At 37.5% G+C, this 57,671-nt stretch carries 55 protein-coding genes, 6 pseudogenes and 1 other annotated feature (1 of these 62 running past the window's edge); of the genes and pseudogenes, 44 read left to right on the top strand and 17 right to left on the bottom strand.

Annotation, left to right across the window (positions count from 1 at the left end; translation table 11 throughout):
* The 3 genes in view from HMPREF2963_RS00955 to HMPREF2963_RS00945 are tightly spaced (at most 21 nt apart) and all read right to left on the bottom strand, a layout consistent with a single transcriptional unit that may run on beyond the window.
* Positions 1–442: the 5' portion of an ABC transporter ATP-binding protein gene (locus HMPREF2963_RS00955; protein WP_070668058.1), read on the bottom strand. Its footprint begins 353 nt before the window's first position; only the first 442 of its 795 coding nucleotides appear in the window; the start codon lies at positions 440–442; its stop codon lies off the left edge, out of view.
* A 21-nt stretch (positions 443–463) separates the two neighbouring features.
* A complete protein-coding gene (locus tag HMPREF2963_RS00950) occupies positions 464–1,159 on the bottom strand; it encodes an ABC transporter ATP-binding protein (protein WP_003069677.1) in 696 nt (231 codons plus the stop codon).
* A gap of 3 nt (positions 1,160–1,162) precedes the next feature.
* Entirely contained in the window at positions 1,163–1,528 is a 366-nt protein-coding gene (locus HMPREF2963_RS00945) for a GntR family transcriptional regulator (RefSeq protein WP_003069676.1), read from the bottom strand.
* A 150-nt stretch (positions 1,529–1,678) separates the two neighbouring features.
* Between HMPREF2963_RS00945 and HMPREF2963_RS00940 the strand changes: the two genes are divergently transcribed.
* From HMPREF2963_RS00940 to lepB, 4 genes are all read left to right on the top strand, one after another.
* Positions 1,679–4,780 carry a DNA polymerase III subunit alpha gene (locus tag HMPREF2963_RS00940; protein ID WP_070668056.1) on the top strand — a complete coding sequence of 1,034 codons (3,102 nt, stop codon included), beginning with the start codon at positions 1,679–1,681 and terminating at the stop codon, positions 4,778–4,780.
* Positions 4,781–4,862: 82 nt separating this feature from the next.
* A complete protein-coding gene (gene pfkA, locus HMPREF2963_RS00935; RefSeq protein ID WP_003069674.1) occupies positions 4,863–5,873 on the top strand; it encodes a 6-phosphofructokinase in 1,011 nt (336 codons plus the stop codon).
* Between the two features lie 59 nt (positions 5,874–5,932).
* Entirely contained in the window at positions 5,933–7,435 is a 1,503-nt protein-coding gene (gene pyk, locus HMPREF2963_RS00930; RefSeq protein WP_003069673.1) for a pyruvate kinase, read from the top strand.
* A gap of 160 nt (positions 7,436–7,595) precedes the next feature.
* Positions 7,596–8,153 (top strand): signal peptidase I, encoded by a 558-nt coding sequence (gene lepB, locus HMPREF2963_RS00925; protein ID WP_070668054.1) that lies wholly within the window; start codon positions 7,596–7,598, stop codon positions 8,151–8,153.
* A gap of 30 nt (positions 8,154–8,183) precedes the next feature.
* Here the strand turns inward: lepB and HMPREF2963_RS00920 are convergent, their stop codons facing one another.
* On the bottom strand, positions 8,184–9,380 hold the full coding sequence (locus HMPREF2963_RS00920; RefSeq protein ID WP_039676966.1) for a cation diffusion facilitator family transporter: 1,197 nt from the start codon (positions 9,378–9,380) through the stop codon (positions 8,184–8,186).
* Between the two features lie 150 nt (positions 9,381–9,530).
* Between HMPREF2963_RS00920 and pcrA the strand changes: the two genes are divergently transcribed.
* The 18 genes and pseudogenes from pcrA (at position 9,531) to radC (ending at position 25,462) form a co-directional block, all read left to right on the top strand.
* Positions 9,531–11,816: a DNA helicase PcrA gene (pcrA, locus tag HMPREF2963_RS00915; protein ID WP_070668052.1), complete on the top strand. Its 2,286-nt coding sequence runs from the start codon at positions 9,531–9,533 to the stop codon at positions 11,814–11,816.
* A gap of 94 nt (positions 11,817–11,910) precedes the next feature.
* Positions 11,911–12,128: pseudogene (locus tag HMPREF2963_RS09465) on the top strand (IS3 family transposase); the annotation flags it as partial.
* Between the two features lie 165 nt (positions 12,129–12,293).
* Complete coding sequence (locus HMPREF2963_RS00910; protein WP_070668050.1) at positions 12,294–13,568, top strand: DUF2130 domain-containing protein; 1,275 nt, start codon at positions 12,294–12,296, stop codon at positions 13,566–13,568.
* A gap of 9 nt (positions 13,569–13,577) precedes the next feature.
* Entirely contained in the window at positions 13,578–14,021 is a 444-nt protein-coding gene (locus tag HMPREF2963_RS00905) for a GNAT family N-acetyltransferase (protein WP_049476685.1), read from the top strand.
* 32 nt (positions 14,022–14,053) lie between these two features.
* A pseudogene (locus HMPREF2963_RS00900) lies at positions 14,054–14,848 on the top strand (alpha/beta fold hydrolase).
* A 9-nt stretch (positions 14,849–14,857) separates the two neighbouring features.
* Positions 14,858–15,736: a tRNA pseudouridine(55) synthase TruB gene (gene truB / locus HMPREF2963_RS00895; RefSeq protein ID WP_070668048.1), complete on the top strand. Its 879-nt coding sequence runs from the start codon at positions 14,858–14,860 to the stop codon at positions 15,734–15,736.
* Between the two features lie 25 nt (positions 15,737–15,761).
* Complete coding sequence (locus HMPREF2963_RS00890) at positions 15,762–16,694, top strand: bifunctional riboflavin kinase/FAD synthetase (RefSeq protein ID WP_037597202.1); 933 nt, start codon at positions 15,762–15,764, stop codon at positions 16,692–16,694.
* Between the two features lie 121 nt (positions 16,695–16,815).
* Positions 16,816–17,217: a Spx/MgsR family RNA polymerase-binding regulatory protein gene (locus HMPREF2963_RS00885; protein ID WP_037591083.1), complete on the top strand. Its 402-nt coding sequence runs from the start codon at positions 16,816–16,818 to the stop codon at positions 17,215–17,217.
* Between the two features lies 1 nt (position 17,218).
* Positions 17,219–17,503, top strand: a complete 285-nt coding sequence (locus HMPREF2963_RS00880) for a UPF0223 family protein (protein WP_003069518.1) — start codon at positions 17,219–17,221, stop codon at positions 17,501–17,503.
* A complete protein-coding gene (locus HMPREF2963_RS00875) occupies positions 17,487–18,260 on the top strand; it encodes an inositol monophosphatase family protein (protein WP_039676971.1) in 774 nt (257 codons plus the stop codon). Before HMPREF2963_RS00880 ends, HMPREF2963_RS00875 begins: the two co-directional genes overlap by 17 nt.
* Entirely contained in the window at positions 18,261–19,565 is a 1,305-nt protein-coding gene (locus HMPREF2963_RS00870; protein ID WP_070668046.1) for an RsmF rRNA methyltransferase first C-terminal domain-containing protein, read from the top strand.
* Positions 19,566–19,671: 106 nt separating this feature from the next.
* The gene (locus HMPREF2963_RS00865; RefSeq protein WP_070668044.1) at positions 19,672–20,538 is read left to right on the top strand and encodes a phosphate ABC transporter substrate-binding protein PstS family protein; all 867 of its coding nucleotides are present in this window, start codon (positions 19,672–19,674) and stop codon (positions 20,536–20,538) included.
* Between the two features lie 21 nt (positions 20,539–20,559).
* Positions 20,560–21,471 carry a phosphate ABC transporter permease subunit PstC gene (gene pstC / locus HMPREF2963_RS00860; RefSeq protein WP_003069509.1) on the top strand — a complete coding sequence of 304 codons (912 nt, stop codon included), beginning with the start codon at positions 20,560–20,562 and terminating at the stop codon, positions 21,469–21,471.
* Positions 21,461–22,345, top strand: a complete 885-nt coding sequence (pstA, locus tag HMPREF2963_RS00855) for a phosphate ABC transporter permease PstA (RefSeq protein WP_070668042.1) — start codon at positions 21,461–21,463, stop codon at positions 22,343–22,345. The genes pstC and pstA overlap by 11 nt, the downstream gene beginning before the upstream one ends.
* Positions 22,346–22,356: 11 nt before the next feature.
* Positions 22,357–23,160, top strand: coding sequence for a phosphate ABC transporter ATP-binding protein PstB (gene pstB / locus HMPREF2963_RS00850; RefSeq protein WP_003024159.1), 804 nt, complete (start codon positions 22,357–22,359; stop codon positions 23,158–23,160).
* Positions 23,161–23,202: 42 nt separating this feature from the next.
* Positions 23,203–23,961 carry a phosphate ABC transporter ATP-binding protein PstB gene (gene pstB / locus HMPREF2963_RS00845; protein WP_006267322.1) on the top strand — a complete coding sequence of 253 codons (759 nt, stop codon included), beginning with the start codon at positions 23,203–23,205 and terminating at the stop codon, positions 23,959–23,961.
* A gap of 80 nt (positions 23,962–24,041) precedes the next feature.
* Entirely contained in the window at positions 24,042–24,695 is a 654-nt protein-coding gene (phoU, locus tag HMPREF2963_RS00840) for a phosphate signaling complex protein PhoU (RefSeq protein ID WP_003069505.1), read from the top strand.
* An 86-nt stretch (positions 24,696–24,781) separates the two neighbouring features.
* Positions 24,782–25,462, top strand: coding sequence for a RadC family protein (gene radC, locus HMPREF2963_RS00835; protein ID WP_048800804.1), 681 nt, complete (start codon positions 24,782–24,784; stop codon positions 25,460–25,462).
* On the opposite strand, the gene HMPREF2963_RS00830 is transcribed toward radC, so the two are convergent.
* From HMPREF2963_RS00830 to HMPREF2963_RS00805, 6 genes are all read right to left on the bottom strand, one after another.
* Positions 25,459–26,151 carry a gamma-glutamyl-gamma-aminobutyrate hydrolase family protein gene (locus HMPREF2963_RS00830; protein ID WP_070668040.1) on the bottom strand — a complete coding sequence of 231 codons (693 nt, stop codon included), beginning with the start codon at positions 26,149–26,151 and terminating at the stop codon, positions 25,459–25,461. The two genes, radC and HMPREF2963_RS00830, sit on opposite strands and share 4 nt — an antisense overlap.
* A 27-nt stretch (positions 26,152–26,178) precedes the next feature.
* A complete protein-coding gene (locus HMPREF2963_RS00825; protein WP_070668039.1) occupies positions 26,179–26,823 on the bottom strand; it encodes a redox-sensing transcriptional repressor Rex in 645 nt (214 codons plus the stop codon).
* 171 nt (positions 26,824–26,994) lie between these two features.
* Complete coding sequence (locus tag HMPREF2963_RS00820; protein ID WP_003069499.1) at positions 26,995–27,342, bottom strand: DUF1831 domain-containing protein; 348 nt, start codon at positions 27,340–27,342, stop codon at positions 26,995–26,997.
* A gap of 4 nt (positions 27,343–27,346) precedes the next feature.
* On the bottom strand, positions 27,347–28,462 hold the full coding sequence (locus HMPREF2963_RS00815; RefSeq protein WP_070668037.1) for a cysteine desulfurase family protein: 1,116 nt from the start codon (positions 28,460–28,462) through the stop codon (positions 27,347–27,349).
* Positions 28,463–28,471: 9 nt separating this feature from the next.
* On the bottom strand, positions 28,472–29,431 hold the full coding sequence (locus tag HMPREF2963_RS00810; RefSeq protein WP_148132049.1) for a ribose-phosphate diphosphokinase: 960 nt from the start codon (positions 29,429–29,431) through the stop codon (positions 28,472–28,474).
* An 84-nt stretch (positions 29,432–29,515) separates the two neighbouring features.
* Entirely contained in the window at positions 29,516–30,076 is a 561-nt protein-coding gene (locus HMPREF2963_RS00805; RefSeq protein WP_070668035.1) for a CYTH domain-containing protein, read from the bottom strand.
* A 95-nt stretch (positions 30,077–30,171) separates the two neighbouring features.
* On the opposite strand from HMPREF2963_RS00805, the gene HMPREF2963_RS00800 reads away from it, so the two are divergent.
* From HMPREF2963_RS00800 to mutY, 5 genes are all read left to right on the top strand, one after another.
* Positions 30,172–30,843, top strand: a complete 672-nt coding sequence (locus HMPREF2963_RS00800; RefSeq protein WP_039676990.1) for a GTP diphosphokinase — start codon at positions 30,172–30,174, stop codon at positions 30,841–30,843.
* Positions 30,827–31,645 (top strand): NAD kinase, encoded by an 819-nt coding sequence (locus HMPREF2963_RS00795; protein WP_070668033.1) that lies wholly within the window; start codon positions 30,827–30,829, stop codon positions 31,643–31,645. The genes HMPREF2963_RS00800 and HMPREF2963_RS00795 overlap by 17 nt, the downstream gene beginning before the upstream one ends.
* Positions 31,642–32,538, top strand: a complete 897-nt coding sequence (locus tag HMPREF2963_RS00790; protein ID WP_003069487.1) for an RluA family pseudouridine synthase — start codon at positions 31,642–31,644, stop codon at positions 32,536–32,538. Before HMPREF2963_RS00795 ends, HMPREF2963_RS00790 begins: the two co-directional genes overlap by 4 nt.
* A 3-nt stretch (positions 32,539–32,541) precedes the next feature.
* Entirely contained in the window at positions 32,542–33,519 is a 978-nt protein-coding gene (gene pta / locus HMPREF2963_RS00785; RefSeq protein WP_003069485.1) for a phosphate acetyltransferase, read from the top strand.
* 66 nt (positions 33,520–33,585) lie between these two features.
* Complete coding sequence (mutY, locus tag HMPREF2963_RS00780; RefSeq protein ID WP_070668031.1) at positions 33,586–34,755, top strand: A/G-specific adenine glycosylase; 1,170 nt, start codon at positions 33,586–33,588, stop codon at positions 34,753–34,755.
* Positions 34,756–34,870: 115 nt separating this feature from the next.
* On the opposite strand, the gene HMPREF2963_RS00775 is transcribed toward mutY, so the two are convergent.
* The 5 genes from HMPREF2963_RS00775 to HMPREF2963_RS00755 all read right to left on the bottom strand — a co-directional run bounded on the left by HMPREF2963_RS00775 (position 34,871) and on the right by HMPREF2963_RS00755 (position 39,353).
* Entirely contained in the window at positions 34,871–35,218 is a 348-nt protein-coding gene (locus HMPREF2963_RS00775; protein WP_003069481.1) for a DUF6568 family protein, read from the bottom strand.
* A gap of 450 nt (positions 35,219–35,668) precedes the next feature.
* On the bottom strand, positions 35,669–37,387 hold the full coding sequence (locus tag HMPREF2963_RS00770; protein ID WP_070668029.1) for a phospho-sugar mutase: 1,719 nt from the start codon (positions 37,385–37,387) through the stop codon (positions 35,669–35,671).
* Positions 37,388–37,565: 178 nt separating this feature from the next.
* On the bottom strand, positions 37,566–38,129 hold the full coding sequence (locus tag HMPREF2963_RS00765) for an ECF transporter S component (protein WP_003069475.1): 564 nt from the start codon (positions 38,127–38,129) through the stop codon (positions 37,566–37,568).
* Entirely contained in the window at positions 38,113–38,664 is a 552-nt protein-coding gene (gene coaC, locus HMPREF2963_RS00760; protein WP_070668027.1) for a phosphopantothenoylcysteine decarboxylase, read from the bottom strand. The genes HMPREF2963_RS00765 and coaC overlap by 17 nt, the downstream gene beginning before the upstream one ends.
* The gene (locus tag HMPREF2963_RS00755) at positions 38,661–39,353 is read right to left on the bottom strand and encodes a phosphopantothenate--cysteine ligase (protein WP_070668025.1); all 693 of its coding nucleotides are present in this window, start codon (positions 39,351–39,353) and stop codon (positions 38,661–38,663) included. Before HMPREF2963_RS00755 ends, coaC begins: the two co-directional genes overlap by 4 nt.
* Before the next feature lie 137 nt (positions 39,354–39,490).
* On the opposite strand from HMPREF2963_RS00755, the gene HMPREF2963_RS00750 reads away from it, so the two are divergent.
* The 3 genes and pseudogenes from HMPREF2963_RS00750 (at position 39,491) to HMPREF2963_RS00740 (ending at position 42,462) form a co-directional block, all read left to right on the top strand.
* Positions 39,491–41,161 (top strand): formate--tetrahydrofolate ligase, encoded by a 1,671-nt coding sequence (locus HMPREF2963_RS00750; protein WP_070668023.1) that lies wholly within the window; start codon positions 39,491–39,493, stop codon positions 41,159–41,161.
* A 98-nt stretch (positions 41,162–41,259) separates the two neighbouring features.
* Positions 41,260–41,804: pseudogene (locus HMPREF2963_RS00745) on the top strand (N-acetyltransferase family protein).
* Between the two features lie 4 nt (positions 41,805–41,808).
* Positions 41,809–42,462, top strand: a complete 654-nt coding sequence (locus HMPREF2963_RS00740; RefSeq protein ID WP_037591172.1) for a DNA alkylation repair protein — start codon at positions 41,809–41,811, stop codon at positions 42,460–42,462.
* An 83-nt stretch (positions 42,463–42,545) separates the two neighbouring features.
* On the opposite strand, the gene HMPREF2963_RS00735 is transcribed toward HMPREF2963_RS00740, so the two are convergent.
* A complete protein-coding gene (locus tag HMPREF2963_RS00735) occupies positions 42,546–43,238 on the bottom strand; it encodes a YoaK family protein (RefSeq protein WP_003069464.1) in 693 nt (230 codons plus the stop codon).
* Between the two features lie 339 nt (positions 43,239–43,577).
* On the opposite strand from HMPREF2963_RS00735, the gene HMPREF2963_RS00730 reads away from it, so the two are divergent.
* The 11 genes and pseudogenes from HMPREF2963_RS00730 to HMPREF2963_RS09335 all read left to right on the top strand — a co-directional run bounded on the left by HMPREF2963_RS00730 (position 43,578) and on the right by HMPREF2963_RS09335 (position 53,640).
* Entirely contained in the window at positions 43,578–44,654 is a 1,077-nt protein-coding gene (locus tag HMPREF2963_RS00730; RefSeq protein WP_003069462.1) for an aspartate-semialdehyde dehydrogenase, read from the top strand.
* Positions 44,655–44,712: 58 nt separating this feature from the next.
* Positions 44,713–44,898, top strand: a pseudogene (locus tag HMPREF2963_RS08925) (dihydrodipicolinate synthase family protein); the annotation flags it as partial.
* 1,060 nt (positions 44,899–45,958) lie between these two features.
* A pseudogene (locus HMPREF2963_RS00720) lies at positions 45,959–46,885 on the top strand (DNA repair protein RadC).
* An 87-nt stretch (positions 46,886–46,972) separates the two neighbouring features.
* The gene (locus HMPREF2963_RS00715) at positions 46,973–47,815 is read left to right on the top strand and encodes an AraC family transcriptional regulator (protein ID WP_003029379.1); all 843 of its coding nucleotides are present in this window, start codon (positions 46,973–46,975) and stop codon (positions 47,813–47,815) included.
* A 156-nt stretch (positions 47,816–47,971) separates the two neighbouring features.
* Positions 47,972–48,106: a sequence feature (ribosomal protein L10 leader region), on the top strand.
* A 36-nt stretch (positions 48,107–48,142) separates the two neighbouring features.
* Positions 48,143–48,643, top strand: coding sequence for a 50S ribosomal protein L10 (gene rplJ, locus HMPREF2963_RS00710; protein WP_003029380.1), 501 nt, complete (start codon positions 48,143–48,145; stop codon positions 48,641–48,643).
* Positions 48,644–48,714: 71 nt separating this feature from the next.
* Complete coding sequence (gene rplL, locus HMPREF2963_RS00705; protein ID WP_003024225.1) at positions 48,715–49,083, top strand: 50S ribosomal protein L7/L12; 369 nt, start codon at positions 48,715–48,717, stop codon at positions 49,081–49,083.
* A gap of 379 nt (positions 49,084–49,462) precedes the next feature.
* Positions 49,463–50,281, top strand: coding sequence for a replication initiator protein A (locus HMPREF2963_RS00700; protein WP_070668019.1), 819 nt, complete (start codon positions 49,463–49,465; stop codon positions 50,279–50,281).
* 86 nt (positions 50,282–50,367) lie between these two features.
* Positions 50,368–51,720 (top strand): annotated as a pseudogene (gene dcm / locus HMPREF2963_RS00695) (DNA (cytosine-5-)-methyltransferase).
* 389 nt (positions 51,721–52,109) lie between these two features.
* Positions 52,110–52,325 (top strand): hypothetical protein, encoded by a 216-nt coding sequence (locus tag HMPREF2963_RS00690; protein ID WP_070668017.1) that lies wholly within the window; start codon positions 52,110–52,112, stop codon positions 52,323–52,325.
* Between the two features lie 45 nt (positions 52,326–52,370).
* Positions 52,371–53,333, top strand: coding sequence for an AP2/ERF family transcription factor (locus HMPREF2963_RS08920; protein WP_083312513.1), 963 nt, complete (start codon positions 52,371–52,373; stop codon positions 53,331–53,333).
* 163 nt (positions 53,334–53,496) lie between these two features.
* Positions 53,497–53,640: a hypothetical protein gene (locus HMPREF2963_RS09335; RefSeq protein WP_186821949.1), complete on the top strand. Its 144-nt coding sequence runs from the start codon at positions 53,497–53,499 to the stop codon at positions 53,638–53,640.
* Positions 53,641–54,162: 522 nt separating this feature from the next.
* On the opposite strand, the gene HMPREF2963_RS00680 is transcribed toward HMPREF2963_RS09335, so the two are convergent.
* Positions 54,163–54,426 (bottom strand): metal-sensing transcriptional repressor, encoded by a 264-nt coding sequence (locus tag HMPREF2963_RS00680; protein ID WP_003036716.1) that lies wholly within the window; start codon positions 54,424–54,426, stop codon positions 54,163–54,165.
* Positions 54,427–54,647: 221 nt separating this feature from the next.
* Here HMPREF2963_RS00680 and HMPREF2963_RS00675 point away from each other — a divergent pair, with 221 nt between their 5' ends.
* The 3 genes from HMPREF2963_RS00675 to HMPREF2963_RS00665 all read left to right on the top strand — a co-directional run.
* Positions 54,648–55,205 (top strand): DivIVA domain-containing protein, encoded by a 558-nt coding sequence (locus tag HMPREF2963_RS00675; protein ID WP_070668015.1) that lies wholly within the window; start codon positions 54,648–54,650, stop codon positions 55,203–55,205.
* A gap of 17 nt (positions 55,206–55,222) precedes the next feature.
* Positions 55,223–55,657 carry a hypothetical protein gene (locus HMPREF2963_RS00670; protein WP_070668013.1) on the top strand — a complete coding sequence of 145 codons (435 nt, stop codon included), beginning with the start codon at positions 55,223–55,225 and terminating at the stop codon, positions 55,655–55,657.
* 22 nt (positions 55,658–55,679) lie between these two features.
* The coding region (locus HMPREF2963_RS00665; RefSeq protein ID WP_148132043.1) for a GbpC/Spa domain-containing protein at positions 55,680–57,671 on the top strand (1,992 nt) is incomplete at its 3' end.

The following is a 57,671-nucleotide window of genomic DNA, read 5'->3' as shown; positions in this document are numbered from 1 at the left end:
GTGTATGAAAAGCAGTTCCCACAATAAGGGCAATGATGAAAAAACTAAGAAATAATGCAATGGTACTAAGAATCGTCCATATAATAGCGCCAAGTAATTTTGAAAGGATAATTTGGTGTTCATTAACTGGTAAGGTGAGCGTTAGGTATCCTTCTCTTTCATAAACACTATTTTTAAAACGACGAATAATCAGAAAGAGTGTTGAAATTGCAAGTGCCACAAGGAGACCTGAGAAAATCAGCATTGTAAAACCGAAGAAAGTACTTGTCATACTCCCTGCTTCATTAGTAGAAGACTGCAAACGGTCGAAAAAGTTCCTTCCATTTGCAAAATGTCTTAGCCAAAGTCCAATACTAATAGATAGAAAGAGTACGATTCCATATAATCCTAAATACCACTTATTTACATTTTTAAATTCATATTTTAATAAATTCCAAAACATAGTTAATCTCCTTCATTTATCTTAAGCTTTAAATTCTTGTCGGAAGAGTTGGTCAATGGATCCACCAGACTCATAACGAATATCATCTACATTGCCTTGCCGAACGACCTTGCCATTATCAATAAAGATAATTTCATCTAAGATTGGTTCAATATCTGAAATCAAATGTGTTGAAATGAGAACAGAAGCACTAGGTGAATAATTGTTGATAATCGTTTGTAAAATGTAGTCTCGTGCTGCTGGATCAACTCCTCCAATTGGTTCATCAAGAACATAAAGTTTGGCTTGGCGGCTCATGACCAAAATCAACTGAACTTTTTCTTTGTTTCCTTTGGATAATTTTTTGAATGCTAGATTTTCGTCAATGTGAAGATCTTGTAACAATGCTTGAGCACGCTCCATCTCAAAATCTGCATAGAAAGATTGGAAGTACTGCAAAGCATCTTTGACTTTCATTTTTTCATTCAGGTAGGTCGTATCTGGTAAATAAGATACGATTTTTTTGGTTTCTGGTGACGGTTGAAGCCCATTGATGAGAACTTTCCCATCATTTGGCTGGAGCAAACCATTGATAAGTTTAATTATAGTTGTCTTTCCAGAGCCATTTGGACCGAGCAAGCCGATAATTTTTCCAGCTTCGATTTCAAAATTGATGTGTTCTAAAGCAGGTGTGCTGCCGTAGGATTTTGAGACATTTTCAAATGCAAGTAAAACCATTTCCTAAACTCCTTTTATATAATCTTCAACAATTGTTGGTAATTCTTCTTTCTGATAACCAAAATGAATCATACCATTTACAAATTTCTCCACTTCCTCCTTAGAAAGTTTTTGTCTAGTTTTTAAAATCAAGTCATGATTATCAGTGACAAAACGTCCTGCTGTGCGTTGAGAATAGACAAAACCATCTTTTTCCAAGTCAGATAAAGCTCGTTGGATAGTATTTGGATTTACACCGGCTTCTGCAGCTAATTCTCTAACGGCAGGTAATTTCTCACCAGCTTGTAGCTGGTTGGAGATGATTTGCAATTTAATCTTATCCATAATCTGTAAATAAATGGGAAGATTGTTATCAAAAGTCCAACTCATGATTTCTCCTTTTTGTATTTTTGTACTAATTAAATAATACAATATTTTTGAAAAAATAGCAAGTTTTTAGAAAAAATTCTGTATTTTTTCTTCAGCAAGCAAAATAGAAATTTAGTATAATAGAAAAGAGAAGAAACAAAGGAGAATGCCGTGGTTGCTCAATTAGATACGAAAACTGTTTATACATTTATGGATAGTTTGATTTCTATAAAGAAATATGTGAAAACAGCTAAAGCATTAGGATATCAAACTCTAGGGATGATGGATATTGACAATCTCTATGGAGCTTATCATTTCATGGAAATTGCGACTGCGCAAAAAATTCAGCCGATTTTAGGTATAGAAATGACCTTGGATTATGCAGGGGGTCCTCTTAATCTCCGTTTTCTAGCTCTTGATAGTCAAGGGTATCGCAATTTAATGAAACTTTCTACATTAAAAATGATAGGAAAGAGCAAGTGGGAAGAGTTGCAGCATTTATTGGAAGGGATAGCGATTATTGTTCCTGTATTTGATGGAATTCGAGACTTGGATTTGGGAAAAGATTTTTATATAGGCGTATTTCCAGATACTCCTCAACAAGATTTCATGCATAAAACTGTACCCTTGCATACGGTTCGTTACTTTGATACTGGAGATTTAGAAACATTGCAGATGCTACGGGCCATTCGGGAAAACAGTAGTTTGCGAGAAGTTGGACATTTGCCAAGCAATGAGTATTTATTATCGTCTAAGCAGTTTACACAGGCTTTTCAGAAAAATTTTCCAGAGAGTCTGGATAACCTGGAGCAGTTAGTCGCAGGTGTACATTATGAAATTAATACAGAGTTAAAATTACCGCGTTTTAATCCAGAACGACCGGCAGTAGAAGAGCTACGAGAACGAGCTGAGGCTGGATTAAAAGCAAAAAAATTATGGACAGAAGCGTATCAAGAACGCTTGAATCAAGAATTGGCTATCATTCATCAAATGGGTTTCGATGATTATTTTTTGATTGTCTGGGATTTGCTGCGCTTTGGTCGCAGTCAGGGTTATTATATGGGCATGGGTCGTGGATCTGCAGTTGGAAGCCTAGTTGCCTATGCTCTTGAAATTACAGGGATTGATCCTGTTGAGAAAAATCTAATTTTTGAGCGATTTTTAAATCTGGAACGTTATACTATGCCTGATATTGATATTGATATTCCCGATGTCTATCGTCCAGAATTTATCCGCTATGTCCGCGATCGTTACGGGACGATGCATACAGCGCAAATCGTGACCTATTCTACTTTTGGGGCTAAGCAAGCAATTCGTGACGTTTTTAAACGCTACGGGGTGCCAGAATATGAATTGACCAACATTACTCGTAAAATCAGTTTTCGTGACACATTGACTTCAGCTTATGAAAAAAATATGTCTTTTCGTCAGATTATTAACAGTAAACTGGAGTATCAAAAAGCTTTTGAAATTGCGAAAAAAATTGAAGGAAATCCACGTCAGACCTCGATTCATGCGGCAGGTGTGGTGATGAGTGATAATGATCTGACAGAACACATTCCACTTAAATATGGGGAAGATATGTACATCACGCAATATGATGCACATGGGGTTGAAAGCAATGGCCTGCTCAAAATGGACTTTCTTGGCTTGCGCAACCTGACCTTTGTTCAACGAATGAAAGAAGCAGTTTTGGAGAAGTACGGTGTTGCTATTAACATTGCAAAGATTGATCTGGAGGATACTATAACCTTGCAGCTTTTTGCAGCGGGCAGAACTAAAGGTATTTTTCAATTTGAGCAAGCGGGAGCTATTAACCTTTTGAAGCGTGTTCAGCCTGTGCAATTCGAAGAAATCGTCGCCACTACATCACTCAACCGTCCGGGAGCTAGTGATTATATTGATAATTTTGTAAAAAGAAAGCACGGACAAGAAAAGATAGAGATGCTGGACTCAAGTTTGGAAGATATTTTGGCTCCAACTTACGGTATTATGCTGTATCAAGAGCAGGTAATGCAGGTTGCTCAGCGTTTTGCTGGTTTTAGCTTAGGCAAAGCCGATATTTTGCGGAGAGCTATGGGAAAAAAAGATGCTATTGAAATGCATCGAATGGAAGCAGAATTTGTTACAGGAGCACTTGATCTTGGACATTCTGAAATCAAAGCAAAAGAAGTGTTTGCGGTTATGGAAAAGTTTGTAGGTTACGGATTTAATCGCAGCCACGCTTATGCATACTCCGCCCTTGCTTTTCAGTTGGCATATTTCAAAGCGCACTATCCTGATATTTTCTTTGATATTATGCTGAATTATTCAAGCAGTGATTACATCACAGATGCGTTAGAGTTCGACTTTCAAATCGCTTCTTTAAATATCAATAACATTCCTTATCGAGATAAATTCCAAGACAAGCAGATATATTTAGGCTTGAAAAACATTAAAGGATTGCCACGCGATGTTGCTTATTGGATTATTGAAAATCGTCCGTTTTCAAATGTAGAAGACTTCGTTTTGAAATTACCAACACAATATCATAAGGTTCAGTTACTAACTCCCTTAGTACAAATCGGCTTATTTGATGTATTTGAAAAAAATCGTCAAAAAATCCTGCAAAATCTTCCCAATTTGTTTGTCTTTGCAGATGAATTAGGTAGTCTTTTTGCAGATACAAATTATAGTTGGACAGAAGCGGAGAATTATACAGAAGCAGAGAAATTTGAGCTAGAAAAGGAAATTATCGGTGTTGGTTTGAGCGAGCATCCTTTGGTAAAGCTTGCAAAAGCTGCTACTCAATCCTTTACTCCTATTCAAGAGTTAGTTGAAAACACTCATGCGACGATTTTAGTAGAAATTTTGTCTATTCGTGTCATTCGTACCAAAACGGGTGAAAATATGGCGTTCTTACAAGTAAGTGATACTAAAAGAAAAATGGAAGTGACAGTGTTTCCAGATACCTTTAAACAGTTCGGCAAAGGTTTGCATGAAAAAGGTTTCTATTATCTGACTGGTCGGATTCAAAAACGAGAGAATCGTTTGCAGATGATTTTAAATCATTTGCAGGAAGCTAACACAGAACGTTTTTGGATACAAGTAGAAAATCATGAAAGTGATGCAGAAATATCCGCTATTTTACAGCAATTTCGAGGAGACATTCCAGTCGTTATCCGTTATGAAAATGAAAGAAAGACAGTGGCAATTCCTCAATATCGTGTTCAAAAATCAGATAAATTACAAGAAGAATTGAAAAAAATAACCATGAAAACGATTTATCAATAAAAAATTAGGAAAAAAGAAGAATTTTGATTTTGATTGTGGTATAATCAAGGGTGAATGTAAAAAGAAAAAGGAGCACAAACGAATGAAACGTATTGCTGTTTTAACTAGTGGTGGAGACGCCCCTGGTATGAATGCTGCTATCCGTGCAGTTGTTCGTAAAGCAATTTCAGAAGGAATGGAAGTTTACGGTATCTATGACGGTTATGCCGGCATGGTTGCTGGTGAAATTTATCCGCTTGATGCCGCATCAGTTGGAGATATTATTTCACGTGGTGGTACTTTCCTTCACTCAGCTCGTTATCCAGAATTTGCCCAATTAGAAGGACAATTAAAAGGAATTGAGCAACTTAAAAAACATGGTATTGAAGGAGTTGTGGTTATCGGTGGAGACGGTTCTTATCATGGCGCTATGCGATTGACAGAACATGGCTTCCCAGCTGTCGGACTTCCTGGCACGATTGACAATGATATCGTTGGTACAGATTTTACAATCGGTTTTGACACAGCTGTTACAACTGCGATGGATGCCATTGATAAGATTCGCGATACCTCATCTAGTCACCGTCGTACTTTTGTTGTTGAAGTAATGGGACGTAACGCTGGAGACATCGCTCTCTGGGCTGGTATTGCGACAGGTGCTGATGAAATTATCGTTCCTGAAGAAGACTTCAAAATCGAAGATATCGTTGCAAGTATTAAACGTGGCTATGAAGAAGGTAAGAAACATAATATTATTGTTCTTGCAGAGGGTGTTATGTCGGCCGATGAATTTGGTAAGAAGTTGAAAGAAGCTGGTGATGTGAGCGATCTTCGTGTGACGGAACTTGGACATATTCAACGTGGTGGTTCCCCAACTGCTCGTGACCGTGTTCTTGCTTCTCGTATGGGTGCTCATGCCGTTACCCTTCTTAAGAAGGGTATTGGTGGTGTTGCGGTTGGTATTCGTAATGAACAAATGGTTGAAAATCCAATCCTTGGTACAGCAGAAGAGGGTGCTTTATTTAGTTTAACAGAAGACGGTAAGATTATTGTTAATAATCCACATAAAGCTGATCTTGATCTTGCTAAATTAAACCGTAGCATTTCAATGTAATTTTAATTTGTTATTCTGGTCATAAAGACCATTTAAATAAAAAGGAGTGTTCATATATCATGAATAAACGTGTAAAAATCGTTGCAACTTTAGGTCCTGCGGTAGAAATCCGTGGTGGTAAAAGATTTGGTGAAGATGGCTATTGGAGCGAAAAATTAGATGTTGAAGCATCGGCTCAAAATATTGCAAAATTAATCCAAGCTGGTGCAAATACATTCCGTTTCAACTTCTCGCATGGTGATCATGCAGAACAAGGTGATCGTATGGCTACTGTGCACCGTGCAGAAGAAATTGCTGGTCAAAAAGTTGGTTATCTTCTTGATACAAAAGGACCTGAAATTCGTACAGAATTATTTGAAGGTGACGCTAAAGAATACTCTTACAAAACGGGTGAACAAATCCGTGTTGCAACGAAACAAGGTATCAAATCAACTCGCGAAGTTATTGCTTTGAACGTAGCAGGTGCACTTGACATCTTTGATGACGTTGAAGTTGGGAAACAAGTTCTTGTTGATGATGGTAAACTTGGTCTGCGCGTTATTGCAAAAGATCCTGCTACACGTGAATTTGAAGTAGAGGTTGAAAATGATGGAATTATCGCAAAACAAAAAGGTGTGAATATTCCAAATACAAAAATTCCTTTCCCAGCGCTTGCTGAACGCGACAATGATGATATTCGTTTCGGTTTGGAACAAGGAATCAACTTTATCGCTATTTCATTCGTACGTACTGCAAAAGATGTTAATGAAGTTCGCGCAATCTGTGAAGAAACTGGTAATGGACATGTGAAACTGTTCGCTAAAATCGAAAACCAACAAGGTATCGAAAACTTGGATGAAATCCTTGAAGTAGCGGACGGTATCATGATTGCTCGTGGTGACATGGGTATCGAAGTACCATTTGAAATGGTTCCAGTTTACCAAAAAATGATTATCACAAAAGTCAATGCTGCAGGTAAAATTGCGATCACAGCAACAAACATGCTTGAAACAATGACTGAAAAGCCACGTGCGACTCGTTCAGAAGTATCAGACGTATTTAACGCTGTTATTGACGGAACAGATGCAACAATGCTTTCAGGCGAATCTGCAAATGGTAAATACCCACTTGAATCTGTAACAACAATGGCTACAATTGATAAAAACGCTCAAACTCTATTGAACGAGTATGGACGCTTGTCATCAGTTGATTACGCACGTAGTTCTAAAACAGAAGTTGTGGCATCAGCTGTTAAAGATGCTACAAACTCAATGGACATCAAATTGGTCGTAACAATGACTGAATCAGGAAATACAGCTCGTTTGATTTCTAAATATCGTCCAGATGCTGACATCTTGGCAATTACATTTGATGAATTGACACAACGTTCATTGATGTTGAACTGGGGTGTTATTCCAGTAGTAACTGAAAAACCTGCATCTACTGATGATATGTTTGAAGTTGCTGAAAAAGTTGCTCTTGAAAGTGGTCTTGTGGAATCTGGCGACAATATTGTGATTGTAGCTGGTGTTCCGGTCGGAACTGGTGGAACAAACACTATGCGTATCCGCACAGTTCGTTAATTTGTATTACTAAAAGAAAAGAAGCTTATCAATCAACGTTTTTCTAGCTTGATTGGTAGGTTTTTTAGTTGCAGATAAAAATAGGAATAGCAATTTACTTTTTCCGCCTTTGTTTATTTTCTGAAAACATGATATAATAAATAAAAGAAGAGGAGAGAGAATGGTAAAGAGAGATTTAATTAGGAACATTATTATTTTATCCGTCATTGTAATAATTATCGCTTGTTTGCGAATTTTTATTTTTACACCATATGGCATTACCGCAAAAGATGCGAATCATTTTTTGAAAGACAGAGATATTGTTATTGCCAATAAGAACAAAAAAATCAAAAGAGATGATTTTGTATTGTATGAGGTGGATGGAAAAGAATATGTCGGACGTGTCGTTGGTTTAGGAAATGACTCTGTCGTTTATATGGATGATGTACTGTACTTAAATAATAAAATTAAGTCAGAAGATTATTTAATGAAAGATAAGGAAAAATATTTAGCGAAGGCTACTAATACAGGCTATTTCACTCATGACTTTACTATTCAGACATTAACCAAATCAAATACAAATATAATTCCAGCAAAATCTTATTTGATCTTAAATGATAATCGACAAAATATGGAAGATAGTCGGAAATTTGGTTTGATTGCAGAGAAACAAATTAAGGGAGTTATCTCTTTTAGAGTGCTTCCCTTGGATCAATTTGGTTTTATTAAAATGAAGTAGCATTAAGTGTTAAAAAGCGAAACTGAAAATTTATGTTTCAGTTTCGCTTTTTCGTGTTTCCTGATGAAAAACATTTTGCCATGTTTCGTGACGACGCCAAAGGCTGGTATGGATAATTCCATCTTCTTCATAACAAATTAATTTTGTTTTTTGACTGATAGAAGTTAAATGGAAATTTTTAATAGGAGATTGCTTTCCTTTTTCGATTTGAAATTCTTTTTTGTTCATTTGGTAGCCATCTTGGGAAATGTAAACAAATTCAGGAGCTAGTAAGTCCTCTAATTGGCTTCCCTGCTCGACTAATTGTTCTCTCATAAATAATTTTCGATAAACATTGTCCAAAATTTCATCCTCTGGGATAGGTGCGGGCTCAATGTGGATGTCAATATCAAAAACTCCAAATCGATCTTTGAGCATAAATTCAACTTGATCGGCAATTTCATGACTTTCATAGACAGATAAGTCGGGATTCATTTCTAAAATGAGGTCAAGATAGATGTTACTACCATAAGTACGACCTCTTTGAGATTTAACACGGGAAATTTTAGGGATTTCTAAAATGGCTTCTTTGTATTCTTTTAAAAGATTTTCATCAAAACCGTCTGATAGACTAAAAGAGGATTCCATAAAAATTTCGTAAGCCGTTTTAAGAATGAAAAAGGTGATAATGATGGCAACAAGTTTATCCACGATCGGGAAATTTAAGGCACTTGCGATGATTGCAATCGTTGTACCAAGAGAAGTGATAGCATCAGATAAATTATCTTTGGCAGCAGCATCAAGAGCTTTAGAATGTGCTTTTTTTGCTAAGGATTTATTATAAAAGTAAACACCAGTCATAATCAAAGCGGAGACCATTCCAACTAACGCACCCAAAGGATCAATGATTGTTTCTTGGCGAGAGATAATTTTTTGAACGGTATCAATCAGAACATCAAAGCCAACAAAAAACATGATAAGGGAGGTGACAAGACTAGCCAAGTCTTCAATTTTCCAGTGGCCAAATTTATGATCCGTGTCAGCCGGTTTGCGTGCCATACGAAGCCCTATTAAAACGGCAATATTAGCCACAATATCTGAAACATTGTTAAAACCATCGGCTGTCAAACTGGAGGATTGTAAGGTAGAGCCAGCAATAATTTTAGCAATTGATAAGATGATGTAGGTTACAATAGCTAAAATAGCACCGCGCTCTGCGAGTTTAAGATTTTTTGCTGGATTATTCATGAGTTTTCCTTTCAGAAAGTTTATTATAACGCTTTTTACGTGATTTTTCAAACTTTTATAGGACGAAATGTGTGAAGACTTCTCTTTCTAGTTTAGCTTATGAGTTATTTTTGTTATAATAGAACCATTGACTTTGAAAGAGGAAAAAAGATGAATCCCTTATTAACAGGTATGAATAACCGTCAAATGGAGGCAGTTCAAACAACGGAAGGTCCTTTGCTGATTATGGCAGGAGCTGGGTCTGGAAAAACACGTGTTTTAACCCACCGTATTGCCTATTTGATTGATGAAAAGTTAGTCAATCCTTGGAATATCTTGGCGATCACCTTTACGAATAAGGCTGCTCGAGAAATGAAGGAGCGGGCATTTTCCTTAAATCCCGCAACAGAAGATTGTTTAATTGCGACTTTTCACTCGATGTGCGTGCGGATTTTGCGTAGGGAAGCTGACCATATCGGCTATAACCGCAATTTTACGATTGTCGATCCTAGTGAGCAGCGAACACTGATGAAGCGGATTCTCAAAAATCTCAATCTCGATCCTAAGAAGTGGAATGAGCGCGCCATTCTGGGCATCATTTCCAATGCCAAGAACGACCTGATTGATGAGGTGGCCTATGAGAATATGGCTGGTGATATGTATACAGAAATTGTGGCTAAGTGCTATACAGCTTATCAAAAGGAACTGCGCCAGTCAGAGGCTATGGACTTTGATGATTTGATCATGCTGACCCTGCGGCTTTTTGACCAAAATCCTGACGTCCTGACCTATTACCAGCAACGTTACCAGTACATCCATGTAGACGAGTATCAAGATACCAACCATGCCCAGTACCAGCTGGTCAAGCTCTTGGCTTCTCGTTTTAAGAATATCTGTGTGGTTGGAGATGCCGACCAGTCTATCTATGGCTGGCGGGGAGCCGATATGCAGAATATCCTGGATTTTGAGAAGGATTATCCGGAGGCCAAGGTGGTCCTGCTGGAAGAAAATTACCGCTCGACCAAAACCATTCTGCAGGCTGCCAATGATGTTATCAAAAATAATCGTAACCGCCGTCCCAAAAATCTTTGGACTCAGAATGAAGATGGCGAAGAAATTGTCTACTATCGAGCTAATGACGAGCAGGATGAAGCTCTCTTTGTTGCTCGGACCATTGTTCAGCTGACCCGAGAAGGCTACAGTCATAAGGATTTTGCAGTTCTTTACCGGACCAATGCTCAATCACGGACAGTGGAAGAAGCCCTCCTTAAGGCCAATATTCCTTATACCATGGTGGGGGGCACCAAATTCTATAGCCGTAAGGAAATACGGGATGTCATTAGCTATCTAAATCTCATTGCCAACCCTAGTGATAACATCAGCTATGAGCGGGTGGTGAATGAGCCCAAGCGTGGTGTTGGTCCGGGAACAGTAGAGAAGATTCGGAATTTTGCAGCCAGTCAAAATGTGTCTCTTTTAGAAGCCTCCTCACAGATTATGCTTTCACTTGTCAAAGGGAAAGCTGCTCAGTCAGTTTTTGACTTTGCCAATCTCATTTTGAATCTTCGTGAGCGACTAGATGAGTTGACGGTGACAGAATTGGTGGAAATAGTTCTTGAAAAGACGGGTTATACTGAACAATTAGTAGCTCAAGGGACGCTGGAAAGTCAGGCTCGAATTGAAAATATTGAAGAATTCTTATCGGTTACCAAAAATTTTGATGAACGTTCTGAAAATGATACAGAAGAAACGGGGCTTGATAAGTTAAGCCATTTCCTTAATGATCTGGCTTTGGTTGCGGACACAGATGACGTTGGCACTCAGGAAAGCTCAGAAGTGACACTTATGACGCTACATGCTGCCAAGGGGTTAGAATTTCCAGTGGTTTTCATTATCGGTATGGAAGAAAATGTCTTCCCACTTAGTCGGGCAACTGAAGAGGAAGACGAATTAGAGGAAGAGCGCCGATTAGCCTATGTTGGAATTACTCGTGCTGAAAAAGTCTTGTTTCTGATCAATGCTAACTCGCGTTTGCTGTATGGGAAAACTAATTATAATCGACCAACTCGTTTTCTCAATGAAATTAGTTCGGATTTATTGAACTACCAAGGGTTAGCTCGACCGGTCAATACGTCTTTTAAAGCCTCCTATGTAAATGGAAAAACTATCCAGTTTGGTCAAGGAATGAGTCTCGCGCAAGCATTACAAGAACGAAAACGACAAGCAGCACCAAGTAGTATTGCCTCAAGTCAGTTGCCGTTCGGTAAGAATGTGGAAGCGACTCAGCCAGATCTTGATTGGGCTATCGGTGACATTGCGCATCATAAAAAATGGGGAGACGGAACTGTATTGGAAGTATCAGGTAGCGGTAGTAGCCAAGAATTGAAAATCAATTTTCCGGAGATTGGATTAAAGAAACTTCTGGCCAGTATTGCCCCTATTGAGAAGAAGTCATGAGTAACATTTTGATTGAACTTAGATAGACAAATTTAGCTTTCATGGGTTTAGGAAAAACCAAAAAAGGCGATAGAACTGGTTCAGAAAGATATATCGTTCTAGTTATTACTACAAGGTAGTTGAACCAGTTTTAGAAACAGATCTAGAGATGAAAGTGAAAAATATTTTTTGGAAAACAAGGCTCGATTTGGAGCTAGAAAAATCAAACAGGTGCTTAAAGCCGAAAGATTTCAGCTATCACGTCGTCGAATCCGCCGAATCATGAAACGATTAAACCTCGTTTGTGTGTCTCAAAAAATGACCTTTAAGCCTTAAGCCCCATTTAAATATGAGGCTTTTTTCTGCAATGAAAAAAGCCCTCTGATCTCTACAGTTGATTTACTTACTACAGAAATGATAGAGGCGAAGTTTACTGTTTTTCATTTGTATCTAAGAATGATATAATGAAATGTAGAAATTTCTTGAATGAGGTGTCTTATGAACGAAATCAAATGTCCCAACTGTGGGGAAGTCTTTACAGTCAATGAAAGTCAGTACAGCGAGCTTCTGGCTCAGGTGCGAACGGCGGAGTTTGACAAAGAGATCCATGTTCGAATTGAGCAGGCGTTAGCTCTGGAAAAACAAAAGGCACAGAATGAGCAACAGCAAACATTAAGCCAGAAAGAATCTGAAATCCAAGAACTCAAGGCGACTATTTCCAATTTTGAATCACAAAAAGAACTGATAAAAAAGGATACAGAGCGGGCGCTGTCTGAAAAACTCATTAATAAAGACAAGGAGTTGCTGGACTTGCAGTCGCAACTGGATCGTATGAAGTTGGAACACCAAAATGAATTACAGGCTTCGCTGACAACCATTGAAAAAGAACGTGACCAGATTCAAAACCAGCTTTTGTTGCAAGAGAAAGAAAATGAATTATCTCTTGCATCTATTAAACAAAATTACGAAGCTCAGCTAAAGGCAGCCAATGAACAGGTGGAATTTTACAAGAACTTTAAAGCACAACAATCTACTAAAGCCATTGGAGAGAGTTTAGAACACTACGCTGAAAGCGAATTTAACAAAGTTCGCAGTTTTGCTTTTCCTAATGCTTACTTTGAGAAGGATAATAAAATTTCTGAACGAGGATCCAAAGGGGATTTCATTTTCCGTGAGTGTGATGAAAACGGAGTAGAAATCATTTCTATTATGTTTGAAATGAAAAATGAAGCGGACGGTACGGAGAAGAAGCATAAAAACGCTGATTTTTACAAAGAATTGGATAAGGACCGCAGGGAAAAGAAATGTGAGTATGCTGTTTTGGTAAGCATGCTAGAATCAGACAACGACTATTTCAATACCGGTATTGTCGATGTTAGCCATGAATATGAGAAGATGTACGTGGTGCGGCCACAATTTTTCATTCAGTTGATTGGACTTTTGCGCAATGCTGCGCTCAATTCTCTCAAATACAAGCAGGAGCTGGCTCTGGTTCGCGAGCAGAATATTGACATTACCCACTTTGAAGACGATTTAGAAACCTTTAAAGTAGCCTTTGCTAAAAATTATAATTCAGCTTCTAAGAATTTTAACAAGGCGATTGAAGAAATTGACAAGGCTATTAAGCGAATGGAAGCAGTCAAACAAGCACTTCAGACGTCAGACAATCAGCTGCGCTTAGCTAACAACAAACTGGACGATGTCTCAGTCAAAAAACTGACCCGCAAAAATCCAACCATGAAAGCCAAGTTTGAAGCCTTGAAGGAAGACTAGAAGGATCCTATGCAGATACGTAAAGCAACCATAAAAGATGCTGAAGCCTTACTGTCTCTATACGAAGACTTGGGCTATCCAACGACCGCATCTAATCTGGCTCGGTGTTTAGAAATAATTCTCTCTCAGCCGCATTATAGCTATCTTTTAGCTGAAAGAAACGGAGAAATTTTAGGTTTCTTAGGTTATGCAAAGCTCTTCTTTTTTGAAGTAGCTGGTTCTTACTATCGTATTTTGGCTTTGTCTGTTGCAAAAGAGGTAAGGCGACAGGGAATTGCTAATAAGCTCATCAATAAGTTGAAAAAACAAGCGGTAAAAGAAGGAATTAAGGTACTGGCTCTAAACAGTGGATTAACTGCTGAACGAAATGCTGCACATCGGTTTTATCAGGCAGTTGGATTTGAAAAAGTGACTGCCGGCTTTGCTTTGTATTTAAAAAGTCAACACAAATAAATCATGAGAAAAATAGTAGAGGAAACAAAGTAATGTCTACAGCAAAAGGGCGGATCTTATATTTTAGCGAAAAAAGTATGGATTATATAACTTTTGGAAAGGGCAAGGAGACTCTCATTATGATACCCGGTTTGGGAGATGGACTAAACACAGTCAAGGGAATGGCACAGAGTTTATCTTTTGTTTATAGACATCTAAGAAAAAGTGTCAAGTATATGTATTCAGTCGTATCAATGAGTTACCCAAAAAATATTCTACAAAAGATATGGCTGCAGATATAGCGGAAGCTATGAATGCTTTAAGCATTGAATCGGCTTTTGTATTGGGGGGTCACAAGGTGGAATGATTGCTCAGCATTTAACCTTAGACTTTCCAGAAAAGGTGAAAAAATTGGTGTTAGCAGTGATGGCAGACCAATCCACTAGTTTACTTGAAAAACGAGTTAAATTGCTTATTGCTAGCGAGAGAAGGAATTATACAGAATCGATGTTGGATATAGCTCGCGTTTCTTATACAAGCAAGAGCTATTCCTACCTTCGCTATCTTTATTAGTTTTGAGCCAGTTTGGGAAAATAAAAGATCAACATCGTTTGTCAGTACAAGCGCAGTCTTGTTTAGAACATCGCTCGAATTTGTTAGAGAGTACAATATGTCCAACACTTATTATTGATGCAGCTGATGATCAAGTTATCGGACTGGATACCTCGTGTGAGCTGGAGCAAACCATTCCAAAGAGTCGCTTGGAAATTTTAGAAGACTGTGGACATGCTCTTTATGAGAAAAATAAGGAATTTAATCAATTGTTGCTAGGATTTTTAGCAGAATAAAGGAATCAAATGGACGGAATTATCAATTTAAAAAAGGAAGCGGGGATGACCTCGCACGATGCGGTTTTTAAGCTGCGCAAGATTTTACAAACTAAGAAAATCGGTCACGGAGGAACATTGGATCCAGATGTGGTGGGGGTTTTGCCTATTGCAGTCGGGAAAGCCACGCGATTGATAGAATTTATGCAGGACGAAGGTAAAATCTATGAAGGAGAAGTCACTTTAGGTTTTTCAACAACAACTGAAGATGCGAGCGGTGAGGTGCTTGCAAAGACTCCTGTATTGGCTCCCTTGGATGCAAAATTGGTAGATGAGGCTATCGCTAGTTTGACAGGTCTCATTACTCAGATTCCTCCCATGTACTCGGCTGTCAAGGTGAATGGACGAAAACTCTACGAGTATGCTCGAACTGGAGAAGCAGTAGAGAAACCGAAGCGACAAGTGACAATTTACAGCTTTGAGCGGACTACCCCCATTTCTTATGAAAATCAGACAGCCCGATTTAACTTTCGAGTTAGATGTAGCAAAGGCACTTATATCCGCACGTTGGCAGTTGATTTGGGAGTAAAATTGGGATATGCTTCTCACATGTCTCAATTGACTCGGACTTCTGCAGCTGGTATGCTTTTGGAGGAAGCCTTGACCTTGGATGAAATAGCAGAGCAGGTAACAGTAGGGGATTTCTCCTTTCTCCAACCACTCGAATTGGGTATAGGGGATTTGGTTAAGATAGACCTTACAAAAGAACAGGCAGAGGATGTGCGATTTGGTCGATTTATTGATGTAAATTCAAATGAAACTCAAGTAGCTGGATTTTTTCAAGGGAAATTGCTTGCTATTCTAGAAAAGCGTAACAAAGAATATAAACCTAGAAAAGTATTTCTTTAACATTTTGTGATAAAATAGATAAGTGATGAAAACGATTAGAATTAAAAATGAGCAAAACATTCAACAAATTGAACATACAGTATTAGTGCTAGGATATTTTGACGGATTACATAAAGGTCATCAAGCACTGTTTGCTGAGGCGAGAAAGATTGCAGCAGCAAAGGATTTGAAAATTGCAGTGCTGACTTTCCCAGAATCTCCCAAATTAGCCTTTGTACGGTATCAGCCTTCGCTAATGCTTCATTTGACAAGCCCAGAAGAGCGCTTACAACAATTAGAAAATCTTGGCGTAGATTATCTTTATTTGGTTGATTTCACTAGTCAGTTTGCTCGCAATACGGCTGAACAATTTTTTACAAAATACATCTCGCGTTTGAAAGCAAAAACAGTCATTGCAGGTTTTGATTATCATTTTGGTTCTGATCGACGCAGTGCGGAAGATTTGGAGAAACTGTTTGAAGGACAAGTTATCATAGTTCCTTCTGTAAATTTCAATGGAGTAAAAATTAGCTCAACTCGCATTCGAGAGACGGTACTGGCAGGAAATGTCGCAGAGAGCAATCAATTGCTGGGCTATTCGCTATCCACTAGTGGAATTGTTGTTCATGGCAATGCAAGAGGGCGAACGATTGGCTATCCAACAGCAAATCTTGCTCCGCTGGATCGAGTTATTTTACCAGCAGATGGTGTCTATGTGGTCGATGTAGAGCATGACGGACAGATGTATCGCGGAATGGCTAGCGTCGGGAAAAATGTCACTTTTGAAGGTGATGAACTTCGTTTTGAAGCCAATATTTTTGATTTTTCACAAGATATTTATGGTGATACTATTCGTATTTTTTGGTTGGATAAAATTCGAGATATGGTTAAATTCGATAATGTGGACGAACTAGTCAAGCAATTGCAAGCCGATAAGGAAATCGCAAGATATTGGTCTCCTAAAAATGAAAACCACTAAATCATGTATTAAGCTTCTTGTTTTTCCTAAAAAAATAGGAGAAAATTTGTAAAAATGCCTAGTAATCTTACATAAAATTTAGTATAATGATAACAGTTACAAATAATAAGAAGAGAAATGCATGGTTACACTATTTTTATCACCGAGTTGTACAAGTTGTCGCAAGGCGCGTGCATGGCTATCCAATCATGAAGTTCCTTTTGAGGAGCACAATATCATGACGAGTCCTTTATCTGCTCCAGAATTACAACATATCCTTTCTCTGACAGAGAATGGAACAGATGACATCATTTCAACTCGTTCAAAAATTTTTCAAAAATTAAATTTAGATGTTGAGAATTTATCAATTTCTGAATTACTTCGTTTAATCGAAGAAAATCCAAGTCTTTTGCGTCGCCCGATTATTTTAGAAGGTAAACGAATGCAAATTGGATTTAACGAAGATGAAATCCGTGCGTTTTTACCTCGCGGATATAGAAAACAGGAATTGCGCGATGCAACTCTAAGAGCTGAGATTGAATAATATGAATAAAAACTATCGTTACCCACTAGACATGTCGTGGAGCACTGAAGAGCTTGCTTCAGTGCTTTCTTTTTTGAATGATGTAGAGCGGGCTTATGAAGAAAAAATAACAGCAGAAGAAATACTATCATCTTACAAACTCTTCAAAAAAATTGTTCCAAGCAAAGCTGAAGAAAAGCGGATTGGACGTGAATTTGAAATAGCAAGTGGCTATTCCTTATATCGAGCTGTTCAAGCTGCAAAACAAAAGGAGAAAGGAATGTTTTCTCTTGGAAAAGAAATTTAATTTTGCTAAACAAATTGTTCTGAATGTAGCTTCTTACATCAAAGAGCATTTGGATGATCAATTAGAAATCGAAACCAAATCCAGTCCGTCTGATTTGGTAACTCAAATGGACAAGGAAGTTCAGGATAATTTAGTAACCTGGATTTTAGAAGCTTATCCTACGGATCACATTTTAGCTGAGGAAAATGGACTGCGTCATTCTATTTCGGATGGCAATGTTTGGGTCATTGATCCTATTGATGGTACAAATAATTTTGTCGCACAAAAAGCTGATTTTGCTGTTGTATTGGCTTATTTTGAAAATGGGATTGGTCAATTTGGCGTCATTTATGATGTGATAGGAGACAAGTTGTACCATGGTGGTGGTCAATTTGATGTCTATTGCAATGAGCAGAAATTGCCTTCTTACCAAGATCGTCCCTTGAATCAATTTTTAATGGCATCAAATGCTGGTATTTTTGAGCGCAATGATTGGGGAATTGCTGATTTGGCGAAAGAAACCTTAGGAGTTCGAGTGTATGGAAGTGCTGCAATCAGCTTTAGTAAGGTTTTGTCAGGTCAACTTTTGACTTATATTTCCTATATTTGCCCTTGGGATTATGCTGCAGCTTCCATTATGGGAGATAAATTAGGATATACGACAGTGACATTTGATGGTAAGCAGCCTGATTTTGAAAGTCATCAGGGGATTATGATGATTCCAATGATGAAATTAGACGAAATTAAAAAATACATATATCGAAAGCGAGAGGATTAGATGCATTTTCCAAAAGGATTTAAAGAAAAATACTACAATCTTTTGGGAGAGGAGGCTCCCTCTTTTTTTCTAACTTTTGATGAGGAGCCGGTTTCCGCTTTTCGAGTAAATCCACTAAAAGAACATCAAAAACATTTTCTAAATCCTATCTCCAACACGAACTGGGGTTATTATGGCAAGATTTCTGGAAAATCAATAGAGCATGTCACAGGCTTGGTGTATTCTCAAGAACCTGCTGCGCAAATGGTTGCTCAAATTGCAGCACCGCGTCAGGATATGAAAGTGCTTGATTTGGCTGCAGCGCCGGGTGGGAAATCCACTCATTTGTTGTCATACTTGAATAATACAGGTGTGCTTGTTTCCAATGAAATCAATTCAAAGCGTTCAAAGGTTTTAGTAGAAAATATTGAGCGTTTTGGAGCGAGAAATGTAGTGGTGACTAATGAATCTGCTGATAGGTTAAGGCAAGTTTTTCAAGGTTATTTTGATTTGATTGTCTTAGATGCACCTTGCTCTGGTGAAGGAATGTTTAGAAAGCAGCCGGAAGCAATGGAATATTGGAGTGAATCTTATCCGACTCAGTGTGCGCAGGTTCAGCGTGAGATATTGGAAAATACGGTAAAAATGTTGGCGACGAATGGCGAACTCATTTATTCCACTTGTACTTGGTCACCAGAGGAAAACGAACAAATAGTGGATTGGTTGTTAGAAAATTATCCGCTTGAATTAGTCGAAATTCCTAAAATCAATGGGATGATTGCAGGTATTAACTTTCCAGAAACTGCACGTATGTATCCTCACCGTTTCAAAGGTGAAGGTCAATTTGTTGCAAAATTTCGCCTTTGTAGTAAGCAGTCAGCAAAAAAATTAAAAGTAAAAAAGAGCCATCTGACATCTGAGCAGAAGATGTTGTGGCAAGAGTTTCAAAGAGAACATCTAGCTATAGATCTGACTGGAGAATTACAGACTTTCGGTGATCATTTGTATCTGTTACCACTAGGGCTGCCAGATATGTCGAAATTAAAAATTGCTAGAAATGGCTTATATCTGGGAGTCTTTAAGAAAAAACGTTTTGAACCAAGTTTTGCTTTGGGCCTTGCTTTAAAATCAAACGAGGTGAAGCGAGTAATTGAAATTGATGAGGAGCAATTTAAAAAATATGTTGCTGGTGAAATAGTAAATCTCGATCAAAAATATGGAAATGGTTGGTACCAGATAATCGTTCAAGGCAATGGTCTAGGATTTGCAAAAGTAACTGGAAATATTCTGAAAAATTATTTTCCAAAAGGCCTCAGATTTCAATAAAAAATCTTTCCAAAATCATCTATATATGTTATAGTGAGATGAGATGCAAAGAAGTTAGAAAAACCATAGATCAACAAGCGTTTTCATATCTTAAAAGGAGATTATTTTGGTAAAGCATAAAAAAATACTTTTGTTTATTACTCTTATGTTTTGTAGTATCAGTTTGTCAGCTTGTGCTTCCTGGATTAACCGTGGTGAATCAATAACAGCTGTAGGCTCAACTGCTTTGCAGCCTTTGATTGAAGCAGTTGTAGACAAATATACTGAAGAAAACCCGAAAAAAATTGTCAATGTGCAAGGTGGTGGATCAGGTACAGGATTATCACAAGTTCAATCAGGTGCAGTAGATATTGGAAATAGTGATTTGTTTGCAGAAGAAAAAGACGGAATCAAGGCTAAAACTTTGGTGGATCACCAAGTTGCTGTAGCGGGTACTGCGATTATTGCAAATAAAGGAATTAAGGTAAATAATTTATCAACAGATCAACTACGCAAAATTTTTACTGGTGAATATACGAACTGGAAACAAGTTGGCGGGCAGGATTTGGAAATTACAATTATCAATCGTGCGGTCGGTTCTGGTAGCCGTGCTGTTTTTGATAGTATTATTATGAAGGGCAAGGAAGCCAAGCAGGCGCAGGAGCAAGATTCTAACGGAATGGTCAAAACGATTGTGTCGCAGACTCCAGGTGCTATTTCTTACTTAGCTTTTTCTTATGTTGATACGAGTGTAAAAAGTTTAAATTTGAATGGCTATAAGCCCACAAAGAAAAATGTAACACTTAATAATTGGCCACTTTGGTCTTACGAACATATGTACACTAAGGGAGAACCCAATAAACTTGCTAAGAAATTTCTGGATTATATAATGACAGCAGAAGTACAAAATAATATTGTGGGAAAAATGGGCTATATTCCTATCAATGATATGAAAGTGACTCGTAGTCTTGATGGAACAATTAGCTCAAAGTAACAGAAAAGAGTATAGAATAACATGAACGAAGTAGCAAAAAAAATGCTGACAAAGTCAAAGAATTCTCGTTTGGAATCTTTTGGAAAAACCATTACCTTTCTTTGTATGAGTTTAATTGTCTTTGTCGTTGCAATGATTTTATTGTTTGTAGCAGAGAAAGGTCTTTCGACCTTCTTTGTTAATAAAGTAAATATCTTCAGTTTTCTTTTCGGAGCAACATGGAATCCATCTGGTAAGGAGTTTGGCGCTCTACCGATGATTCTTGGCTCTTTCCTCGTAACTCTTCTATCAGCGTTATTGGCGACACCATTTGCAATTGGAGCGGCTGTTTTTATGACGGAGGTTTCTCCTAAAGGTTCAAAAATTCTCCAACCGGCTATTGAACTTTTAGTCGGAATTCCATCGGTTGTATACGGTTTTATTGGCTTACAGGTTGTCGTTCCCTTTGTTCGTAGTATGTTTGGCGGGACAGGTTTTGGAATTTTATCGGGGATTTTTGTTCTCTTTGTCATGATTTTACCGACGGTGACTTTTATGACAACAGATAGTTTACGGGCTGTACCGCGCCATTATCGAGAAGCCAGTATGGCGATGGGAGCTACTCGCTGGCAAACTATTTGGCGCGTGACGTTAAAAGCAGCTCGATCCGGTATTTTTACAGCTATTGTCTTTGGAATGGCTCGTGCTTTTGGTGAGGCGCTGGCGATTCAAATGGTTGTAGGAAATTCAGCCGTTATTCCAACCTCTTTGACGACACCTGCTGCAACTTTGACTTCTATCTTAACAATGGGAATTGGCAATACTGTTATGGGAACTGTTAATAACAATGTCCTTTGGTCACTCGCTCTGGTTTTACTTTTGATGAGCTTAGCTTTCAATACTGTGATTAAGTTGATTACAAAGGAAAGAGGTAAGAAGAACTATGCACGCTAAAAAAATAGATAAATTGGCTACAGGTGTCCTCTATACCATTGCAGGAATCATTGTGAGCATTCTTGCCTCTTTAATTCTTTACATTCTAGTAAGAGGATTACCTCATGTCTCTTGGAAATTCTTGACTGGACAATCGTCTTCCTATCAAGCGGGTGGAGGAATTGGAATTCAGCTTTATAATTCGTTATTTCTGTTAGTTATTACTTTAATTATTTCCATTCCGTTATCAATGGGAGCAGGAATTTACTTATCTGAATATGCGAAGAAAGGGCTGGTAACAGATTTTGTCAGAACTTGTATTGAAATTTTATCATCTTTGCCTTCCGTTGTTGTCGGTCTCTTTGGATATTTGATTTTTGTTATTCAATTCCAATATGGTTTTTCAATCATTTCTGGTGCTCTGGCTTTAACTGTATTTAATTTGCCACAAATGACACGTAGTGTAGAAGATAGCTTACAGCATGTGCATCATACACAGCGTGAAGCGGGACTTGCTCTTGGCATTTCTCGTTGGGAAACGATTATTCATGTTGTAGTTCCAGAAGCATTACCAAGTATTGTGACAGGAGTTGTATTAGCTTCTGGACGAATTTTTGGTGAAGCAGCTGCACTTATCTATACAGCAGGTCAATCCGCCCCAGCCCTTGACTGGTCAAATTGGAATATTTTCAGTGTGACTAGCCCAATTTCTGTTTTCCGTCAGGCTGAAACTTTGGCTGTTCACATTTGGAAAGTCAATAGTGAAGGAACGATTCCTGATGCAGTAGAAGTGTCAGCTGGATCAGCAGCAGTACTTCTTATCTTTATTTTAATCTTTAACCTTGGAGCCCGTAAGCTCGGAAGTTACCTGCATAAGAAATTAACATCTGCCTAAAAGGAGAAGAAATGACAGAATATAACTGGAACGAAAAACATATTGTTACTTTTCCTGAGGAAGAGGTTGTTTTATCAACGAAGGATTTGCATGTTTACTATGGCAAAAACGAATCCATTAAAGGGGTTGATATGCAGTTCAAGAAAAATAAGATTACAGCTCTTATCGGGCCTTCAGGTTCTGGTAAGTCAACCTATCTTCGCAGCTTGAATCGGATGAATGATACGATTGACATTGCTAAGGTCACTGGTGAAATCTGGTATGAAGGTATTGACATTAATCGCCCAGATATCAATGTCTATGAAATGCGGAAGCATATCGGAATGGTCTTTCAAAGACCAAATCCTTTTGCCAAATCTGTTTACCGCAACATCACCTTTGCGCATGAACGTGCCGGTGTTAAGGATAAGAAAATCTTAGATGAAATTGTAGAAACATCTCTAAAACAAGCAGCTCTGTGGGAACAAGTAAAGGATGACCTTCATAAATCTGCTTTGATGTTATCAGGCGGTCAGCAGCAACGTCTCTGCATTGCCAGAGCCATTTCCGTGAAGCCAGAAATACTTCTAATGGATGAACCTGCTTCTGCACTCGATCCAATCGCAACAGCGCAGTTAGAAGAAACGATGTTAGAGTTGAAGAAGAACTATACGATTATCATCGTGACCCACAGCATGCAGCAAGCAGCGCGTGCGAGCGATTATACTGGTTTCTTCTATCTTGGTGATTTAATCGAATATGATGAAACAGCCAATATTTTCCAAAATGCTAAGTTACAGTCTACGAATGACTATGTTTCTGGTCATTTTGGCTAAGAAAATTGCTGCTTAATTAGAATTTATTAAAGGATTATCAAAATGACAGAACCTATTTTACAAATCAAGGACTTGTCGGTTTATTATAACAAAAAGAAAGCTCTTAATAGTGTATCGTTGGATGTATTGCCTCATGAGATTACAGCTTTGATTGGTCCTTCTGGGTCGGGAAAATCAACCCTCTTAAAAGCAATTAATCGCATGGGTGATTTAAATCCCGAGGTGACAACGACAGGTACTGTAATTTACAATGGACATAATATTTATAGTCCGAGGACAGATACGGTAGAGCTTCGAAAAGAAATTGGAATGGTTTTTCAACAGCCCAATCCATTTCCAATGACGATTTATGAAAATGTTGTCTATGGTCTGCGAATCAATGGTGTTAGAGACAAAGAGGTGTTAGACGAAGTTGTTGAATCTTCACTCAAGAGTGCATCTATTTGGGATGAGGTGAAAGATCGTTTATATGATTCAGCCATTGGCTTGTCAGGTGGTCAGCAGCAACGTGTCTGTGTGGCGCGTGTCTTGGCAACGAGTCCAAAAATTATTCTTTTAGATGAGCCGACATCAGCACTTGATCCCGTTTCTGCCGGAAAAATTGAAGAAACACTGCATGGACTGAAAGATAAATATACGATGTTACTGGTGACGCGTTCGATGCAGCAAGCTAGCCGTATTTCAGACAAGACAGCGTTCTTCCTGGGTGGAGATTTAATTGAATTTAATACTACAAAAGAAATGTTTCTCAGTCCAATTCATAAAGAAACAGAAGATTACATTACAGGAAAATTTGGCTAGAAAGATGGATGCTACTTTTTGTTAGTTCAGCCAATCACGAGGATTATTGATCCTCTTTATATCTGACGAAAGGAAATTTTATGCTTAGAGTACAATTTGAAGAAGATTTAGCAAAACTTCATAACCAATTTTACGCGATGGGAAATGAAGTGTTATCACAGATTAACCGCACAGTTCGTGCATTTGTGACCCACGATCGTGAATTGGCAAAAGAGGTTATTGAAGAAGACGCAGAGGTCAATGAATATGAAGTAAAGTTGGAGAAAAAGTCTTTAGAAATCATTGCTTTGCAGCAGCCTGTTTCACAAGATTTACGAACCGTTATTACAGTTTTGAAGGCAAGTAGTGATGTGGAAAGAATGGGGGATCATGCCGTTTCCATTGCACAAGCGACGATCCGTATGAAAGGAGAAGTTCGCATCCAATCTGTTGAAGAAGAAATCAGCAAGATGGGGCGTGATGTTAAGAACTTTGTGGAAGCGGCACTTGAACTTTATCTTAATGGTGATGTGGATAAGGCTTATGAAGTTGCAGCTATGGATGAGAAAATTAATCAGTATTTTGATGATATTCGAGATCTAGCAACGCAAGAAATTAAGGCAAATCCAGATTTGATTGTTACAGGCCGTGATTATTTCCAAGTTATTTCATATCTGGAACGTATTGGTGATTATGCTAAAAATATCTGCGAATGGGTTGTTTACTTTGAAACAGGTAAAATCGTTGAAATGTAAATACTAACTGAAAAAATTTGAGAATAATTTCTCAGATTTTTTATTTTCTTCTTCCTTTTCCGAATAAGGATATGAGGAGGTTTTTTATGTATAGTATTTCATTTCAGGAAGATTCTTTATTGCCAAGAGAACGTTTGGTAGCAGAAGGTGCAGAACAATTGAGCAATCAAGAATTGTTATCCATTCTTATCCGAACTGGCAATAAAAAAGAAACTGTTTTTCAAGTTTCCCAACGAATTTTATCAACAATTTCTAGTTTAAATGATTTGCGTAATATGACACTACAAGAATTACAATCAATTTCTGGAATTGGACGTATCAAAGCTATTGAATTGCAAGCCATGATTGAGTTGGGACAGCGAATTAGTAAAGCAGAATTGATTATGCAAGAGCAAATTTTAAGTAGTCAAAAGTTAGCGAAAAAAATGCAACAGGAATTGGGGCATAAAAAACAGGAACATCTTGTTGCTTTATATCTAGACACTCAAAATAAAATCATTCATCAACAGACTATTTTTATCGGCAGTGTGTCACGTAGCATTGCAGAGCCGCGAGAAATTCTGCATTATGCCGTGAGGCATATGGCGACATCCATTATTTTGGTACACAATCATCCTTCAGGAGCTGTATTACCAAGCAGAAACGACGATGAAGTGACCAAACATGTAAAAGAAGCGTGTGAGCTAATGGGCTTCATCTTACTGGATCATCTCATCGTCGCTGAGAAAGATTATTATAGCTATCGAGAAGAAACGGAATTGATTTAGAGTTTATTGACAACATAGTCAAAGAGTAACCGATCTTTAGGACGTGTTTCAAATAAGAATTCTGGATGCCATTGAACTCCCAGATAAGCGATTTCATCAGTTGTAGTAATGGCTTCAATGGTATTATCTTTTGGATCATGGGCGATGACTTCGACATTTTCTGCTAAATCTTTAATACTTTGATGATGGAAAGAATTTATATGAGATACTTCACCATAAATCTTTTCCAAAACAGAATCAGGTTTGGTAACTAACTTTTGAGTAGTATACTCTGCAGAACTGTCTTGCCAATGATGTTCAATATCTTGATAAAGAGTTCCGCCCATTGCGACATTAAACAACTGTGTACCGCGGCAAACAGTAAAAATTGGTTTTTGCTGTTGGACCGCTTCATGGATTAAGGATAATTCAAACACATCACGCTCCAAATGATAATCATCACTATCAATCATTTTTTCTTCACCATAGAATTGTGGTGATACATTTTGTCCACCTGTTAGGATAAGTTTATCAATCATCTTGATGTAATGCTGAGCCATGTCTGCATCTCCAATTGGCAATATGACAGGAATTCCACCAACTTCTTTTACGCCTTCCACAAATCCTTTAGCAGCATAGCTCATGATGGCAAATTCGTCTTCAGGGTTGGGTCTTTCATTTCCAGTAATTCCGATAAGGGGTTTCTTCATAAATAAATATCTGCTCTTTCTAATTATTTAATACCCTTTTTTCATAAAGTAGAGGAGTGTTTGCAGCTCACTTGTCAAGTCAACATATTGAACAACAACATCTTTTGGAACGGTTAAGTGAACGGGTGAGAAACTGAGAATACCTTTTACGCCAGCTTCTACAAGGATAGTTGCCACTTCTTGAGCTCTTGTACTTGGAACCGTCAAAATAGCGGTCTTTACATCTACATCTTTTAGTTTATCATTTACTTGTGAAATGCCATAAATAGGAATCCCGTCATTTGTAATCGTTCCAACTTCAGGATGATCATCGGTGTCAAATGCCATAACAATCTTCATTTTATTACGTTCATGGAAGCGGTAGTGGAGTAATGCGTGTCCCATATTACCGATACCGACTAACATCACATTGGTAATAGAATGATCATGAAGTAAATCAGCAAAAAAATTCATGAGTTTTTTTACATCATAACCATACCCACGACGACCTAATTCACCAAAGTAAGAAAAATCACGACGAACAGTTGCAGAATCAATCCCGATAGCATCTGCGATTTGTTTTGAATTGGCTTTTTCAATTTTTTCAGAATTAAATCGTTTAAAAATCCGATAATAAAGAGAGAGCCTTTTAGCAGTTGCGCGTGGAATGGTTGTATTTCTTTCAGATTTCACAAAATCACATCCTTTCAAAGACTATTTTATAGAAAGTTTGTGAAAAAATCAACTTATTTGATGGAAATAGAAAAGGAGTAGGAGAAAAACCAAAACTTTCGATTTGTCACCCTACTCTATTTTTTATCTTTTTACAGTTCTAAAATGAACTGTTGAGCTATAGCTATTTACTTAATGTTCTTGTTTGGTGAAAATACCACGTTCAACCAAACTATCCATTAGAAAATAAAATTTTTCTTGAATGATCTGATTGGTTTCTGATTTGAAAATGTTAACCAAGCGAAGACCAGATTTGTCTGTAATATTGATTTTCACACCTGAAAGCTCTTTGTTGATAATGATTTTTAACAAAAAACCATCACCACTATTTGGAACACTTTCTAATAAACGTGTTAATTCATAATTTCCAACTTTTGTTTCAGAAAAAGTGTTATCACGCAAAGTAAATTTTTTTACGTTTTCTCCAAGAGAGTAGCTATATGGGCAATCTTTTAAGTGAATAGTGGTCTGAAAAGCCATCTATTTATCCTCCTAAAATTTCTTTTAATATTGTGGTAAATTGGTGAACTTCTTCTGAAGTATTTTGTTCTGAAAAGCTAATGCGGATAGATTCCTTTAATCGCTCTGAATCACTACCATAAAAAGCTTCAAGAACGTGACTTGGTTCAACTGTACCTGCTGTACAAGCAGATCCGGTTGAAATAGAAATTCCTGCCAAGTCTAAACGCATTAGTAATAAGTCATTAGCCTGTTTAGGAAAGCCAAGATTTATTACATAGGGAAGTGTATGAGAATCATTATTGACATAGTAGTCTATTCCGTCCAGTTCAGCGAGAAGCTGTTTTTTTAAGCTTTCCACATGACTTATATTTTCTGGATAGCCCTTAAGATTTTCTTTTAAAGCTGCAATCATTCCAGCGATAGCTGCTAAATTTTCAGTACCTGCACGTCTTTTATCTTCTTGATCTCCGCCATGTAAAAATTTATCAAATTTCATCTGATTGGCATACAAGAAACCAATGCCTTTAGGACCATGAAATTTATGAGCTGATGCACTCATAAAATCAATTCCTAGTTCTTCGGGATACACAGGTAATTTGCCCATAATTTGTACTGCATCCACATGATAAGCAGCGGGATGATGTTTCAAAACTTCAGCAATTTCTTTGATTGGAAGCAGGTAGCCAGTTTCATTGTTGGCATACATAGTGGAGACAAGTATAGTATCCTCTCTAAGAGCTTCTTTTATCTGCTGAGCTGTGATTTCTCCATTTTGGGGTTGGATATAAGTCGCTTCAAAGCCAAACTTATCTACCAGATATTCAATAGTTGCAAGCACAGAATGATGTTCGATAGCAGTGGTGATAATGTGCTTTCCTTGATCTTGATGGGCTAAGGCATACCCTTTTATGGCTGTATTGTTACTTTCTGTCCCACCTGATGTAAAGATGATATGTTGACTTTTAGTATGAAGTAGGTCAGCAAGTTCTTGTCGTTCTTTGCGAAGAATTTTGTTAGCAGCTCTGCCGTGGTTATGGATACTAGATGGATTACCAAAGGTATTTTCCATAACCTGTGTCATAGCAGTCATAGCAGTCTTTGACATGGGTGTTGTTGCTGCATTATCGAAATAAATCAAGATTTCTCCTTATTTCTTTTTATTATAGGCAAATAGAGGACTAACGGGTTTTCTTTTATGGATACGAACGATTGCGTCTCCAATTAGCTCGCTTGCAGTGATGTATTGAACATTTTTCGGAGTTTTTTCTTTCGTTGCAACTGAGTCAGTAACCAGGATTTCTTTGATAGGAGAGTTATCTAACTTTTCAGCGGCTCCCTCAACAAATAAACCATGACTAGAAACTGCATAAATTTCTGTTGCACCTTCGCGTTCAACAATTTTTGAGGCTTCAGCAAATGTACGACCAGTATTTAAAATATCATCAATAAGGATAGCTTTTTTCCCAGCTACATCTCCGATAATATAGCCTTCGTTACGGTGGGTATCGTCTTGAGCGTAGTCGATAATTGCAATCGGAGCATCTAAATGCTCTGCTAAGCTTCTAGCACGTTTAACACCAGAATTTTTTGGACTAACCACAACAACATCTTCACCAGACAAGCCTTTTTCACAGTAATGTTTGGCAAAGAGAGGGACAGTGTAAAGGTTATCAACAGGGATATCAAAGAAACCTTGAACTTGAACGGCATGCAAATCAAGGGTTAGAACACGATCAACTCCTGCTTTTACCAACATATTTGCTACCAGTTTTGCCGTAATTGGTTCACGAGGAGCAGCAGTGCGATCCTGGCGCGCATAGCCAAAATATGGCATCACGACATTGACAGAGTTAGCGCTAGCGCGATTGCAGGCATCCACCATGATGAGAAGTTCCATCAAATGATTATTGACAGGGAAACTCGTTGACTGAATGATAAATACATCAAAACCACGTACACTTTCTTCGATGTTAACTTGAATTTCACCATCTGAAAATTGACGTGAGGATAGTTTTCCAAGAGATACGCCAGCAGCTTGAGCAATTTTTTCGGCGATATCGTGATTGGAATTTAGTGCAAACAACTTCATCTGTGCTTTATCCGTCAGTATATCCATCATAACTTATATAAGACTCCTTTTGATTTCTACACTCCATTTTATCAAAAAATAAGCAAAATTTCAGCTTTTTATTCATAAGTTTTGAGCAAATCTTGCAACTTTAGGTTTTGCATATTTATAATGGATATGATGAGCTTGTAAAAAGTAATTGAATTGTTCTTTTCCAATTTCAGCATCTGTCACTTCCAGCTCTAATTCATAGTCTGTTTTGTCAAAATAATGATTTTCATCAAGTGCCATCAAGCCAATAGTAGTTTCTTTTTCATAGCGAATAGTTGTCAAGCTCCCTAGAATCTTTAATTTCTCGAGGTTGATAGCAGCCTGAGTCAGCAGGGTGCGTATTTTTCCTTCAGGTAGCACACATGTATTGATGAAAGTGTGAGACTCTTCTAAAGTGAGAAATTGATTGTATTCCATATTACCGACCTGCTGCGGAATTTTCAAAGTTAATTCGGCACGAGTTTCAAAAGTACGAATCCGAAGTGCCATTTTTGCATCTCGAATTGAAAAGTCGGCTGTGTCAATATAGTAGTTTATCTGCATGGTAGCTTTTATCTTTGAAAACAGTGGTAACAGCTGTTGGTACTCATTTTTTGTCAGAAGCGTTTTGTATTCAATTTCCAAATGATTCATTTTCCAATCCTTTTCTTTTGTTTGAAAGCGATTTATGTTATAATAAGTATTGTGTTTATTTTATAAAAAATTAAGTAAAATGACAAGGTGAGTGTATGCAATTAGAGTGGGAAGAGTTTCTGGATCCTTATATTCAAGCGGTTGGTGAATTAAAGATCAAACTGCGTGGGATTCGTAAACAGTATCGAAAACAAAAAAAGCATTCTCCGATTGAGTTTGTGACAGGTCGTGTAAAACCGATAGAAAGCATCAAAGAAAAAATGGCTTTGCGCGGGATTAAAGAGGAAAATCTAGCGCAAGATATGCAAGATATAGCAGGTTTGCGGGTCATGGTTCAATTTGTGGATGATGTGGAAGAAGTTTTGGATGTTTTGCGAAAGCGGCATGATATGCGGATTGTTCAAGAGCGAGACTATATTAAAAACCGTAAGGCTAGTGGATATCGAAGTTATCATGTCATTGTTGAATACCCAGTTGATACCATTGATGGCAACAAAACAGTTTTGGCAGAGATTCAAATCCGCACTTTGTCCATGAACTTTTGGGCAACAATTGAACATTCGCTGAATTATAAATATAAGGGTGAATTTCCAGATGAAATTAAGAAACGTCTGGAGATTACCGCAAAAATCGCCTATCAATTGGACGAAGAAATGGGGAAAATTCGTGATGATATTCAAGAAGCGCAAGCTTTATTTGACCCAATCAGTCGCAAATTGAATGACGGCGTAGGAAATAGTGACGATACAGATGAAGAATATAGATAAAAGAATAGGAATTATCAGTAATCGCAGACGGCAAAGCCAAGAAATTTGTCGCCAATTAAAACAAAAATTAAAGCAAAATCATTTTATTTTGAATGATAATAATCCTGACATTGTCATTTCAATCGGTGGCGACGGGATGCTTTTATCAGCTTTTCATAAGTATGAAGAGCAGTTGGATAAAGTTCGTTTTGTCGGTGTCCATACGGGACATTTGGGCTTTTATACGGATTATCGAGATTTTGAATTGGACAAATTAATTAATAACTTAAAATTAGATACTGGTGCGAAAGTGTCCTATCCGATTTTAAATGTTAAAATTTTCCATGGAAATAATGAAATTTGTATAAAGCGTGCATTAAACGAAGCGACAATCAAGCGTTCTGGACGAACAATGGTCGCCGATGTTATTATCAATCAAGTCCATTTTGAGCGCTTTCGTGGTGATGGTATTTCCGTATCAACTCCGACAGGAAGTACAGCTTACAATAAATCGTTAGGCGGAGCTGTTCTGCATCCAACGATTGAAGCTCTTCAGATTGCAGAAGTTGCAAGTTTAAACAATCGTGTATTTCGAACCTTAGGCTCCTCAATTATCGTTCCTAAGAAAGATAAAATTGAAATCGTGCCGACTTGGAATGACCGACATGCGATTTCGATTGACAATCAGAATTTTATGATAAACAATATTTCTAAAATTGAATTTCAAATTGATCAACATAAGATTAACTTTCTTGCTACACCGAGTCATACGAGTTTCTGGAATCGTGTAAAAGATGCTTTTATTGGCGAGGTGGAGGAATGAGGTTTGAATTTACTGCAGATGAACATGTTAAAGTTAAGACCTTTTTAAAAAAGCACGAAATTTCCAAAAGTTTGCTCGCAAAAATTAAGTTTTCTGGTGGAGATATTCACGTAAATGGTAAGAAGCAAAATGCCATTTATTTGTTAGATATTGGCGATAAAGTTGCCATCGATATTCCAGCTGAAGAAAGTTTTAGCAGTCTACGAGCAGTAGAAAGGGAATTAGAAATTGTCTATGAAGATGAACATTTTCTAATTTTGAATAAGCCATCTGGTATAGCAAGCATTCCTAGTGTGAATCATTCTAATACAATGGCAAATTTTGTAAAAGCTTATTACATTTCTAATCATTATGAAAATCAACAGATTCATATTGTGACACGTTTGGATAAAGATACAAGTGGTCTGATGCTGTTTGCAAAACATGGTTATGCTCATGCAAGACTGGACAAGCAGTTGCAAAAGAAAATCATTGAGAAACATTATTATGCTTTGGTCAAGGGTTCTGAACCGTTAAAGCCAGAAGGAGACATTGTTGCTCCCATCGCGCGAGAAGATAGCAGTATTATTACACGCTGTGTAGCGAAAAATGGGAAATATGCTCATACGAGCTATAAGGTTCTAGCGCAATATGGTGATGTTTATCTTGTCGATATTCATCTTCACACAGGACGGACACACCAGATTAGGGTACATTTTTCTTATATTGGCTTTCCGTTATTAGGAGATGATTTGTATGGTGGCAGCTTGACAGATGGCATGACACGACAAGCTCTTCATTGCCATTCATTGCGTTTTTACAATCCATTTCATGAGGAAGTTGTGAATAAATCGAGTCCTCTTCCGGAAGATTTCCAAGCAGTGATTCAAAAATTAAGCAATAAAAAGGAGTAAAACATGAAAATTTTTGAAACGATTCGTGAAGCACTTCAAGACAAAGAAGTAAAAATTGTCCTACCAGAAGGTGAAGAACCACGTATTCTTCAAGCGACAAAACGTTTGGTAAATGAAACAAGTATTACACCTGTTTTGTTAGGAAATCCTGAAAAAATTCGGATTTATCTTGAGATTGAAAGTGTGACAGATGGTTATGAGGTTATTGATCCTCAAAATTGTTCTTGCTTTGAAGAAATGGTGGCAGCTTTCGTTGAACGCCGTAAAGGAAAAATCACAGAAGACGAAGCTCGGAAACTCTTGAAAGAGGATGTCAATTATTTTGGTGTCATGCTCGTTTATCTTGGAAAAGTACAAGGGATGGTTTCTGGTGCAGTTCATTCTACTGCAAGCACAGTTCGCCCAGCCCTTCAAATTATTAAAACCCTTCCTTGGGTTTCTCGTACATCTGGTGCTTTTCTCATGGTTCGTGACGATGAACGTTATGTTTTCAGTGATTGTGCCATCAATATTGATCCAGACGCTAAAACATTAGCAGAAATTGCCATTAACTCAGCATTAACTGCACAAATCTTTGGTATTGATCCGAAAGTAGCGATGCTTAGTTATTCAACTAAAGGATCTGGATTTGGTGAAAAGGTTGATAAAGTCGTTGAAGCCACAAAACTAGCGCAGGAAATGCGACCTGACCTTGCCATTGATGGAGAATTACAATTTGACGCAGCTTTTGTACCTAAAACAGCAGAATTAAAGGCTCCTGGCAGCAATGTAGCTGGACAAGCGACTGTTTTCGTCTTTCCTAGTATCGAAGCTGGAAATATCAGCTATAAAATGGCAGAGCGTCTCGGCGGTTTTTCAGCAGTTGGTCCTATTTTGCAAGGGTTGAATCATCCAGTAAATGATCTTTCACGAGGATGTAATGCTGACGATGTTTATAAATTGACGTTAATTACTGCCAGCCAAGTAGTCGGTCATTATTAGAAGAATGACAAAGAATCCAGAGTTCACTTTCTGGGTTCTTGTTTTATTTTATGATATACTAAATTCATGTTAGATTTGAAGAAATACGGAATTGAAATGTGGGAGGATGAAAAAATTACATCCTTTCGCCAAAAGTTACTAACGTGGTATGATGAAAATAAACGTGATTTGCCTTGGCGGAGAAGTAATAATCCTTATCATATCTGGATTTCAGAAATTATGCTTCAGCAAACACGGGTAGACACGGTCATTCCTTACTATGAGCGCTTTTTGGATTGGTTTCCGACAGTCCAAGATTTGGCAATCGCACCAGAAGAACGCTTATTAAAAGCATGGGAGGGACTAGGATATTATTCGCGAGTGCGCAATATGCAAGAGGCGGCTCAGCAGATTGTGGCAGAGTTTGAGGGTGAGTTTCCTCACACTTACGAAGGAATTTTCAGCCTTAAAGGGATTGGTCCTTATACAGCAGGCGCTATCGCTAGTATTGCTTTTGGATTGCCAGAGCCAGCTGTTGATGGGAATGTGATGCGAGTTTTGAGTCGTTTGTTTGAGGTGAATTTAGACATCGGTATTCCAGCCAATCGGAAAGTTTTTCAAACTATGATGGAAATGTTGATTGATCCCGAAAGGCCAGGAGATTTTAACCAAGCTCTGATGGATTTGGGTTCAGATATTGAAGCGCCGGTGAATCCTCGACCAGAAGATAGCCCTGTAAAGGAATTTAGTGCTGCTTTCTTACATGGAACCATGGAGAAGTACCCTATCAAAGCTCCTAAGAAAAAACCAGTTCCAGTTTATCTGTATGGTTTGATTATCCAAGATGCTCAGGGACAGTTTCTTTTGGAAAAAAATGAGACTAGCGTCCTTTTGGCCGGATTTTGGCATTTTCCTTTAATTGAAGTAGGTGAATTTCCTGATGATGAACAGTTATCGCTTTTTGAAATAGCTGAAAATCAAGTTTCATTTGACTTATCTCCCAAAGAAAGCTTTGAACAGGATTATGATGTAGTAGTGGATTGGCAGTCAGTACACTTCCCACAGATTCAGCATGTATTTAGTCATCGCAAGTGGCAGATCCGTTTACTTTATGGTCAGGTAGTAAATGCTACAGAAATGCCTAAACAGGAACAAGTTTTATGGTTGCATCCTGATGAATTTGACAACTATCCATTTGCTAAACCTCAGCAAAAGATGTGGCAAACTTTTCAAAAAGGAAAATTAAAAGGAAATTAAATATTAAGAGACAGGGACGATATGATCCCTGCCTCGTTTGGTGATAGTAAAAAGTTACTGCTTAGTTAGTTTATAATATACTTTGAAGCTGGAAATTTTAATTCCAGCTTCATTTTTATAAGTTAGCGAATATCTTGATTTCGTCAGCTGTCATAGAAGAGTCACAACGGACAGTCACATGACCATTCTCTGTGTGTAAAAATCCTGGCACAGTTGGGATTCCATATTCGGAACGGAAAGCTTGGAGTTCTTCCAGTTCACTAGGTTCCTCACTATTGATAAAGAAAATGTGTGCTTGGGTTTCAGCGACAACACTAGCTAGCGTAGTGGCAAATTTACGACAGTAAGGACATGTTTTTCGACCAATGAAAAATGTAGCTGTTTCCTTGTTTGCAATAGCTTTTCGAGCACGATTAACAGTAGTCATTTCTAAAACTTTGATATCTTGTGCAAATTTTTTCATAAAATAACCTCATTTCTTTTGCTCATTCCAGTATGCCATAAATATAAAAATAATGCAGAGATTTGAAATGAAAAGTAAAATATTGAAAGATGAATGAGACAAAGCAACAGCCTACTAGACTGTTGGAAGTTGTAAATAGAGAAAAGATTATTTTCTTTGGAATTATATACCTGTTTACACAATCACAAAGTTTAGTTGTAAAATTTACAAAAATCTTATTTTAAAATACTCCATATTGTGATTGGTGTAAACTACTATATAGTTCCCTTATTTTTTATTAGTCATTCTTTTTAAGTTTGAAAAGCAAATGGCATTTGTGGCTTGCAAAGCAGATTCAAAGCACTGTTCTTTATTATAAAAGCAGTCGAGTCTGAGACATGATCGTCCCAGACTCGAAATTTGAAGATTATAGAAGTGAGATTCCGAAACCAAAGGCTTCAGTTTTTCTGCTTATTGTACAAAGTCGTTGATTTCTGCTTCAATTGTATCAATTTTTGCTTGAGCGTCTTGGCTGGAATTCCCAACAACGGCAATATAGAATTTGATTTTTGGTTCTGTTCCTGAAGGACGTACAGCAATCCATGAACCATCAGTAAGCGTATATTTTAATACATCACTAGGGGGTGTTGTAAGGGCAGTGACTGTTCCATCAGTAGTAGTGGCAGTCTGAGCTTTGAAATCTTCTGTGACGGCAACAGCAGTAGCGTTGAATTCTTTTGGTGCATTGTCACGGAACTTGCTCATAATAGCTTTGATTTGTTCCGCGCCATCAACACCAGATAGAGTAACTGAAATAGTCTTTTCAGCATAATAACCATATTCTTTGTAGATTTCTTCGATTCCGTCTGCAAGAGTCAAGCCACGAGAGCGGTAGTAGGCAGCTAATTCTGCAATAACTAATACAGCTTGGATAGCATCTTTGTCGCGCACAAATGGTTTAATCAAGTAACCAAAGCTTTCTTCAAAGCCCATCATGTAAGTGTGATTGTGTCTTTCTTCAAATTCTTGAATCTTTTCGGCGATAAATTTGAAACCAGTTAAGACATTGAACATAGTTGCGCCGTAGCTTTCAGCAATCTTGGTCACAAGATCGGTAGACACAATGGATTTGCAAAGTGCTGCATTTTCAGGAAGTGTTCCAGCAATCTTGTGCGCTTCCAGGATATACTTAGCCATAATTGCACCGATTTGATTTCCTGAAAGATTGCGGTAACTACAGTCTTTTTGGAGAACTTCAACCCCTACACGGTCAGCATCTGGGTCTGTTGCGACAAGGACATCCGCACCAACTTTACGTCCCAATTCTTCAGCAAGAGCGAAAGCAGCTTGGTTTTCTGGATTTGGTGATTTGACAGTGGAGAAGTCTGGATCTGGCACGCATTGAGCTTCAACAACCTGAACAGAATCAAAACCAGCTTGGGCAAATGCTCGACGCGCTAACATTTCACCTGTACCGTGAAGCGGAGTGTAGACGATTTTCATGTCTTTTCCATATTCATCAATCAATTGTTGATTGATATTCACGTCTTTTACTTCTTTAAGGTATTCAGTATCAACGTTTTCACCGATGATTTCAATCAATCCAGATGCTTTTTCGGCTTCAACATCAGCAACTTCAATGGCAAATGGATTTTCGATTGCACGAATATAATCTGTCAAGGCATCAGCATCATGCGGTGGCATTTGCCCCCCATCTTCACCATAAACTTTATAACCATTAAATGGAGCAGGATTGTGGCTAGCAGTAATCATAATTCCAGCAAAAGTTCCTAAATGGCGAACCGCAAATGACAGTTCTGGTGTTGGACGGAGACTTTCAAATACATAAGATTTAATGCCATGTTTTGCTAAAACAGCAGCAGATTCAAAGGCGAATTCTGGAGAGAAGTGACGAGAGTCATAAGCGATAGCGACACCGCGTTTTTTGAAATCTTCACCTTTTTCATCAATCAAACGTGCTAAACCTTCAGTTGCCTGACGAACGACATAAATATTGATACGATTCGTACCAGCGCCTATCAGACCACGCATACCAGCAGTACCAAATTCAAGATTGGTATAAAAAGCATCTTCTTTTGTCTTTTCGTCCATTGAATCCAATTCTTTACGAAGGTAGTCTGGAAGTTCTGCAAAATCAAGCCATTTTTTGAAATTTTCTTGGTAAGTCATTACGAAATCTCCTTTTTAAAATAGGGAAGCTTATGAAAAATCAGTGAAAACAGGAAATGTCGTTGCCTATTTAATAAAGGAAGGAGCACATCCATTTTTCTCAATTTTTCAGCTTTCTGCATTATTTAACCGTTTTCATTATAGCATTTTTTCATAAAAAAATCACGTTTTCACGTGACTATTTTCTAACTTTTTCAAGTGCTGGGATAATGGTAACCGTCAAAACCGCAGAAATAATCATTTCAGCAATAGAATTGGTTGAAATGACAGAGGCAAGCAGCAACTGAATGTTTCCGTTATACACTTTGGAGAATAGTAGGAAAATCCCTCCTAAAACAAATATGGTATTTGTCAATGAACCAACTGTTCCTGCTAATATAAGTCCAGTCTTATTTTTAAAATATTTATAAACAAAATAAGGTGTGACTCCGATTAAAATTCGCGGAACGAGAGCAATGATAAGCGAATAAATATTCCCATTAGGAACAAATGGACTAAATAGATGACTTGTTGGCAAGAGGACAATTGTATTTGTAACTAGACTAATAATTCCCATTAAAGCACCTAAAAGTGCACCAACTTTTGGTCCATAAAGGATACTAGCAATAATAACAGGAATATGAACAATCGTTGGTTTAATCGGGACGGGAAATAGGTTGAATATCACCGAACTCAATAGATGAATGACGAGCATAATAGCAAAAAAGATAGCAATTTGAGCAATATTAGATTGTTTTTTCATAAATCATTTCCTTTACTTTTTTTATAATCGTTTCTACAGAAGCAAGGGCGCCGATTCCGTGGTCACCACAAGCTAGGACAGTTTCTTTAGGCTGAATAATTTGCCAGCCGTATTTTTCTAGTTTAGATAGATTTTCTTGTGTGATTGGATTTTCATACATTTTTTTATTCATAGCAGGAGATAGCACTTTTTTGACTGTTATAGGCAAAGCGAGAGCAGTGCTTGTTATCATATTGTCTGCAAAGCCACTGGCTAATTTAGCGATGGTATTGGCAGAAGCGGGTGCCACTAAGAAGAGATCTGTTTGCTTAGCGATTTCAATGTGATTGACCTTGTTTGGCGCAGGCTCTTTCATGACATCTGAGTGAACTAGATTTTTTGACAAAACTTGCAAAGTCAAAGGTGTAATAAATTCAGTTGCAGCTTGTGTCATCAGTACCGTAACTGCAAAGTCTTCTTTAGTCAATTGACTAGTCAAGTCAGCAGCTTTATAGGCGGCAATACTTCCCGTGACAGCTAATGTGATATGTTTCATAGATTGTCCTTTGCATGAATATGTGTAAGCAATAGTTGAGCAATTTCTTCTTTAGTGGTTGCTTCTATTACAGAATCTTGTTTAACTAAGTAAGCATGATGTTGATGATTGGAAATATGATCCAAGTCATTTGCCACAATTATTTCAGCTTGATTTTTTACAAGGCTGGCACGAGCAACTGCCAATAATTTTTCCTTAGAAACTTCAACCAAGAGTTTAAAACCGATTAGACGGATATTGGGATTCCATTTTTTTACTTGGCTGATAATTTTCGGCGTTTGTTTGAGGAAGAGAACTTGATAATCATCTTGTGATGAAATCTTCCCTTGGACGTTTGTTTTGTTCAAAAACTCTGTTAAATCCTGCGAAGCAGTGATTTGGTCAAATCCTGCCATATAAATAGGAGTATAGTCAGAAACGGCCATTGAATGAATTAAAACATCATGAGTTTTGACCAAAGGCTGCATTGTTTCCAGCAAATCTTGTACATTTTTAATAATTTGAATGGTTAAGTTCGGATGAGAAGCGGGTTTGATAGCACTCTGTGTAGTGACTAAGGTGACCTTATCGCCTCGTGCCAAAAAACTTTCCGCAATAAGTGCACCGAGTTTTCCTGTCGAGTGATTTGTAATAGAACGAACTTGATCAATTTTCTCGCTCGTTCCGCCAGAAGTAATCAATAGTTTCATAATTAAATTTTACACAAAAAAAGTTAATTCGTAAATAAAAAAGACTTTTCCGAACGTTTTTGAGAAGTTTAGCTTTAAAAGAATTTGTTTTCTTTATTTTTTGGTATAATAATCTTATAAAAACTGGAGGATTCCTAATGAAAACGGATATAGAAATTGCTCAGAGTGTTGACTTGCAGCCCATTGCTGATGTGGTGGAAAAAGTTGGAATTGATTATGATGATTTAGAACTTTATGGCAAACACAAAGCTAAATTGTCTTTTGATAAGATTCAGAAATTGCAAAAGAGTCCAGTTGGTAAGTTGATTTTGGTAACAGCGATTAATCCGACATCTGCCGGAGAAGGGAAATCGACAATTACCATTGGTTTAGCAGATGCTCTTAACAAAATCGGAAAGAAAACCATGATTGCGATTCGAGAACCGTCTCTTGGGCCAGTTATGGGAATTAAAGGCGGAGCTGCTGGAGGGGGTTATGCACAGGTTCTACCAATGGAGGACATCAACCTGCATTTTACAGGAGATATGCATGCGATTACTACCGCTAACAATGCTCTTTCTGCTCTGATTGACAATCATCTTCATCAAGGAAATGATTTAGGAATTGACCAACGGCGTATCATTTGGAAGCGCGTGGTAGATTTGAACGACCGTGCTTTGCGGCACGTTACTGTCGGTCTGGGGAGCCCAGTTAATGGAATTCCACGGGAAGATGGTTTTGATATTACGGTTGCATCTGAAATAATGGCTATTCTCTGCTTATCGACAAGTATTGAAGACTTGAAAGAACGTTTAGCTAGTATCGTTATTGGTTATCGTCATGATCGGACGCCGGTTTATGTTCGAGATTTGGAAGTAGAGGGAGCTCTTGCTCTTATTTTGAAAGATGCTATAAAGCCGAATCTAGTACAGACTATTTATGGAACTCCTGCATTTGTTCACGGCGGACCGTTTGCCAATATCGCCCATGGCTGTAATTCTGTTCTGGCGACAACAACAGCTCTGCATTTGGCGGACTACACAGTGACTGAAGCTGGTTTTGGCGCGGATCTAGGGGCTGAGAAATTCCTAGATATCAAGACACCAAACTTACCAACTTCACCGGATGCTGTCGTTATCGTAGCAACACTCCGTGCCCTTAAGATGAACGGAGGTGTAGCCAAGGATGCCTTGACCGAAGAAAATGTAGAAGCAGTGCGGGCTGGATTTGCCAACCTCAAACGTCATGTGGAAAATATCCGTAAATTTGGCATTCCAGCTGTTGTAGCAATCAATGAGTTTGTTTCTGATACAGAAGCTGAAATTGCTGAGCTGAAAGTACTTTGTGCTCAAATTGATGTACCTGTGGAATTAGCTAGTGTCTGGGCAGATGGTGCTGACGGTGGATTGGCTCTTGCGGAAGTTGTGGTCAAAACGATTGAAACGAAACCCGCCAAATACACTCGACTCTATGATAATAATCTGACAGTTGAAGAAAAAATCGAAACAATTGTTAAAGAAATTTATCGCGGAACAAAAGTTAATTTTGAAAAGAAAGCAAAAGCTCAAATTTCTCAAATTGTCAAGAACGGCTGGGATAAGCTGCCAATTTGTATGGCCAAGACCCAGTACAGTTTTTCAGATAATCCAAATCTTCTGGGAGCGCCAGAAAACTTTGAAATCACTATCCGCGAAGTAGTTCCAAAATTGGGTGCAGGTTTTATTGTCGCCCTAACTGGTGATGTTATGACGATGCCCGGATTGCCAAAACGACCTGCAGCACTCAACATGGACGTAGCAGCAGATGGTACAGCGATTGGACTGTTTTAAATAACAAGGTTCGCAAGAGCCTTTTATTTTTGAATTTGGTAAACTATGTATAGTTGTATAGGCTTAAATAAAAAGGTTGGAAGGAAAGATTCGTTAGGCTGAACATTAGATTAGCTCATAAATCTGATGTTGCATCCCTTGTAGCGCTCTACGCTCCTTATGTAGAAAATACTGCTATTACATTTGAATGCCAGATTCCCAGCGCCGAAGAATTTACCGATCATATTGAAAAGACTTTGAAAAAATATCCTTATCTAGTGGCAGAGGAAAATGGGGAAATTTTCGGTTATGCATATGTTTCGACTTATGATAATCTAGAGGCCTACAATTGGGCAGCTGAATTGTCAGTTTATGTAGCTAGTGAGAGTCGTTCGTGATCGTAGGGGAGGTAGCTCTCTCTATGATGAATTGGAACTGCTTATTGAACAGCAAGGCATTGTCCATTTTCTAGCTTGTATTGCCCTGCTGAATGATGCCAGTATTTCTTTACATAAAAAACGTGGTTACCAGCAAGTGGATCATTTTCCCAAAATTGGTTACAAATTTGGTCAATGGCACGATAACAACGTGGTTGCAGAAGAGTTTGGGTAAACCAGCAGAACCGATTAAATTATTTAAAGATATGGGGCTTGAAAATGAATAGTGATATGAAAGCAGAAGATATTTTTCAAGATTTAAAAGAAGTAGCTAACAGTGATGATGCGATTCACATGAAGGTGTATATGAAAAATCAGTTTGAATTTTTAGGAGTAAAGACACCTATTAGGCGGCAAATTTCTAAAATATTTTTTAAGAAAAGTCACAAGTCTACGATAGATTGGAAATTTATCAATCAGGCTTGGGAAAATCCCTATCGTGAAATGCAATATGTGGTGCTGGATTATTTACAACTAAAACAAACATCTTTAGCCTCAAACGATTTAACAAAGGTAAAGAAATTGGCACAAATAAAGCCTTGGTGGGACACGATTGACTTTTTGAGCCGTTCGGTAGGTTATATTTGTTTACATTATCCTGAGACAAAGAAAATAGTATTGGATTGGAGTACGGATGAGGACATTTGGTTGCGCCGATTGGCTATCGAACACCAATTACTTCAAAAAGAGCAAACGGATGTTCTGCTGCTGGAGCAAATCCTGATTAATAATCTTAATCAGACCGAGTTTTTCATCAATAAGGCCATTGGCTGGGCGCTACGTGATTATTCAAAGACTAACCCTGATTGGGTGCGGGATTTTATCCAAACGCATAAAGAAGGTCTGACATCTCTCAGTATCAGGGAAGGAAGTAAGTACTTGTAAAGGTATATAAAGTTTCGATTTATTGATGAATGCTTTTGATAATAGTAAAACGCCCTAAATTATGTTTAGAGCGTTGCGTAATGTTAAATATTCTTTTGTTCTAAATGATGGATACGATTATATCTAGTATAATGGACGATAATAATGGTTAAAATAGCAGTGACTGTCCAGATAGCATATTGATGAATGAAGCGTGTGAGAACTCCAGTGAAAATAGCTCCTCCGATAAAACTGGCAACAATCATAGAGTAATTAACAGCCTGTCTTTGAATAATATGTCTACGCTCTTTAAAACGAATATACTCGTACCAAGCAGTGACCATTTTCCGATAATTTCCTGAGGTCATCATAATCATGTAGGGGTGAGACTCGACTTTTGAGCCTGTATAAGTTAACATGACCATTCCTGTAGAGGTTGCAAATAATATCACCCAGATAAAATAATGAGAGTGAAAGAACGGAAAGAGGAAAGTGATGAGAGTTAACGGTAAGATTCCCCAAGTACGCCAATGTGAACTTTGAGCCTGTTCTTTAAGTAGAATACCAAGGATAAAACCAAAAGTAAAGAAGACAAGTGAAAGAATGCGATAAGCCGTCTTTACGGTTGGACCATCCCAGTCGGCTACAATTAAAAGAATATTCCCTGTTTGGGTTGCGATTAGCGTACTAAATTGCATATGCGAGAAAACATCAAGGCAGCCACCTACAGCACCAAGTAAGAGAGCCATTATTCTCGTGTCCTGAGGCATAAGGACAGGCTGTTTTGTTGTATCCATAACTTTTTATCCTTCTAAAATTATTTTACTCTTTTAAAATGTTAATTTCAAACGTGGAAGGAGTTGAGAATGTAATAGTTTTTCTTGACATAATTTGATAAGTATAGTAAGATTGGTTCATGCGATGAGTCGATAGGTGGCGCAAGCCACATATTGAGCATGGGAGGTCATATACGCAGGAGCGGACCTTGATGAGTTGTGTGAACCTGCTCATCACACATAAGTGCCCTTAATCCCTACTTTTTTAGTAGGGATTTTTTGTAAGTCTTTTCAATTCTTTAGAAAAGTAGTATAATACAAGCAATACACAAATTTTTTGAAAATTCAGAGAGGTATGTGATGGGATACACAGTTGCTGTGGTGGGAGCTACAGGTGCCGTTGGAGCTCAAATGATTAAAATGTTGGAAGAATCAAGTCTTCCAATTGAAAAAGTACGCTATTTGGCTTCAGTACGTTCAGCGGGGAAGAAACTATCCTTTAAAGATCAAGAAGTGGTGATTGAAGAAACAACCGAGGAAGCTTTTTCTGGTGTTGATATTGCTCTCTTTTCAGCAGGTGGTTCAATCTCTGCTAAATACGCTCCTTATGCAGTAAGAGCAGGTGCAGTTGTAGTAGATAACACCTCTTATTTTCGGCAAAATCCTGATGTTCCATTAGTAGTTCCAGAAGTGAATGCGCATGCACTTAATAATCATAAGGGAATTATTGCTTGTCCAAATTGTTCAACAATCCAAATGATGATTGCGCTTGAGCCAGTTCGCCAGAAATGGGGGGTGGAGCGCATTATCGTATCTACCTATCAGGCTGTGTCTGGAGCTGGTATGGGAGCTATTCTAGAAACGCAACGGGAACTACGTGAAGTTTTAAACGATGGTATAATGCCAAAAGATTTGAAAGCAGAAATTCTTCCGGCAGGTGCTGACAAAAAGCACTATCCGATTGCCTTTAACGCTCTTCCTCAAATTGATGTCTTTACGGACAATGACTACACCTACGAAGAGATGAAGATGACCAATGAAACCAAAAAAATCATGGAAGATCCAACAATTGCAGTTTCTGCAACTTGTGTACGTATTCCAGTTCTTTCAGCGCACTCAGAGTCTGTCTATATCGAGACAAAAGAAGTAGCGCCTATCGCAGAAGTCAAGGCAGCTATCGCAGACTTCCCAGGAGCAGTATTAGAGGACGATGTTAGCCGTCAAATTTACCCTCAGGCTGTCAATGCTGTCGGAAAACGCGAGACATTCGTTGGACGGATTCGCAAAGATCTGGATACTGAAAAAGGTATCCATATGTGGGTGGTTTCAGACAACCTGCTTAAAGGTGCTGCTTGGAACTCTGTTCAAATTGCTGAAACCCTGCATGAGCGTGGCTTAGTGCGTCCGACAGCAGAAGTTGTTTTTAAGATGAAATGAAGTATGAGATAGCATTTATATCATTGTATTTTGCAAGCTAGTTGGATGAGGACAAACTAAAAAGGCTGCTCAGATTCAACGTCAGTTATTACCCAAAATAGAAGCTCTCTTTTCCGTAACAAACCTAGCGTCACTTAAAACTGTGCTAAATTATCAGGGCTTTGCAGTCGGCTCACTCCGCCTCCCACTGGTTGCTTGTACAGAGCAAGAAAAAGCCGTTATTCTTTCATTTTTTGAAGATTGAAGGAAGCATTTTAGGCTTGTAAAATGTTGGGAACATTTACGATGAACTAGTGAATTTTTTATTACGGAGGACTTTAGCATTTAAATCTGCAAGAAGAAATGTTTGAAAAGACAAGGCTAGGCTGAATGGAAACACTGATATTACAAGATTGTCATATTTTTTGTTATGACAAGATAAGGGTGGGATATTTAGTACAATAAAAATGGATAAATTGAAAGTTGATGAGAAGTTGGAACATATGAAGAAAAGAAAATTAAGAATCAGTTCCATTGAAATTATAGCGATTTTAGGATTGTTAATTTGGCTACTCACAATATTTTTAAGAAAATATTATTCAATTAATTCAGTTGTTCCTATATGTTATGTGAAGGAGCATGGATTGCAACAGCTATGCTAAAACAACCTTTTAGTCCAACATTCAGTGCAAATAAAGTCTCAACTATTGAATTTTCTAAAAAGACACTTATGTATATATGTATAGTGGTTGTACTGAGGTCTTTTATTAATGAGTTATTACCATTGATTAATACTAGTGTAGTATTTGACGTATACGATGTGCCTGCTACTGTACTAGCGGAAATCATAGCTTTTAGCATACTTGTCATTCTAAAAGAAAAGACTTTAATAGATTACCGTTGATTTTGGGAAGATTAAAAAACCAGTGTCGAACTGAACAAGGAATAAAAACACATTAGACGGTAGAATGAAACATTCTATCGTCTTTTCGTATTAGTTCTTACCATTTTCTCTTTTTCCGACAATTTAATAAATCTACGAATCAAAAAGGATAGCTTTTCACTCCAATTATAAAAAATGATCAAAAAGTCTTGTAATTTTTTCTTATGTTACCATTGTTAATAGTTAGAAAAAATTGTCAATTAGTGCAGTAAAAGCTTAGCCTTTGATGTTTTTAGACAATAGTTTCATTTTTTAATAGCTTTTTTGATTTACAATAAAACATGTGAAATTTCTTTCTTCCACGCAAACCTATAAATTCCGTACAAATTTGATGGGGGATAAATTTTCCTATCGTTTATACTATAGGCAAGGAGGTAGGAAGATGAATTTATACTTTGGTGATATTCCGATTTGTTATTCTCATTCGACGGCTATGGCCTTACAGGCTGCGGGCTATGATTTTCGCTCGGACTATCTAGAAGCGATCATGGTCATGGGTAATGGATCTACCCTTGTGAAAAAAGATGACAGACATCCTTTGGTTTTCTTTGATAATGGCATGCCAGATGAGTCCATTAGTCATTGTTTACAAATTCTTGGATTTGACTATGAGGAGTTTTTCTGTGATTCTTCAGAGCCAGTCAATGTGATAGAACTAAAAGAAAAACTCAAGACATATCTAGACCATGGCTCTGTTATTGTAGGTCCTTTGGATATGGGATATCTGACTTATAATCTCAATTATAACCATCTACAAGGTGTGGATCATTTTGTTTCAGTTTATGACATGGATGAGGATTGGATTTATTTCCATGATCCGGCAGGCTATCCTTGTGTGAAAATGGATTTTCGTGATTTTTGTAAAGCGTGGAAAGCAGAAGCGATTGACTATAAAAGAGGAGCTTATTCCATGTGGGGAAATTTGTAAAGAAATAAGCTTCCAACAAGTCAGGAGATTTATCACAGTGTCTCTGTTATCATGAAACAACGATATGAAAATGGTGAGGTTGGTATAATTGAGGACTATGCTAAAACTATTCGAGCAAACGGCTTAAATGCGGAACAAAAACAACTTCATCAATTTTTTTCATTTCGTTTGGCAGCAGTTAGAAGTCTTTACTTGAGTCAATTTTTGAAAGATTATGATCCTGTCAGAGCAGACTTGAAGGAAAAAATTGCTATGCTTTTTAGCCAAGCCTATCTGGACAGCAGGCAGGAAGCCTATAATTTTTTAGCAGATACCCTGATGGAGATTGCCCAATTGGATGGACAGTTTAGGGATTTGTGCCTTCAATGTATCAAGGGATAAAACTCTGAAAGATTATTGTACTAAAGGTAAAGAAGTTAGAGATTTTGGTATCTTTACATAGGATAAAAAAATGAATAGAGGTAAAATATGCAGATAATTCAATTTTTTAATGAAACAATTAACTACATTGAAAGTGTGCTGGATAGCGAAATAGATGAAGATAAAATTACCCATTTATCCACTTATTCTTATCCTATGTTTAGCAGACTCTTTTCTATATTAACAGATACAACATTGTCAGAGTATATTAGAAGTCGAAGGTTGACAGAAGCGGCTGTTTTACTGAGAGATACCAATATTAAAGTTATTGATATAGCGATGAAGTATGGATATGAATCATCTGATTCATTTGGGACTGCATTCAAAAAATTTCATGGATTTACACCTTCAGAGGTAAGAAATGGAAAACCATTCAAAATAGTTTCACGAGTGCAGCTAGCACTAAGTGTAAGAGGAGGAAGAAGTATGAACATCACAATTCAAAAGAAAAATTCATTTACAGTTGCAGGTAGGAATGAACAAAATATCAATTCATCATTATGTCCGAGTGTTTGGAATAAACTATATGGAGAATATCGTCATGATGAATTAGCAAGATTGGGAGAAGGTCAAAGTGTCGGTGTTTGTTACAATGTAGAACAACCAAGTACTATTAATTACATAGCAGGGTACATAGTTACAGATGTAGATAAAGCAAAAAGTATGGGTTTAGATGTTTTGAAAGTTGAAGAAGCAGAATATGCCATTGTAGAGTTAACAGGAAGTGTTCCGGAATGTATTCATAATGGTTGGAAATATGCAATGGAAGTATTTTTCCCAGAACATGGTTATGTCCATTCAGGAAAACCTGACTTTGAATATTATTATGAAGGGGATATGGATAGTAAAGACTACAAAATGGAACTTTGGATTCCAATTGTAAAAGCATAATAAACATAAGATAGTTAGAGCAGATCTTTATGGTCTGCTTTTTTTATTTTTCCAATAATTTAATAAATCTGCTAACTAAAAAGAATAGATTTTCGTTCTAGTTATAAAAATTATTAAAAACTCTTGCAATCTTTTTTTTCTTATGTTACAATCATTAATGGTTTGAAAAAACTGCCTAAGACAGTAGGGGAGCTTGACTCATAAAAATCCTACCGAGGACAAAACGGATCATGTAAAAGAAACGTATTGTACTTTCGTGTCTAGGTTTGGGCGCGTTTTTCTTTTGGAAAATCCCCAAGCAAAATAATTACGGAGGTGAAACACTAAATGAGTGAAGCAAGTATTGCAAAAAAAGCGGAACTAGTTGATGTAGTTGCTGAAAAAATGAAAGCAGCTGCAAGTATCGTTGTTGTTGATGCTCGTGGTCTTACAGTTGAACAAGACACAGTTCTTCGTCGTAATCTTCGTGGAAGCGAAGTTGAGTATAAAGTTATCAAAAACTCAATTTTACGTCGTGCAGCTGAAAAAGCTGGACTTGAAGGCCTTGCTGATGCTTTTGTTGGACCATCTGCTGTTGCATTTTCAAATGAAGATGTTGTAGCACCAGCAAAAATCATCAATGATTTTACTAAAGAAGCTGATGCACTTGAAATTAAAGGTGGAGCTATTGAAGGTGCTGTTGCATCTAAAGAAGAAATTGTTGCTCTTGCAACTCTTCCAAACCGCGAAGGACTTCTATCTATGCTACTATCTGTACTTCAAGCGCCAGTTCGCAACGTTGCTCTCGCAGTCAAAGCTGTTGCAGACAACAAAGAAGAAGCGGCTTAATGTTAAGTTGCGCGTAGCCTATGCTACAAACTAATAATAAAATAACGAAAATATATTTGGAGGAAATAACAATGGCATTGAACATTGAAAATATTATTGCTGAAATTAAAGAAGCTTCAATCCTTGAATTGAACGATCTTGTAAAAGCTATCGAAGAAGAATTTGGTGTAACTGCAGCTGCTCCTGTAGCTGTAGCTGCTGCTGGCGCTGGTGAAGCTGCTGCTGCAAAAGATTCATTTGACGTGGAATTGACTGCAGCAGGCGACAAGAAAGTTGGCGTTATCAAAGCTGTTCGTGAAATCACAGGTCTTGGTCTTAAAGAAGCTAAAGAACTTGTTGATGGAGCACCAACTGTTGTTAAAGAAGGTGTTGCAACTGCAGAAGCTGAAGAAATCAAAACGAAATTGGAAGAAGCTGGAGCTTCAGTTACTCTTAAATAAGAAGCACATAGCAATTTGAGAGCGGAATCCCGATTTACCAGTCTTTTAGAGCTCATAGCGATTTGAAGAAACTGATAAATTGATTCGGTTTCCTGCCAAAAATCCTGCCAAAAAAATCTTTGGCAGGATTTTTGTTTTTTGAAGAATGATTTATCTCAAGCGAGAACCATAAAAATAGTTCTCGCTTTTTTTATTTTCAGGAGGAAACGATGCAAAAGAAAGAACAATCATCACGATAAATTGTGATGTGTCATCTCATACTTGTTATGGGAATTAATGTTGATGAAGCAAATCAGCTAGTTGCTGAAATGGAACAGGCAGGTCTGATCTAATTTGAACAATCAGGAAATTTAGGTGTTTTAATGTTGGAGGGATAATTATGAAACGCATTACCGCAAATCAATACCAAACGTCCGAGCGTTATTATAAGCTCCCTAAACTCTTATTTGAGAGTGAGCGCTATAAGGATATGAAGTTGGAAGTTAAGGTGGCCTACGCTGTCTTAAAAGACCGATTGGAATTGTCTCTGAGTAAGGGCTGGATTGATGAGGATGGGGCTATCTATTTGATTTATTCTAACTCTAAATTGATGGCTTTGCTTGGTTGTTCTAAGTCCAAGCTCTTGTCTATAAAGAAGACATTGAGAGAATATGGTCTCATTGATGAAGTTCAACAGTCTTCCAGTGAAAAAGGTCGCCTGGCCAATAAGATTTATTTAGGGGAATTGGAACATGACATGACCCTAGTGTTAAATTCAGCCGGGGGTGGTGTTCAAAAAACACCAGGGGAGTCTCAAAATCATCCGGGGCCAGTCTTAAATTCAGCCCCTAGTGAGACTGAAGAGAGTGAGACTCATATTAGTGAAACTGAAAAGAGTGATTTAATCGCTGAGGACGAGGAGGAGAAAGAGAGGCAAGAAGAACAAGAGAAAGAAGTTTTACATCGCAAAGTGGACAAAGCGATACTTTATGATAAGGATTACATTTGGAACTTGGTCCACAGTCAGCTTAGGAAGGAGAAATTATCCCAAACAAGTGCTGATTTTGCCATGAGACATTTTGAAGAGAGGTATCGCTATGCCTTAGACCATATGCGATTTGCTCAAACATCAAAAATGGTGGCAGAGTATGTCTTTAATGGCATACTCGCAGAATGGAATAAAGAACTTCGCAAACAAGAAATGGGAAAAAGCAGTTAAGGCAAGAAGCAAGAAAATGAAATGGATGCAAGACGGGACTTTACAAAGAAAGTAAGGTCTCTTTTAATTTTAGAAAGCGAGGACGAATGAAGTTTTTAGATTTATTTGCTGGAATTGGTGGCTTTCGATTAGGACTAGAGAGTCAGGGACATGAGTGTCTTGGTTTTTGTGAGATTGATAAGTTTGCTCGGAAATCTTACAAAGCCATATTTGAGACAGAAGGAGAGGTAGAATTTCATGACATTAGACAAATCACAGACCAAGACTTTAGACAATTTAGAGGACAAGTGGACATCATCTGTGGGGGATTCCCTTGTCAGGTATTTTCACTCGCAGGCAGACGATTGGGATTTGAGGATACTCGAGGTACTCTCTTCTTTGAACTTGCTTGAGCGACCCAACAGATCCAACCACGTTTTCTATTTTTGGAAAACGTCAAGGGCTTACTCAGTCACGACAAGGGAGAGACATTTCGAACAATCCTCTCCACGCTGGATGAGCTGGGGTATGATGTCGAATGGCTGGTGCTTAACAGTAAAGATTTCCAAGTGCCGCAAAACCGAGAACGGATCTTTCTTATCGGACATTCTCGAAGATTCCGTTCCCGATTCCTATTTCCTCTCCGAAGAGAAAGCAGCCCAGCTTATCTTGAAAGATTAGGAAATATCAATCCCTTAAAACGTGGGATGAGTGGGCAGGTCTATTTTACAAGTGACCTTGCGCCTACCTTAACCCGAGGCAAGGGAGAAGGGGCTAAGATTGCTGTCCCTGTTTTAACGCCTGACCGTTTGGAAAAACGTCAAAACGGTCGTCGCTTTAAAGACAATCAAGACCCCATGTTTACACTAACAGCTCAAGATAGGCATGGTGTTGTGGTGGCAGGCAATCTCCCAACAGCTTTTGTTCAGACTGGTCGTGTTTATGACATTTCAGGAATTTCTCCCACACTAACCACTATGCAGGGCGGTGATAAGGTTCCAAAGATTTTACTGCGGGAGGCATTACCGCATCTCAAGATTAAAGAAGCCACAAAGACTGGATTTGCTGAAGCGACCCTTGGAGATTCTGTGAATTTGGCTTATCCCAAATCCAATAACCATAGAGGGAGAGTAGGTCAAGGGATTTCAAATACGCTCACTACTTCAGGCAATATGGGAGTAGTTGTAGCCGCTCTTGAATACCGTAAGGACAAATGGTACGAGGTGACAGGAATCGTCCTAGATGGGAAACTCTATCACTTAAGAATTCGGCGTTTAACTCCCAGAGAATGTTTCAGACTTCAAGGATTTCCTGATTGGGCTTATGAGCGAGCAGAAGCTGTATCAAGCAAAAGCCAATTATACAAACAAGCAGGCAATAGCGTAACGGTCAATGTGATTGCGACTATTGCTAAAAGATTTAGAAAGATTGAGGAAGAAGAACATGAAACTCTTACATAAAAAAAGTATTTTAGAATGCTCCGAACGAGATGAAAAGATCCACCAAGCAGAAATGAATCAGTTGATGGATATGCTAGTATTTAGTATGAAACTATTTAAATAATCATCTGTATTTATTAAATATATTGATACAAAGCCATTTTCAAGAAATCGAATTTGGCTTTTTGTTTTTATTACAATTTGAGAAAATCTTGATTCAATACTTTGAAAATTCTAAAATGACATTTAAATATAAAAAAATTGAAGTAGATGATTGACAAAAAAGAAAATCCATTATATATTATACATATACCCCGTTAAGGTATCGAAATTTAAGTGGTTGATTTGCACTAGATATAGCAGTTCACTGTTGTGCTAAGATGTAATTTTTAAGTTATAAAGGAGAACTAATGAATAAAACTGCATTGGAAAAAGTAGAGTCGGTTGTTCAATGGGTAATTGATAAAAAGATAACAGCTTATCGTATCAGTAGAGCAGAAAGAGTTAATGAAGCTTCAATAGTTGCACTTTCGAAAGGGCGATCTAAAATAAGAAATATTACATTTGAGACAGCTCTTGCTCTTATAAACTGTTATGATAAAAATTACGAAAGGTTTGACTCTTAGGATTTATTTAACATACATTTTGAAGGAAAATGTGATCGGGGAGTGATGTATGAAAATATGACAAGAAAATCAATTTGTCAGAAAAAAGAGGTAATTGGAAAAGTTTATGGGAAACTGACTGTAGAAGATGTATATTGCAAAGAAAGAACATCTTGGTGTCGTTGTTCATGTAGTTGTGGAAATAAAAAAGATATTCGCTACTATAATCTTGTTTCTGGAAGAACAAAAAGTTGTGGGTGTTTAGAATACGAAAACAGGCACAAGTGCAAGAATGTAACAGGAAAAAGTTTTGGAGATTTGCTTGTTACAAGAAAAACAGATAATCGGAAGAATGGTTTAGTAGTTTGGGAATGTACTTGTCAAAAATGTGGAGAAATACACCTTAGGACAACAAAAGATTTGCATCACGGCTGGAAGACAACTTGTTCTAAATTTCCTAAAAAGAGAATCGGTCGTAAAACAGATTTATCGGGAAGACGTTTTGGTAGATTAAAGGTTATAAACGACACTTTTAAAAGAGATTATAAAGGTTCTGTTATTTGGAATTGCTTATGTGATTGTGGGAATAAAAAAGAGTATTCAGAAGACTCGTTAGTTCATGGTCATTGTACTAGCTGTGGGTGTAAAAAGCGAGAAATCACTGAGAATATAAGAGACCAACTAACTTTTGTGGATCAGACTTGTATTGAGTGGTTGAAATTTAGAAAAACACGAAAAGACAACACGAGTGGTTTTCGTGGAGTGTTCCAAAAGAACAACGGGAAATATCAAGTTAGAATCGGTTTGCAACGAAAAAGTTACAATGTAGGTTCATTTGATACATTTGAACAGGCTGTGGCGGCTAGATTGGAGGCTGAAAAATTGTTGCATGGTGGTTTTATACAGGAATATGAAAAATGGCAAGAAAAAGCTATTATTGATCCTCAATATGCTGCTGAACATCCATTTCAATTTTATGTAAAACAGATAGAGGGGCGATTTTATGTCTCTTCAAATGTAGTTGAGTAAGGAGTAATCTAATGTACAAAAATTACTATTATGACAGTTCGAAATGATGATGACTATATTTCTGTGATACGAAATAAATTATTATTTTGAATTAATAATATTAGTTATAAATTATATTTAATACCAGTATATTAGAATATATGTAAGAGGAAACAAAAAAGAAGTGAATATAGATGGATCTGGAAGATATATTGAAACAGGTACGAATGCGGGTTCGAAAATGCATACTAAAACAGGAAGCAATGCAGGTTCAGGAATGTGTACTGGAATAAGAACCGATAAAAATTCAGGAACATTAATTCAATAAAGTTAATTGCTAGAAAAGATTTAGGAGCCTCTACTTTAGATTATAGTATTGATAAAGTGTAAGCCTTAATAGGTATTGTTATTATTTACAATAAATCGGTGAAAATAGGACATCGCCTTAATCTTGAAACCCCGACCATTAGTATATTAGTTTAGTACAACTGTTGCATGGACAAGATTTTCAAGAATTGGGTAAAAAAGGTGAATTACTAAAAAAGATAGCCTCCTATTCAGTGAACTGCACCCCAAAAGTTAGATTTTTTCTGTCCAACTTTTGGGGTGCGGTACATCAGAAGCTCTCTTTTTTATATGAATTGGAACTTTTATCTCATACTTGACTTTTAGGACTTATAGTTCTGATGTAGATTCCGAGATAAAAAGATTTTCCTTTTAGAAATTTTTTCTAATTAACGTTATAATCAAACATATAAAACAGAAAAGTGAACAAATTTGGAATCCTTATGAACGGAAGACTAATTTGTTCACTTTTCATATTTAAGACCTGACTTTTCTTCCGGCCTTTTTATTTATCATGTTCTCTTACAAGATATTGAACAGTTTTTTCTATTCTTTTCTTTTGCTTTTGTGGATCATCCAGGGGATTAGCTAAACAATCATAAAAATGTTCCGATATGATTAATTCCATGACGCGGTTAATACTTGAACGTACTGCTGTTAGCTGAACAATAATATCCATACACTCACGTTCTTCTTCTAGCATCTTTTGTATTCCTCTAAGTTGTCCTTCAGAGCGTTTCAAACGCATAATAAGTTTCTCTCGTTCCATATTTTATGTAGTCTCCAGCGTATGTTTTTAATTATTCTATATTAAAATTTTCCAATAGTCAAATATGGGGCTTGCTATAAAACACTTACTATGGTATATTATATATACTATATACCACTATGGGGTATGAAAGAGGTGAAATATAGAAAATTAAAATATTGTTTTTGAGCAGTCCGTGCGTTTATAGAGACATAAGAAAGGAGAATAGAGAATCAGTGTCAATGAAAAAACAGTTATTATTTGGGTATTCTAAATCAAAAACGGATGATTATATTGTCTCTCTTTTAGAGGAGAAAGAAGGAATTCAGAAAAAGTTAAATTATTATATGGATATCAGCGAGTCCTTAAAAGAACAAGTAAAAGTTTACCAATCTAGAGAGGAGGAAATCACGCAGATTTTGGTAGAGGCTCGGAAAAGTGCGGATAAGATTATTCTTGACGCAAAAGAAGAGGCTAATAAATTGATGAGAGGTGTGGAAGATGATGTTCAGCAACGCTTAGAGGTTGCTGAGAAAGATATTCGTTTGCTTTCGGATCTAAAGCAACAAATCTTGGTACAAGAGCAAAGTATGAAGCATTCTGTTGAGAAGTTGTTAAATGATTATTTAAATGCGGTGATGTCAATTGATGTTCGCTTGTTATCAGAGCAGGAAGAGGAAGTATCTGACAAAATAGAAGAAAGTCAAGAAACAATTCAAAAAAATAGAAAGATTATTTCCTTTTCGAAAGAATACAACAACATAGAGAAAGAGAATATTCCGATTTATAATTTTGATTGATGATAAAAGGAGGAAACATGGATCGAATAAATGAGAAATTTCAACAGTTCTTATCTGGGAAAAACTTCGTTTTAAAGAAACAGGAAACAGATCATTCGTGGATCTATCAAGGGAAGTTACAAATAACTGAATTTCACATGGTGGATTTTGCTATTCAGTTAGATAAAGAGGATAAGGAAGCGATTTACCAAATTGTTTTTACAAATATTGCTTATTGTAGGAATCTTGAGGAATATTCTGAGTGGGTAACTTTAATAAATGAGCTGAATGTTGAACAAGCAGGAAGCTATTATTTTTGTATAGATAATGATGGAAAAGTTTTTTTGCGTCACATCGGGATTGTGAAAGATGATTTAGAGCAGTTGTTTAGAATATTAACTTCTGCTGGAGAGGTCATTCGCCAAGCCTCTCAAAAAATAGAACATCAATTTGGCGTGACAGTTATCTTATAGTAGGAAAGGTTTATTTTAAATAATGGAAAAACATCTAGAAAAATTAACAAAAATTACAGTCGCTGCAACAGCAGGTTTTGCCGGTGCAGCTGTAGTAAGCAATATTTCACCTGTGCATGCAGATGAAATGAAGGATCAAGTAGTCGATACAAAGCCACAGCCAAAAGTGGATGATGACATCGTTTTACACTCTGAAGCAGCTTCAGCAACCCCCATAGCTGCACCTGCGTCTGAGACTCCCTCACCAACTACTGTTGCTCAACCCGTAAGGGAAACGGTTAGTGAAAGTACTCCTTCTAATGGAGGAGGAACAACAGCTAATGCTGAATCGCAGGCAGCTTCGACGGTAGCAACTGAAAATAAAACTGCCGAACAAGATAAACAAGCAGCACCTGCTTCTGCAACAAATACTCCTCAAACAGAAGTAAAAGAAAATCCTGTACCAGCATCCGTAAACACTTCAGAAAGTAAAGCACCACAATCTGCTGTAGTTGAAAAAGAAGTTTCTAATAAAGAATTAAAAGACACAGAGATCTCTGTAAAGTCCAGCAACCAAATGACCGATTATCAGAATCGCTCTGTATTCACTTCTGCTGATCCAAAAGTACGAAGCAAAAGGGAGGTTCCAGATCCCTCAAAAGAAGAAATAGACAAAGAGAATCAAAAGCTACGTGAAAAATACGATCAGGACATAGCACGCTATTATGCAGAATTTTCAAAAACGATGTCTGATAATATGGCGAAGCAGGAAGCATATAACAAGGCTTATAGTGAATATCTAGCTCAAAACTGGCCATATGAACAACGTAAAAAAGAGGAACTGAGAAAGGCGGAAGAAAACAAAAATAAAGAAGGCTATCTTAGCGAAGTTAAGGAACAGTATTTACAGTTCAAAAATGAAACCGAGGCTAAGTTGGAGAGTACAGGAGGGACAAATGTTCGGAAGGATATTAAGGGGAATACCTACTTGAGGAATGAGATAGGAAATACTCATACGTTAAAATCGGGGGAGTCAGTAACAGCAACTTACACGAATTTAAAAAATAGTTCCTATGCTGGTAAAAAGATTACAAAAGTTGTTTATACATTAACCTATGTCTCATCGGATAAATCTGACCGTACAGTTGACGTGACTGCTTATCACGATCCTACAAAGGGTTTTTATTCGACGTTAAATAATGTGATGGATAAGATAAAGTTAACTGCTAAATTTTATTACGAAGATGGCAGTCCTGTAACATTTTCTAAACAGAAACCTGCATTATTTTCTTTATCTAGTTTGAATAATAATTCTTCGTCACCAATTGATCCGTCAATCTTTGAAAAAGACAAACAAGAAATTGAACAATACTTTTCGAACAAAGAAGGCTTCGAATATGCTCAAGATTTTTCTGGGGAAATAGTGTCGATTACTGGTTCAACTATAAAAAAATATAATAACAGATATTTTTCTGAAAATAATAATTCTAGGAAGCGTTCAGGCTCTAAGTATGAGGCAGGAGAATATGACTATCCTGGTTCGGGTAAGGAATATTATGCAGCGACAGTTGGTGTAGCAGGTGATGGAGATAGTGTTTCTGCAAGTTTTGGTTCAAGCTCAGAAGCTATTTGGGCAAGTTTCAATTCAGATATCAAAGCTACAGGAGTAGTTGAGAATAACCTTAATCCTCCTTCAAAACCATCACTTTCCCCTCTGCCTAAAGCACCAACTCCACCCGTCTACAAAACATATACAGATACGCGCAAGCAAAATAAAAAGTACGTTCCTCATTCTGACGTGATTGTGACTGAAGTCAATACAGCAGCTAAGCCTGAAGATGGGATTGGTAATAAAGAAGCCTTGCCGAGTGGTACGACCTATAGTTTTGTGGGTAAGGTGCCAGACGTAACCACTCCTGGTATTCAAACCGCGACTGTCCGTGTGACATATCCAGATAAAACAACAACGGATGTCCCTGTTAGGGAGACAAAGGTGATAAAGGTGACGCAGGTAAGTCAGCTTACGACATCTGGA

The organism is Streptococcus sp. HMSC067A03 (assembly GCF_001814295.1).
Classification (GTDB): Bacteria; Bacillota; Bacilli; order Lactobacillales; family Streptococcaceae; genus Streptococcus; species Streptococcus constellatus.
The sequence above is the reverse complement of the archived record's forward strand: the minus strand, read 5'-3'. Positions and strand labels throughout refer to the sequence as shown.

Excerpts from the sequence above, each read along its gene's own strand:
- HMPREF2963_RS00950 (WP_003069677.1), bottom strand. The coding sequence starts at position 1,159 with ATGGTTTTACTTGCATTTGAAAATGTCTCAAAATCCTACGGCAGCACA.
- HMPREF2963_RS00945 (WP_003069676.1), bottom strand. The coding sequence starts at position 1,528 with ATGAGTTGGACTTTTGATAACAATCTTCCCATTTATTTACAGATTATG.
- pfkA (WP_003069674.1), top strand. The coding sequence starts at position 4,863 with ATGAAACGTATTGCTGTTTTAACTAGTGGTGGAGACGCCCCTGGTATG.
- pyk (WP_003069673.1), top strand. The coding sequence starts at position 5,933 with ATGAATAAACGTGTAAAAATCGTTGCAACTTTAGGTCCTGCGGTAGAA.
- lepB (WP_070668054.1), top strand. The coding sequence starts at position 7,596 with ATGGTAAAGAGAGATTTAATTAGGAACATTATTATTTTATCCGTCATT.
- HMPREF2963_RS00920 (WP_039676966.1), bottom strand. The coding sequence starts at position 9,380 with ATGAATAATCCAGCAAAAAATCTTAAACTCGCAGAGCGCGGTGCTATT.
- pcrA (WP_070668052.1), top strand. The coding sequence starts at position 9,531 with ATGAATCCCTTATTAACAGGTATGAATAACCGTCAAATGGAGGCAGTT.
- HMPREF2963_RS00910 (WP_070668050.1), top strand. The coding sequence starts at position 12,294 with ATGAACGAAATCAAATGTCCCAACTGTGGGGAAGTCTTTACAGTCAAT.
- HMPREF2963_RS00905 (WP_049476685.1), top strand. The coding sequence starts at position 13,578 with ATGCAGATACGTAAAGCAACCATAAAAGATGCTGAAGCCTTACTGTCT.
- truB (WP_070668048.1), top strand. The coding sequence starts at position 14,858 with ATGGACGGAATTATCAATTTAAAAAAGGAAGCGGGGATGACCTCGCAC.
- HMPREF2963_RS00890 (WP_037597202.1), top strand. The coding sequence starts at position 15,762 with ATGAAAACGATTAGAATTAAAAATGAGCAAAACATTCAACAAATTGAA.
- HMPREF2963_RS00885 (WP_037591083.1), top strand. The coding sequence starts at position 16,816 with ATGGTTACACTATTTTTATCACCGAGTTGTACAAGTTGTCGCAAGGCG.
- HMPREF2963_RS00880 (WP_003069518.1), top strand. The coding sequence starts at position 17,219 with ATGAATAAAAACTATCGTTACCCACTAGACATGTCGTGGAGCACTGAA.
- HMPREF2963_RS00870 (WP_070668046.1), top strand. The coding sequence starts at position 18,261 with ATGCATTTTCCAAAAGGATTTAAAGAAAAATACTACAATCTTTTGGGA.
- pstC (WP_003069509.1), top strand. The coding sequence starts at position 20,560 with ATGAACGAAGTAGCAAAAAAAATGCTGACAAAGTCAAAGAATTCTCGT.
- pstA (WP_070668042.1), top strand. The coding sequence starts at position 21,461 with ATGCACGCTAAAAAAATAGATAAATTGGCTACAGGTGTCCTCTATACC.
- pstB (WP_003024159.1), top strand. The coding sequence starts at position 22,357 with ATGACAGAATATAACTGGAACGAAAAACATATTGTTACTTTTCCTGAG.
- pstB (WP_006267322.1), top strand. The coding sequence starts at position 23,203 with ATGACAGAACCTATTTTACAAATCAAGGACTTGTCGGTTTATTATAAC.
- phoU (WP_003069505.1), top strand. The coding sequence starts at position 24,042 with ATGCTTAGAGTACAATTTGAAGAAGATTTAGCAAAACTTCATAACCAA.
- radC (WP_048800804.1), top strand. The coding sequence starts at position 24,782 with ATGTATAGTATTTCATTTCAGGAAGATTCTTTATTGCCAAGAGAACGT.
- HMPREF2963_RS00830 (WP_070668040.1), bottom strand. The coding sequence starts at position 26,151 with ATGAAGAAACCCCTTATCGGAATTACTGGAAATGAAAGACCCAACCCT.
- HMPREF2963_RS00820 (WP_003069499.1), bottom strand. The coding sequence starts at position 27,342 with ATGGCTTTTCAGACCACTATTCACTTAAAAGATTGCCCATATAGCTAC.
- HMPREF2963_RS00805 (WP_070668035.1), bottom strand. The coding sequence starts at position 30,076 with ATGAATCATTTGGAAATTGAATACAAAACGCTTCTGACAAAAAATGAG.
- HMPREF2963_RS00800 (WP_039676990.1), top strand. The coding sequence starts at position 30,172 with ATGCAATTAGAGTGGGAAGAGTTTCTGGATCCTTATATTCAAGCGGTT.
- HMPREF2963_RS00795 (WP_070668033.1), top strand. The coding sequence starts at position 30,827 with ATGAAGAATATAGATAAAAGAATAGGAATTATCAGTAATCGCAGACGG.
- HMPREF2963_RS00790 (WP_003069487.1), top strand. The coding sequence starts at position 31,642 with ATGAGGTTTGAATTTACTGCAGATGAACATGTTAAAGTTAAGACCTTT.
- pta (WP_003069485.1), top strand. The coding sequence starts at position 32,542 with ATGAAAATTTTTGAAACGATTCGTGAAGCACTTCAAGACAAAGAAGTA.
- mutY (WP_070668031.1), top strand. The coding sequence starts at position 33,586 with ATGTTAGATTTGAAGAAATACGGAATTGAAATGTGGGAGGATGAAAAA.
- HMPREF2963_RS00775 (WP_003069481.1), bottom strand. The coding sequence starts at position 35,218 with ATGAAAAAATTTGCACAAGATATCAAAGTTTTAGAAATGACTACTGTT.
- HMPREF2963_RS00770 (WP_070668029.1), bottom strand. The coding sequence starts at position 37,387 with ATGACTTACCAAGAAAATTTCAAAAAATGGCTTGATTTTGCAGAACTT.
- HMPREF2963_RS00765 (WP_003069475.1), bottom strand. The coding sequence starts at position 38,129 with ATGAAAAAACAATCTAATATTGCTCAAATTGCTATCTTTTTTGCTATT.
- coaC (WP_070668027.1), bottom strand. The coding sequence starts at position 38,664 with ATGAAACATATCACATTAGCTGTCACGGGAAGTATTGCCGCCTATAAA.
- HMPREF2963_RS00755 (WP_070668025.1), bottom strand. The coding sequence starts at position 39,353 with ATGAAACTATTGATTACTTCTGGCGGAACGAGCGAGAAAATTGATCAA.
- HMPREF2963_RS00750 (WP_070668023.1), top strand. The coding sequence starts at position 39,491 with ATGAAAACGGATATAGAAATTGCTCAGAGTGTTGACTTGCAGCCCATT.
- HMPREF2963_RS00740 (WP_037591172.1), top strand. The coding sequence starts at position 41,809 with ATGAAAGCAGAAGATATTTTTCAAGATTTAAAAGAAGTAGCTAACAGT.
- HMPREF2963_RS00735 (WP_003069464.1), bottom strand. The coding sequence starts at position 43,238 with ATGGATACAACAAAACAGCCTGTCCTTATGCCTCAGGACACGAGAATA.
- HMPREF2963_RS00730 (WP_003069462.1), top strand. The coding sequence starts at position 43,578 with ATGGGATACACAGTTGCTGTGGTGGGAGCTACAGGTGCCGTTGGAGCT.
- HMPREF2963_RS00715 (WP_003029379.1), top strand. The coding sequence starts at position 46,973 with ATGCAGATAATTCAATTTTTTAATGAAACAATTAACTACATTGAAAGT.
- rplJ (WP_003029380.1), top strand. The coding sequence starts at position 48,143 with ATGAGTGAAGCAAGTATTGCAAAAAAAGCGGAACTAGTTGATGTAGTT.
- rplL (WP_003024225.1), top strand. The coding sequence starts at position 48,715 with ATGGCATTGAACATTGAAAATATTATTGCTGAAATTAAAGAAGCTTCA.
- HMPREF2963_RS00700 (WP_070668019.1), top strand. The coding sequence starts at position 49,463 with ATGAAACGCATTACCGCAAATCAATACCAAACGTCCGAGCGTTATTAT.
- HMPREF2963_RS00690 (WP_070668017.1), top strand. The coding sequence starts at position 52,110 with ATGAATAAAACTGCATTGGAAAAAGTAGAGTCGGTTGTTCAATGGGTA.
- HMPREF2963_RS08920 (WP_083312513.1), top strand. The coding sequence starts at position 52,371 with ATGTATGAAAATATGACAAGAAAATCAATTTGTCAGAAAAAAGAGGTA.
- HMPREF2963_RS00680 (WP_003036716.1), bottom strand. The coding sequence starts at position 54,426 with ATGGAACGAGAGAAACTTATTATGCGTTTGAAACGCTCTGAAGGACAA.
- HMPREF2963_RS00675 (WP_070668015.1), top strand. The coding sequence starts at position 54,648 with ATGAAAAAACAGTTATTATTTGGGTATTCTAAATCAAAAACGGATGAT.
- HMPREF2963_RS00670 (WP_070668013.1), top strand. The coding sequence starts at position 55,223 with ATGGATCGAATAAATGAGAAATTTCAACAGTTCTTATCTGGGAAAAAC.